56 protein-coding genes and 1 tRNA gene (2 of these 57 only partly in view) are annotated in these 55,140 nt (G+C 71.0%); 25 read left to right on the plus strand and 32 right to left on the minus strand.

The genetic code is table 11. From position 1 onward, the window contains the following. Both ABEA46_RS14155 and ABEA46_RS14160 read right to left on the minus strand, forming a co-directional pair. A protein-coding gene (locus ABEA46_RS14155) for a glycoside hydrolase family 2 protein (RefSeq protein ID WP_345545193.1) crosses the window boundary here: on the minus strand, positions 1-210 show its start. It extends 1,635 nt beyond the left edge of the window; only the first 210 of its 1,845 coding nucleotides appear in the window; it begins with the start codon at positions 208-210; its stop codon lies off the left edge, out of view. Then, positions 207-1,550 (minus strand): MFS transporter, encoded by a 1,344-nt coding sequence (locus tag ABEA46_RS14160; RefSeq protein WP_345545194.1) that lies wholly within the window; start codon positions 1,548-1,550, stop codon positions 207-209. Before ABEA46_RS14160 ends, ABEA46_RS14155 begins: the two co-directional genes overlap by 4 nt. Positions 1,551-1,628: 78 nt before the next feature. Here ABEA46_RS14160 and ABEA46_RS14165 point away from each other — a divergent pair, with 78 nt between their 5' ends. Then, complete coding sequence (locus tag ABEA46_RS14165) at positions 1,629-2,219, plus strand: thymidine kinase (RefSeq protein ID WP_345545195.1); 591 nt, start codon at positions 1,629-1,631, stop codon at positions 2,217-2,219. Here the strand turns inward: ABEA46_RS14165 and ABEA46_RS14170 are convergent. Then, positions 2,206-3,792: an L-serine ammonia-lyase, iron-sulfur-dependent, subunit alpha gene (locus ABEA46_RS14170; RefSeq protein WP_345545196.1), complete on the minus strand. Its 1,587-nt coding sequence runs from the start codon at positions 3,790-3,792 to the stop codon at positions 2,206-2,208. The genes ABEA46_RS14165 and ABEA46_RS14170 overlap by 14 nt on opposite strands. A 112-nt stretch (positions 3,793-3,904) precedes the next feature. After that, positions 3,905-4,273 (minus strand): VOC family protein, encoded by a 369-nt coding sequence (locus ABEA46_RS14175; protein ID WP_345545197.1) that lies wholly within the window; start codon positions 4,271-4,273, stop codon positions 3,905-3,907. A gap of 91 nt (positions 4,274-4,364) precedes the next feature. Between ABEA46_RS14175 and ABEA46_RS14180 the strand changes: the two genes are divergently transcribed. Next, a complete protein-coding gene (locus tag ABEA46_RS14180; protein WP_345545198.1) occupies positions 4,365-4,529 on the plus strand; it encodes a hypothetical protein in 165 nt (54 codons plus the stop codon). A gap of 72 nt (positions 4,530-4,601) precedes the next feature. Next, positions 4,602-5,012 (plus strand): GreA/GreB family elongation factor, encoded by a 411-nt coding sequence (locus tag ABEA46_RS14185; RefSeq protein WP_345545199.1) that lies wholly within the window; start codon positions 4,602-4,604, stop codon positions 5,010-5,012. 51 nt (positions 5,013-5,063) lie between these two features. On the opposite strand, the gene ABEA46_RS14190 is transcribed toward ABEA46_RS14185, so the two are convergent. Continuing rightward, complete coding sequence (locus tag ABEA46_RS14190; protein ID WP_345545200.1) at positions 5,064-5,465, minus strand: ester cyclase; 402 nt, start codon at positions 5,463-5,465, stop codon at positions 5,064-5,066. Positions 5,466-5,613: 148 nt separating this feature from the next. On the opposite strand from ABEA46_RS14190, the gene dinB reads away from it, so the two are divergent. The 4 genes from dinB to ABEA46_RS14210 all read left to right on the plus strand — a co-directional run bounded on the left by dinB (position 5,614) and on the right by ABEA46_RS14210 (position 9,637). After that, positions 5,614-6,810 carry a DNA polymerase IV gene (dinB, locus tag ABEA46_RS14195; protein WP_345545201.1) on the plus strand — a complete coding sequence of 399 codons (1,197 nt, stop codon included), beginning with the start codon at positions 5,614-5,616 and terminating at the stop codon, positions 6,808-6,810. A 42-nt stretch (positions 6,811-6,852) separates the two neighbouring features. Then, positions 6,853-7,800, plus strand: coding sequence for a zinc-ribbon domain-containing protein (locus ABEA46_RS14200; protein WP_345545202.1), 948 nt, complete (start codon positions 6,853-6,855; stop codon positions 7,798-7,800). A 181-nt stretch (positions 7,801-7,981) separates the two neighbouring features. After that, positions 7,982-8,368: a YciI family protein gene (locus ABEA46_RS14205; RefSeq protein ID WP_345545203.1), complete on the plus strand. Its 387-nt coding sequence runs from the start codon at positions 7,982-7,984 to the stop codon at positions 8,366-8,368. Positions 8,369-8,392: 24 nt separating this feature from the next. Further along, complete coding sequence (locus ABEA46_RS14210) at positions 8,393-9,637, plus strand: RNA polymerase sigma factor (protein WP_345545204.1); 1,245 nt, start codon at positions 8,393-8,395, stop codon at positions 9,635-9,637. 49 nt (positions 9,638-9,686) lie between these two features. Here ABEA46_RS14210 and ABEA46_RS14215 read toward each other — a convergent pair whose 3' ends face one another. Continuing rightward, positions 9,687-11,060: an FAD-binding oxidoreductase gene (locus ABEA46_RS14215; RefSeq protein ID WP_345545205.1), complete on the minus strand. Its 1,374-nt coding sequence runs from the start codon at positions 11,058-11,060 to the stop codon at positions 9,687-9,689. A 188-nt stretch (positions 11,061-11,248) separates the two neighbouring features. Here ABEA46_RS14215 and ABEA46_RS14220 point away from each other — a divergent pair, with 188 nt between their 5' ends. Both ABEA46_RS14220 and ABEA46_RS14225 read left to right on the plus strand, forming a co-directional pair. After that, positions 11,249-11,920: a phosphatase PAP2 family protein gene (locus ABEA46_RS14220; RefSeq protein WP_345545206.1), complete on the plus strand. Its 672-nt coding sequence runs from the start codon at positions 11,249-11,251 to the stop codon at positions 11,918-11,920. A 123-nt stretch (positions 11,921-12,043) separates the two neighbouring features. Then, complete coding sequence (locus ABEA46_RS14225; protein ID WP_345545207.1) at positions 12,044-12,481, plus strand: DUF1622 domain-containing protein; 438 nt, start codon at positions 12,044-12,046, stop codon at positions 12,479-12,481. 194 nt (positions 12,482-12,675) lie between these two features. Here ABEA46_RS14225 and ABEA46_RS14230 read toward each other — a convergent pair. From ABEA46_RS14230 to ABEA46_RS14240, 3 genes are all read right to left on the minus strand, one after another. Beyond that, a tRNA-Arg gene (locus ABEA46_RS14230) sits at positions 12,676-12,748 on the minus strand. A gap of 111 nt (positions 12,749-12,859) precedes the next feature. Further along, a complete protein-coding gene (locus ABEA46_RS14235; protein WP_345545208.1) occupies positions 12,860-13,171 on the minus strand; it encodes an MmcQ/YjbR family DNA-binding protein in 312 nt (103 codons plus the stop codon). A 102-nt stretch (positions 13,172-13,273) separates the two neighbouring features. Then, a complete protein-coding gene (locus tag ABEA46_RS14240; protein ID WP_345545209.1) occupies positions 13,274-13,897 on the minus strand; it encodes an asparagine synthase in 624 nt (207 codons plus the stop codon). 102 nt (positions 13,898-13,999) lie between these two features. Here ABEA46_RS14240 and ABEA46_RS14245 point away from each other — a divergent pair, with 102 nt between their 5' ends. Continuing rightward, complete coding sequence (locus ABEA46_RS14245) at positions 14,000-14,848, plus strand: SDR family NAD(P)-dependent oxidoreductase (RefSeq protein WP_345545210.1); 849 nt, start codon at positions 14,000-14,002, stop codon at positions 14,846-14,848. Between the two features lie 86 nt (positions 14,849-14,934). Continuing rightward, a complete protein-coding gene (locus tag ABEA46_RS14250; protein ID WP_345545211.1) occupies positions 14,935-15,132 on the plus strand; it encodes a hypothetical protein in 198 nt (65 codons plus the stop codon). A 74-nt stretch (positions 15,133-15,206) separates the two neighbouring features. Here ABEA46_RS14250 and ABEA46_RS14255 read toward each other — a convergent pair whose 3' ends face one another. The 5 genes from ABEA46_RS14255 to ABEA46_RS14275 all read right to left on the minus strand — a co-directional run bounded on the left by ABEA46_RS14255 (position 15,207) and on the right by ABEA46_RS14275 (position 21,386). Further along, positions 15,207-16,151: an aldose 1-epimerase family protein gene (locus tag ABEA46_RS14255; RefSeq protein WP_345545212.1), complete on the minus strand. Its 945-nt coding sequence runs from the start codon at positions 16,149-16,151 to the stop codon at positions 15,207-15,209. A 51-nt stretch (positions 16,152-16,202) separates the two neighbouring features. Continuing rightward, positions 16,203-17,714, minus strand: coding sequence for an L-arabinose isomerase (araA, locus tag ABEA46_RS14260; protein WP_345545213.1), 1,512 nt, complete (start codon positions 17,712-17,714; stop codon positions 16,203-16,205). A 103-nt stretch (positions 17,715-17,817) separates the two neighbouring features. Beyond that, positions 17,818-19,434 (minus strand): xylulokinase, encoded by a 1,617-nt coding sequence (locus ABEA46_RS14265; RefSeq protein ID WP_345545214.1) that lies wholly within the window; start codon positions 19,432-19,434, stop codon positions 17,818-17,820. Continuing rightward, entirely contained in the window at positions 19,431-20,210 is a 780-nt protein-coding gene (locus tag ABEA46_RS14270) for an L-ribulose-5-phosphate 4-epimerase (protein WP_425563189.1), read from the minus strand. The genes ABEA46_RS14265 and ABEA46_RS14270 overlap by 4 nt, the downstream gene beginning before the upstream one ends. 177 nt (positions 20,211-20,387) lie before the next feature. Further along, positions 20,388-21,386, minus strand: coding sequence for a LacI family DNA-binding transcriptional regulator (locus tag ABEA46_RS14275; RefSeq protein WP_345545216.1), 999 nt, complete (start codon positions 21,384-21,386; stop codon positions 20,388-20,390). A 71-nt stretch (positions 21,387-21,457) separates the two neighbouring features. Here ABEA46_RS14275 and ABEA46_RS14280 point away from each other — a divergent pair, with 71 nt between their 5' ends. Together ABEA46_RS14280 and ABEA46_RS14285 are read left to right on the plus strand one after the other, a co-directional pair. Next, positions 21,458-22,309 (plus strand): NAD-dependent epimerase/dehydratase family protein, encoded by an 852-nt coding sequence (locus tag ABEA46_RS14280; protein ID WP_345545217.1) that lies wholly within the window; start codon positions 21,458-21,460, stop codon positions 22,307-22,309. Continuing rightward, on the plus strand, positions 22,306-22,887 hold the full coding sequence (locus ABEA46_RS14285; RefSeq protein ID WP_345545218.1) for a DnaJ family domain-containing protein: 582 nt from the start codon (positions 22,306-22,308) through the stop codon (positions 22,885-22,887). Before ABEA46_RS14280 ends, ABEA46_RS14285 begins: the two co-directional genes overlap by 4 nt. 22 nt (positions 22,888-22,909) lie before the next feature. On the opposite strand, the gene ABEA46_RS14290 is transcribed toward ABEA46_RS14285, so the two are convergent. Genes ABEA46_RS14290 through ABEA46_RS14300 form a run of 3 tightly spaced genes read right to left on the minus strand, consistent with a single transcriptional unit; the run spans position 22,910 to position 25,974 of the window. Further along, positions 22,910-23,734 (minus strand): carbohydrate ABC transporter permease, encoded by an 825-nt coding sequence (locus ABEA46_RS14290; RefSeq protein WP_345545219.1) that lies wholly within the window; start codon positions 23,732-23,734, stop codon positions 22,910-22,912. 1 nt (position 23,735) lies between these two features. After that, positions 23,736-24,710: a carbohydrate ABC transporter permease gene (locus tag ABEA46_RS14295; protein ID WP_345545220.1), complete on the minus strand. Its 975-nt coding sequence runs from the start codon at positions 24,708-24,710 to the stop codon at positions 23,736-23,738. A gap of 7 nt (positions 24,711-24,717) precedes the next feature. Beyond that, entirely contained in the window at positions 24,718-25,974 is a 1,257-nt protein-coding gene (locus tag ABEA46_RS14300; protein WP_345545221.1) for a sugar ABC transporter substrate-binding protein, read from the minus strand. Between the two features lie 230 nt (positions 25,975-26,204). Between ABEA46_RS14300 and ABEA46_RS14305 the strand changes: the two genes are divergently transcribed. Both ABEA46_RS14305 and ABEA46_RS14310 read left to right on the plus strand, forming a co-directional pair. Continuing rightward, positions 26,205-27,707: an alpha-N-arabinofuranosidase gene (locus ABEA46_RS14305; protein ID WP_345545222.1), complete on the plus strand. Its 1,503-nt coding sequence runs from the start codon at positions 26,205-26,207 to the stop codon at positions 27,705-27,707. A 20-nt stretch (positions 27,708-27,727) separates the two neighbouring features. Then, complete coding sequence (locus tag ABEA46_RS14310) at positions 27,728-28,732, plus strand: LacI family DNA-binding transcriptional regulator (protein WP_345545223.1); 1,005 nt, start codon at positions 27,728-27,730, stop codon at positions 28,730-28,732. Positions 28,733-28,744: 12 nt separating this feature from the next. Here ABEA46_RS14310 and ABEA46_RS14315 read toward each other — a convergent pair whose 3' ends face one another. Continuing rightward, positions 28,745-29,755 (minus strand): LacI family DNA-binding transcriptional regulator, encoded by a 1,011-nt coding sequence (locus ABEA46_RS14315; protein ID WP_345545746.1) that lies wholly within the window; start codon positions 29,753-29,755, stop codon positions 28,745-28,747. A 192-nt stretch (positions 29,756-29,947) separates the two neighbouring features. On the opposite strand from ABEA46_RS14315, the gene ABEA46_RS14320 reads away from it, so the two are divergent. From ABEA46_RS14320 to ABEA46_RS14335, 4 genes are read left to right on the plus strand one after another with little or no spacing between them, the layout of a single operon-like run. Further along, complete coding sequence (locus tag ABEA46_RS14320) at positions 29,948-31,249, plus strand: ABC transporter substrate-binding protein (RefSeq protein ID WP_345545224.1); 1,302 nt, start codon at positions 29,948-29,950, stop codon at positions 31,247-31,249. Between the two features lie 58 nt (positions 31,250-31,307). Next, the gene (locus ABEA46_RS14325) at positions 31,308-32,240 is read left to right on the plus strand and encodes a carbohydrate ABC transporter permease (protein WP_345545225.1); all 933 of its coding nucleotides are present in this window, start codon (positions 31,308-31,310) and stop codon (positions 32,238-32,240) included. 10 nt (positions 32,241-32,250) lie between these two features. After that, positions 32,251-33,144: a carbohydrate ABC transporter permease gene (locus ABEA46_RS14330; RefSeq protein WP_345545226.1), complete on the plus strand. Its 894-nt coding sequence runs from the start codon at positions 32,251-32,253 to the stop codon at positions 33,142-33,144. Then, positions 33,141-35,081, plus strand: a complete 1,941-nt coding sequence (locus ABEA46_RS14335; RefSeq protein WP_345545227.1) for a glycoside hydrolase family 127 protein — start codon at positions 33,141-33,143, stop codon at positions 35,079-35,081. The genes ABEA46_RS14330 and ABEA46_RS14335 overlap by 4 nt, the downstream gene beginning before the upstream one ends. A 10-nt stretch (positions 35,082-35,091) precedes the next feature. On the opposite strand, the gene ABEA46_RS14340 is transcribed toward ABEA46_RS14335, so the two are convergent. Together ABEA46_RS14340 and ABEA46_RS14345 are read right to left on the minus strand one after the other, a co-directional pair. Continuing rightward, positions 35,092-35,382: a DUF4287 domain-containing protein gene (locus ABEA46_RS14340; RefSeq protein WP_345545228.1), complete on the minus strand. Its 291-nt coding sequence runs from the start codon at positions 35,380-35,382 to the stop codon at positions 35,092-35,094. 16 nt (positions 35,383-35,398) lie between these two features. Continuing rightward, positions 35,399-35,785, minus strand: coding sequence for a cupin domain-containing protein (locus ABEA46_RS14345; RefSeq protein WP_345545229.1), 387 nt, complete (start codon positions 35,783-35,785; stop codon positions 35,399-35,401). A 45-nt stretch (positions 35,786-35,830) separates the two neighbouring features. On the opposite strand from ABEA46_RS14345, the gene ABEA46_RS14350 reads away from it, so the two are divergent. Continuing rightward, complete coding sequence (locus tag ABEA46_RS14350) at positions 35,831-36,820, plus strand: ArsR/SmtB family transcription factor (RefSeq protein WP_345545230.1); 990 nt, start codon at positions 35,831-35,833, stop codon at positions 36,818-36,820. Between the two features lie 145 nt (positions 36,821-36,965). Then, on the plus strand, positions 36,966-38,228 hold the full coding sequence (locus ABEA46_RS14355) for an MFS transporter (protein WP_345545231.1): 1,263 nt from the start codon (positions 36,966-36,968) through the stop codon (positions 38,226-38,228). Positions 38,229-38,253: 25 nt separating this feature from the next. Here ABEA46_RS14355 and ABEA46_RS14360 read toward each other — a convergent pair whose 3' ends face one another. The 8 genes from ABEA46_RS14360 to ABEA46_RS14395 all read right to left on the minus strand — a co-directional run bounded on the left by ABEA46_RS14360 (position 38,254) and on the right by ABEA46_RS14395 (position 47,189). Then, positions 38,254-39,270, minus strand: coding sequence for a LacI family DNA-binding transcriptional regulator (locus ABEA46_RS14360; protein ID WP_345545232.1), 1,017 nt, complete (start codon positions 39,268-39,270; stop codon positions 38,254-38,256). Positions 39,271-39,373: 103 nt separating this feature from the next. Next, entirely contained in the window at positions 39,374-40,414 is a 1,041-nt protein-coding gene (gene yjfF / locus ABEA46_RS14365; protein ID WP_345545233.1) for a galactofuranose ABC transporter, permease protein YjfF, read from the minus strand. Next, complete coding sequence (locus ABEA46_RS14370; protein WP_345545234.1) at positions 40,414-41,460, minus strand: ABC transporter permease; 1,047 nt, start codon at positions 41,458-41,460, stop codon at positions 40,414-40,416. Before ABEA46_RS14370 ends, yjfF begins: the two co-directional genes overlap by 1 nt. Further along, positions 41,457-43,055, minus strand: a complete 1,599-nt coding sequence (locus ABEA46_RS14375; RefSeq protein ID WP_345545235.1) for a sugar ABC transporter ATP-binding protein — start codon at positions 43,053-43,055, stop codon at positions 41,457-41,459. The genes ABEA46_RS14370 and ABEA46_RS14375 overlap by 4 nt, the downstream gene beginning before the upstream one ends. Before the next feature lie 76 nt (positions 43,056-43,131). Beyond that, positions 43,132-44,124 (minus strand): ABC transporter substrate-binding protein, encoded by a 993-nt coding sequence (locus ABEA46_RS14380; RefSeq protein ID WP_345545236.1) that lies wholly within the window; start codon positions 44,122-44,124, stop codon positions 43,132-43,134. Between the two features lie 233 nt (positions 44,125-44,357). Further along, complete coding sequence (locus tag ABEA46_RS14385; protein WP_345545237.1) at positions 44,358-45,365, minus strand: tocopherol cyclase family protein; 1,008 nt, start codon at positions 45,363-45,365, stop codon at positions 44,358-44,360. 38 nt (positions 45,366-45,403) lie between these two features. Beyond that, positions 45,404-46,366 carry an ion transporter gene (locus ABEA46_RS14390; RefSeq protein WP_345545238.1) on the minus strand — a complete coding sequence of 321 codons (963 nt, stop codon included), beginning with the start codon at positions 46,364-46,366 and terminating at the stop codon, positions 45,404-45,406. Between the two features lie 79 nt (positions 46,367-46,445). Next, entirely contained in the window at positions 46,446-47,189 is a 744-nt protein-coding gene (locus ABEA46_RS14395) for a DUF1684 domain-containing protein (RefSeq protein WP_345545239.1), read from the minus strand. Between the two features lie 177 nt (positions 47,190-47,366). On the opposite strand from ABEA46_RS14395, the gene ABEA46_RS14400 reads away from it, so the two are divergent. The 4 genes from ABEA46_RS14400 (at position 47,367) to ABEA46_RS14415 (ending at position 51,841) form a co-directional block, all read left to right on the plus strand. Then, positions 47,367-47,756, plus strand: a complete 390-nt coding sequence (locus ABEA46_RS14400) for a PadR family transcriptional regulator (RefSeq protein ID WP_345545748.1) — start codon at positions 47,367-47,369, stop codon at positions 47,754-47,756. Position 47,757: 1 nt separating this feature from the next. Then, on the plus strand, positions 47,758-49,143 hold the full coding sequence (locus ABEA46_RS14405; RefSeq protein WP_345545240.1) for a permease prefix domain 1-containing protein: 1,386 nt from the start codon (positions 47,758-47,760) through the stop codon (positions 49,141-49,143). Positions 49,144-49,260: 117 nt separating this feature from the next. After that, the gene (locus tag ABEA46_RS14410; protein ID WP_345545241.1) at positions 49,261-50,763 is read left to right on the plus strand and encodes an arylsulfatase; all 1,503 of its coding nucleotides are present in this window, start codon (positions 49,261-49,263) and stop codon (positions 50,761-50,763) included. Between the two features lie 10 nt (positions 50,764-50,773). After that, complete coding sequence (locus tag ABEA46_RS14415; protein ID WP_345545242.1) at positions 50,774-51,841, plus strand: DNA polymerase IV; 1,068 nt, start codon at positions 50,774-50,776, stop codon at positions 51,839-51,841. Between the two features lie 10 nt (positions 51,842-51,851). Here ABEA46_RS14415 and ABEA46_RS14420 read toward each other — a convergent pair whose 3' ends face one another. The 4 genes in view from ABEA46_RS14420 to ABEA46_RS14435 are tightly spaced (at most 1 nt apart) and all read right to left on the minus strand, a layout consistent with a single transcriptional unit that may run on beyond the window. Then, positions 51,852-52,991, minus strand: a complete 1,140-nt coding sequence (locus ABEA46_RS14420) for an alcohol dehydrogenase catalytic domain-containing protein (RefSeq protein WP_345545243.1) — start codon at positions 52,989-52,991, stop codon at positions 51,852-51,854. Between the two features lies 1 nt (position 52,992). Further along, positions 52,993-53,778 (minus strand): phosphonatase-like hydrolase, encoded by a 786-nt coding sequence (locus ABEA46_RS14425; RefSeq protein ID WP_345545244.1) that lies wholly within the window; start codon positions 53,776-53,778, stop codon positions 52,993-52,995. After that, the gene (locus tag ABEA46_RS14430; RefSeq protein WP_345545245.1) at positions 53,775-54,920 is read right to left on the minus strand and encodes a TIGR03364 family FAD-dependent oxidoreductase; all 1,146 of its coding nucleotides are present in this window, start codon (positions 54,918-54,920) and stop codon (positions 53,775-53,777) included. The genes ABEA46_RS14425 and ABEA46_RS14430 overlap by 4 nt, the downstream gene beginning before the upstream one ends. Beyond that, a protein-coding gene (locus ABEA46_RS14435; protein ID WP_345545246.1) for a PhnE/PtxC family ABC transporter permease crosses the window boundary here: on the minus strand, positions 54,917-55,140 show its end. It continues 1,525 nt past the right edge of the window; 224 of the gene's 1,749 nt are visible here — the last part of the coding sequence; the start codon falls outside the window, past its right edge; its stop codon occupies positions 54,917-54,919. Before ABEA46_RS14435 ends, ABEA46_RS14430 begins: the two co-directional genes overlap by 4 nt.

Raw genomic sequence — 55,140 nt, forward strand, 5'->3', positions numbered from 1 at the left:
CCAGGTCGTGGGCGGTGCCGCGGGGTCGTCCACGGCGAGCGGGTCGGCACCGTCAGCCTCCGGTCCCTGGGCCTGCCGAAGCGGCGTGATGGCGTAGTCCCACCGCCCATTGAGATTCGTCCAGTCCCCGCGCACCAACTGCGGGCGGGGGTACTCGGGCAGCGGGGCATCGGACTCGAGCCCCTCGGCCCACGGGGTGAGGAGGGTCATGCCTGGGCCGCCGTGACAGCGCGATCGGCGGCATCCACGGTCCGTCGGTCGTGGCGGCGCAGCAGCAGCACGGGCACGACCACGAGCACCGCGACCACGGCTGCGGCGGGGAAGATCCAGGGCGTCGGCACCTGCTTGACCACGCCCAGGTCGACGTAGGTCTCGGCCGCGCCGACGATGACCGCGGCGCCGATGAAGGGACCGGCGACCATCGGGATCAGCACGGCGGCGATCATGCGAAGCCCCTGCACCATGCCGACGCGGTCGGTCGGCGTCGCGTCGCGCACGCTCGCCGAGATCGCCGCGATCGACAGCATGAAGCCCGCCATCATGACCGTGCCGGCGACGATCACCGCGACCATGTCGCGCACGAAGAACATCGCCACCAGGCCCACGACGAGGAGCGCGACCGCCGGGAGGATCGCACGCACCTTGCCGACCCGGTCGATGACCCGCCCGCCCAGCACGCTCGCGATCGAGGCGAGGATCAGCACGCTGCCGAGCACGATCGCATAGCCGTCGATGCGCAGGTACCGCTGGATGTAGATGATCAGGTACGGGATGAACACCTGCGTGCTCGTGCCGACGACGGCGTAGGCGAGCAGCAGGAGGTAAAGGCGTGGGTTCGAGCGGATCGTGCCCGGGCGCAGCCCGTGCACGACGGTGGCGAGGTACGCGCCCTGCGCCGACTCGATGCGCGCGGGGTCGCGCACCAGGAACCACGCGACGACGCCGACCGCGGCGGTCACGAGCCCGACGATGCCGAAGAAGAACGTCCACTGCCCGGCCTGCGTCAGCGAGTCCAGTGCCCCGAACACGACCAGCATGCCGATGAGCGGCATGATCGCGAGCACGCCGTCCACGCGGCCGCGGTTGGACGGCTCGGTGGACTCGGTCACCCACGCGTTGAAGGCCGCGTCGTTGGCACCCGAGCCGAAGAACGACATGACGCAGTCCAGGGCGACGATCGCGACGACCGCCGTGCCGACCGCGAGCGCGGCATCCGCTCCCGCTGCCGGCTGCACGAAGCCGAACGTCGCGGTGGTCAGGCCCCACAGCACGTACCCGACCGCGATGAACGGCCGGCGTGTGCGTGCGCGGTCCGACCACGCGCCCACGAGCATCGTGGCGAGGGTCGCCGCGACGGCGGAGGCCGCCACGAGCGTCGCGATGACCGTGGGGTCGGCGGTGATCGTGTCGTACACGAACACGTTGAGGTACATGTTCTCGACCGTCCAGGCGAGCTGGCCCACCAAGCCCAGCACGACGACCGTCACCCAGGTGCGGGCGGAGAGGGCCGCGGCGCGCGACGGCGCGACGGCAGGGGATTCTTCGGGCATCGGCATCCTTGCTGACGTTCCGGGGGACATTGTCCGGTAGTTCGGGCGCTTCGATCCTAGGCCGCATATCCTGGCGCCATGCACACGCCAGATCGGGCCCGGCTGCAGGTGGTGACCGGGCCGATGTTCGCCGGCAAATCCGAGGAGCTGATGCGCCGCGTCCGCCGGGCGCGCATCGCCGGGCTGTCGGTCGAGCTCGTCAGCCACGCGCTCGACGACCGCCGCGGCACGGGCCAGGTGAGCTCGCACTCCGGGCTCAGCGTTCCCTCGCGCAGCGTCGCCGACGCCGGGGCGCTCGTGGCCGCGACGCGCGGACGGGACCTCGACATCGTGGCGATCGATGAGGCGCAGTTCTTCGGCCCGGCGCTCGTCGCGGCCGTGGACGAGCTGGTCGCCGACGGCGTCACGGTGGTCGTCGCCGGGCTGTGCGTCACCTTCGACGGTCAGCCGTTCGAGCCGCTGCCGGCGCTCATGGCGACCGCCGAGGACGTCATCAAGCTCACCGCGGTGTGCGCGGTGTGCGGCGCGGATGCGGTGTTCCACCAGCGCCTCGCTCCCGGCGAAGTCGCCGACGCGCGCGTGCCCACCGCCGAGCAGGTCGGCGGCATCGAGTCGTACCAGGCGAGGTGCCGGCGGCACTTCACGGGCGGACCCGTCAGCACTCGATGACGTTCACCGCGAGGCCGCCCTCGCTGGTCTCCTTGTACTTCGTCGACATGTCGATGCCGGTCTGACGCATCGTCTCGACGACCGCGTCGAGCGACACGTAGTGCGATCCGTCACCACGCAGCGCCAGGCGCGCGGCGGTCACGGCCGTCGACGCGGCGATCGCGTTGCGCTCGATGCACGGGATCTGCACAAGCCCGCCGACCGGGTCGCAGGTGAGCCCCAGATGGTGCTCCATCGCGATCTCGGCGGCGTTCTCGATCTGCCGGTTGGTGCCGCCCATGACCGCGGTCAGCCCGCCCGCCGCCATCGCGCAGGCCGACCCGACCTCGGCCTGGCATCCCCCCTCGGCACCCGAGATCGACGCGTTGGCCTTGAAGAGCGAGCCCAGCGCCGCCGCGGTCAGCAGATAGCGACGGATGCCGCGCCGCCGGTTCGCGTCGGCCACCTGCTCGTCGTCCCACGCGCCGGATTCCGCAGACTCGGCGACATGGCCGTCGTAGCCGAGCAGCGCGCTGCCGACCAGTTCGCCGTACGGCGTCACGGCGTTGCCCGAGCCGAGCCCCGAATCGGCGAGGAAGCGCCACCAGTACATCGCGACGGCCGGCACGATCCCGGCCGCGCCGTTGGTCGGTGCCGTCACCACCCGGCCGCCCGCGGCGTTCTCCTCGTTGACGGCGAGCGCGAACGCTCCGAGCCACTCGCCCGGGAGCTCGCGCCGCCCGTCGGCCTCGGCGGTCTCGAGCTGTGCGCGGATCGACGATGCGCGGCGCTTGACCCCGAGCATGCCCGGCAGCACGCCGTCGGCGTGCAGCCCCGCTTCGACACAGCCGGCCATCGCGTCCCAGATCGCGTCGAGCCCGGCGGCGACCTCCTCCTCGCCGCGCATGGCCGACTCGTTGAGCCGCGCCGCCTCGGCGATCGTGAGCCCCTGCTCGTCGCACAGGTGCAGCAGCTGCTCGGCGGACGCGAAGTCGAGCGGATACGCGTGCGCCCGCACCTGCGGCGCCTCGCCGTCACGGCGGATGAAGCCGCCGCCTACGGAGTAGTACGTCTCGCGGGCGATCAGTCCGGCGTCCGACTGCTGGCGCGGCGCCTCTTCGACGGCCGCCCCGGTCGAACGGATGCCGCCGGCCGACGCCTGCGCGCGTTCCGGGCCGTCCTCGGCCCCGGCCCACGCCTCCAGCGTCATCGCGTTGGGGTGTGCGGGCAGGCGCGTCCGCGGCGCGAACACGACGTCCCCGCGATCGAACAGCACGGGGTGGCTGCCTGCCAGGTCGAGGTGGCGCCCATCGGGCCAGCCGGTCCACGCCGAGCGGACAGCATCCGGATCCACCGTCTCGGGCTCGAGCCCCTGCAGTCCCGCGACGACCGCGTCGGGGGTGCCGTGACCGATGCCGGTGGCGCCGAGCGAGCCGTACAGCGTGCAGGTGACGCGGCCGACCTGCGGCAGCACACCGGACTCGCGCAGGCGGACGGCGAAGTCGTGGGCGGCCCGCATGGGTCCGACCGTATGGGAGCTCGAGGGTCCTACACCGATGGAGAACAGCTCGAACGCCGAGACATAGGCGCTCATCCCTCTCAGGCTACGCCGCGTGGGCAGGCACTCTGCGCACCGTTATGGATTCGAGAGCGGCAGGATGCGGCATCCATCACGATCCGGTGGCGCACAGTGCGCGACTGAAAGATCACGCGCGCGGTACGAACGAGATGAGACCGACGGTGTTGCCCTCGGAGTCCTTCACGAAAGCCTGCCACTCGTCATGGCCGGCAGGACCGAGGGCGTCGTCCTCGTGCGCGAAGATCACGTGCGGGGCGGACACGACCTCGACCTCGGCGCCGAGGCGGTCGAGCGCCGCCTGCACATCGTCCACCCGGAGATACAGCAGGGCGGTCGGCGCGTTGCCGTCCAGCAGCAGCCGCACCCCGTCGAGGTCGAAGAACAGCAGCCCGGGAGGATCGAACCGCGCCCTCGCCGGCGTGCCGAGGAGGGTCTCGTAGAACGCCGATGCCCGGTCGAGGTCATCGGCGTGCTGGGCGACCTGCAGGAGTCTCATGGCGACATTCTGGTGCGCGCGTGCCTCTGGCGCACCTGCCCATCCGTGCGGTAGGCAGAGAGGGCAACGCTTACGAGTCAGGGGGCCGCCGATGCTGTTCGTTCTCTATCTGATCCTGCTGGTCGGCGGGATGGTGCTGCTGGGGATCTCGTTCGCCTCTCCGCTGCCCGCGCTCATCTTCGTCGCGGGCCTGCTGTGCGTCGTGCTCGCCGTTGCGCTGCCCATCTCGGCGGGGGCCTTCGAGCAGCGCAAATAGGCGGGTCGCCCCTCGGCGCGGCAAACCGGCTAGGCTCGGGAACTTCATCTGTCCGGCCGAGGAGGTCTGCCCGTGTCTGTTGTGGAAGAGCCGATCTGGCTCACGCAGGACGCCCTGCGTCACCTGGAGGAGGAGCTCGACGCGGTCGTGCGCGAGGGCGCCGACGACGACCAGGCGCAAGCGCGCGCGATCGAACTGCGCGGCATCATCCGCCGCGCGCAGGTCGGGACCCGCCCCGACGACGGCGTCGTCGAGCCCGGCATGCGGGTCACCGTCGAGTTCGCCGCGGACGGTTCGCACGACACGTTCCTGCTCGGCTCCCGCGCCCTGCTCGGTGCGGACGGCGACGTCGCGGTGTACTCGCCCGAGTCGCCGCTCGGCCAGGCGATCGCCGGCCTGCTCCCGGGCGACCGCTTCGAGTACCGCGCCCCGAACGGCACCGCCGTCGCCGGCGCGATCGTCGCTGCCGTCCCGCACGCCTGACGCGCACAGCGTGACCGGCCCGGCCCCGGCGGGACGGCCGGTCCGACCGTCCTACGTTCCCGCGACTCCGAGCTGGCTCATGAGCTCGAACCCGGTGTCGGCTCCCGCGTACTCCACGAACCGCCCCTTGGCGACCCGGTACATCGAGAACTCGGCGACATTGACGTGCCGCCGCGTCGGCGCGATGCCGCGGAACTCCCCGAGGTGCGTGCCGCTCCCCCGCACATGCGCTGCGATGCGGTCATCCTCCACGATCAGCTGGATACGGCGCCAGCGCCAGTCCGGGAACCCGCGGAACAGGTCGTCGAGCTCGTCGATCCACGCGTCGACACCGCCCGGCAGGTGCGAGCGACGCACGGCCGCATCGACGAACGACCGGATCGCGGCGAGGTCGTGACGGTTGCACGCGTCGAGGTAGTCGGCGTACCACGCATGCATCTCCCACGGCTCCACCCCCTCATTATCCGGGCCGGTCCGCAGGACGCCTGCGCAGACGGTGCAGCACGCGGTGAACCGATCATCGACTCTTCGTCGCGGTGACACGCCGTAGTGTCGCAGCTTCATGCGAGAATCTCGCCCGACGGACGGCGGGAGGCACGGCATGCGGGGCGAGGCGACCGTGCTGCACGCCGACCTCGACGCGTTCTACGCGTCGGTCGAGCAGCGCGATGCCCCGGAGCTGCGCGGCCGGCCCGTCATCGTCGGCGGCGGCGTGGTGCTCGCCGCGAGCTACGAGGCCAAGGCCCGCGGCGTACGCACGGCGATGGGCGGTCGGCAGGCGCGTGAGCTGTGCCCGGATGCCGTCGTCGTGCCGCCGCGCATGGAGGCGTACTCGTCGGCCAGCAAGGCGGTCTTCGCGATCTTCCGGGACACCACGCCCCTGGTCGAAGGGCTCTCGATCGACGAGGCGTTCCTCGAGGTCGGGGGCCTCAGACGACTCGTGGGCACCCCGGAGCAGATCGCGGTGCAGCTGCGCCAGCGGGTGCGCGCCGAGGTCGGGCTGGCGATCTCGGTCGGCGTCGCCCGCACCAAGTTCCTCGCCAAGGTCGCCAGCGCGGTGAGCAAGCCCGACGGCCTGCTGGTCGTCGAGCCCGAGCGCGAACAGGAGTTCCTGCTGCCCCTGCCTGTGGAGCGGCTGTGGGGCGTGGGCGCCGTGACCGCCGAGAAGCTCCACCGTCTCGGCATCCACACCGTCGGACAGCTCGCCGAGCTCGAAGCCGCCACCGCCGAGCGACTGCTGGGCAGGGCGGCGGGCGCCCACCTGCACGCCCTCGCGCGCCTGCGCGACCCGCGCCCGGTCGACACCACGCGCCGCCGCGGCTCGATCGGCTCGCAGCGCGCGCTGGGCAATCGTCCGCGCACGCCCGACGAGCTGGAGGTCATCCTCACCCAGATCGTCGACCGGCTCGCCCGGCGCCTGCGCGACGGGGACCGGGTGTGCCGGACGGTGGTGCTGCGCCTGAGGTTCGGCGACTACGCCAAGGCCACCCGTTCCCGTTCGTTCCGCTCGCCGACCGATCGCACCGCGTTGATCCTCGCCGTCGCGCAGGGGCTGCTCGCCGCCGCGCAGCCCGAGATCGGCGAGCGCGGCATCACGCTGATCGGCGTCTCGCTGTCGCAGCTCGGTCGGGTCGACAGCGTGCCCCCGGAGCTGCCGATCGACTGGGACGACGGGGTCCGCCTCGACACCGTGCTCGATGCCGTGCGCGACCGCTTCGGCTCGGCGTCCGTCTCACGTGCCGCGCAGCTCGGGCGTGACCCCGGCTGGTCGACGCCGGTGCTGCCCGAGCACGAGTGACGCCGGCGCGGCGATGTCGTGGGCCCCGCCTACCCTGCTCTCATGGCGGAGCGCGTCGAACTCTGGTGGGCCCGGCGCCAGTTCTCCAAGGGCGCCGAGGTGCCGTATCCGGTGGGGAGCTACCGCGAGGCCTGGTCGCCGTTCCCCGCCCTCATCCGCCAGTACCACCCCGAGCTCAACGCCGGCATCGCGCTCACCCAGATCCCGCCGGCGGCGGACGTGCTGCTGCTGTGGCAGTGCGAGGCCGGCCATAAGTTCGCCGCCACGCCCGACGAGCAGCGCCATCGGCCGGGCCGCGAGCGTCGGCGCTCCGCCTGGTGCCCGGAGTGCACCGAGGCCGCCCGGCCCGTGCGCGCACTGCCGATGCGCGATGTCGTGACCCTGCCTGGCTCCCCCGTCCCGGCTGGGCCCACGCGCCCCGAGGCTCCGCTCGACGCGGCAGCGGCGAGTGGCGCGGGCGTGGGGACGATCGCGAACCCGGTCGGACGCGTGGTGCTGCGGCCTCGCCGGCCTCCGCGCACGGTGCAGCTCTGCCCGAAGACACCGGACGTGCCGGTCGGCGAGGCGTTCCTGTCCGAGTGCGCGCCGAAGCCGACATCCGCCGTCGAGGCGCAGCTGCGTTCAGACCTGTTCGCGCGGATGCCGCTGACGCCGGGACTCAACGCGGTCCGCGTGGCGCGCCCGTTCTTCGATCACCTCGAGGTGTGGCCCGACATCCTGCTCCCCGAGCTGAGGGTGGCGGTCGAGTACGACAGCACCGGCCGGCACGGACTGGAGCACGTCGGCAAGCGCGAGGACGCCGACCGCCGCAAGGATCGCGCGCTGCGTGCCGCGAAGTGGGAGGTCGTCCGGATCCGCACCGGCAGACTCGCACCGCTCGGACCCCATGACCTGCAGATCGCCGCGTGGAACCGGAAGGCGCTGGAGCGGCTGATCGACACGCTGAGAGACATCCGGGGTCCGCTGCTCGTCGATCCCTACCTCGCCTGACCGGCCTCGCGCGATCGCGGTGGCGACGGCCCCTTCTGCTCCGATTCCCCGATCATCGCGAACGCCTCCGGGGATAGTGTCGTATTCGAGCGTCGCCGTTCGTGGATGAGGTGTGGGACCTTCTGGCCGCCACACCCCGGGAGTCCACGCCACGGCTCTCGTCCGATGAGAGGAGACGACAATGCCGAAGTATCTGATCGCATTCAACGACGAGTGGGTGCCCGCGCACACCGCCGACGAGCTGCATCGCAAGAGCGAGGCCTCGAAAGCCGTGCTGGAGGAGATGACGGCCGCCGGCGTCTTCCTCTTCGCGGAGGGAGGCATCGACGCCTCGACCGCCGTCTGCAGCGTCGTCAGCAAGGACGGCGAGCCCGTGTTCACCGATGGGCCGTTCGTCGAGACGAAGGAGCACCTCGGCGGATTCACCGCCATCGAGGTGCCGGACGACGAAGCCGCCCGGTACTGGGCAGGGCGACTGGCCGTGTCGCTGGACTGGCCTCAGGAGGTCCACCGTTTTCCGTCCGGCATGGCGGAGATCGTCGACCGGCACGCGTCCGCGAGTGCGTGAGGTGACCCGGACCCCGCGGGAGTCGTGACCTCGTCGCCCGCCGAGGAGGCCATCGCCCGCGCCCACCGCGAGGAGTGGGCGCGGCTGGTGGCGGGCCTCGCCCGTCGCTTCGGTGACCTCGGCCTTGCCGAGGACGCCGCCGCCGAGGCGTTCGTCGCCGCGGTCGAGCGCTGGCCGCGCGACGGCGTACCGCCCAACCCCGGCGCCTGGCTCACCACGACCGCGACGCGCAAGGCGATCGACCGGCTGCGCCGGGAGTCCCTCCGCGACGTCAAGCACCAGGCGGCCCAGATGCTGTCCGACGACACCCCACCCGAGCCCAGCGGACCGGTCGAGGACGACCGCCTCCGGCTGGTCTTCACCTGCTGCCACCCGGCCCTCGCGATGGAGGCCAGAGTGGCGCTGACTCTGCGTCTGCTCGGCGGGCTCACCGTCGCCGAGATCGCGCGCGCCTTCCTGGTGCCCGAGACGACGATGGCGCAGCGGATCACGCGCGCGAAGGCCAAGATCAAGGCCGCGCACGTGCCCTACCGGGTGCCGGCTGCCGACGACCTCCGGGAACGGCTGGCGGGAGTGCTCGCCGTGATCTACCTGGTCTTCAACGAGGGTTACCTGTCCAGCGCGGGCGCCGGCCTGCTGCGCGCCGACCTCACCGAGGAGGCGATCCGTCTGGGCCGCCTGCTGCACACGCTGCTGCCCGACGAGGGCGAGGCGACCGGCCTGCTCGCCCTGATGCTCCTCATCGACGCCCGGCGCGCCGCGCGGGTGTCCCGCGCCGGCGAGCTGGTGACCCTCGACGAGCAGGATCGCAGCGCTTGGAACCGCGCTCTGATCGCGGAGGGGCATGCCCTGGTGCGCGAGCGGATCACGGCGGTCGCTGCCGGCGACGGGCAGGTGGGGCGCTACCAGCTCCTCGCGGCGATCAACGCGGTGCACACGGACGCGCCGTCGGCGCGCGACACCGATTGGTCCCAGATCGTCGCCCTCTATGACCGCCTCGTCAGACTCGACGCATCGCCGATCGTGCGGCTCAACCGGGCGATCGCGGTCGCCGAGGTGGATGGCCCCGACGTAGCGCTCGCCGAGGTCGACCGGCTCGGCGAGGCCCTCGACGGCTACCACGCCTTCCACGCCGCGCGCGCCGATCTGCTGCGGCGCGTGGGACGAAGCAGCGAGGCACGGACCGCGTACGACCGAGCGCTCCAGCTCGCCGGCAACCCTGCGGAGCGGGCGTACCTCACTCGTCGACGCGATCAGCTCGTGTCGTGACCGTCGGAGGCCGGCAGGCCGTGCGCCACTTCTTCACCGGGGCGATGGGCTACACCTCCGGAGCGATGTTCTGGTTGATGTGAAACACGTTGCCCGGATCGTAGGCGTGCTTGACGGCGCGCAGCCGCGCATAGTTCGCGCCGAAGTTCGCCGCTGCCTGCGGCTGGTCGTCCTGGGAGAGGAAGTTGATGTAGCCGCCTCCCTGTCCGAACCCCTCGACCGCCCCGAAGTAGTCCTTCACCCACGCGGTGTTCGCCGCGTTCTCGGCAGGGTCGGGCCACATCCCCGCGATCACGATCGCGAAGTTCGCGTCCCGGTGCCCGAACGCCGTCGCGTCCTGGGCGACATCGTGGCAGGCACCGTTGATCGGGTAGAAGTGCACCGTCGAGTTGACGGTGGGGACGAGCGGTCCGTGTGCCATGTGAGCGGTGATCGCCTCCGGCGTGAGCTCGTCTACGAAGGAGGCCTTCCAGTAGTGCTGGAGCCCGGGAGGCACAAGAGCGTCGAAGGCACCGTTCAGCGCCGGGTAGGGCGTGGGCCCGACCGCTTCCGCCACGGGCGTGGCCACGTCACGGAACCCCTGCACGATCTTCTCGCCCTCCGCGGCGGGGCCGTTGTAGCAGAAGATGACGGCCATGAACGGCTCGCCGGCGCGGTCCTCGGGGACGAACGGCAGCGGCGGCGCGATCTGGAAAGCGGGGAACCCTCCGAATTCGCGGGGAGCCGTCCGTGCGACCTCCTGGAAGTGCGCCAGGATGGCGGGCGCGTCGGCGAGCTCGAAGAAGGTCGGTCCGCCGTAGATCTCAGACACGGGATGCAGCTGGAACCGGAATCTCGTGACGACGCCGAAGTTGCCGCCTCCGCCGCGCAGGGCCCAGAACAGGTCCGGCTCCTCGTCCGCGCTCGCCGTGACCACCCTGCCGTCGGCGAGGACGACCTCCGCGGCGAGCAGGTTGTCGCAGGAGAGCCCGAAGCCGCGGGCGAGGTAGCCGATCCCGCCGCCGAGCGTCAGCCCGCCGACCCCGGTCGTCGAGATGATCCCTCCTGTCGTCGCGAGTCCGTGCGTTCCCGCCGCGTCGTTGAACATCCCCCAGGTCGCTCCCCCGCCGACCTGCGCGGTGGCCGTGGCCGGATCCACCTGCACCGACGTGAGACCACTGAGGTCGGCGACGACGGCGCCGTCTGCCGTTCCGAATCCGGGCACGCTGTGCCCTCCGCCTCTGATCGCGAGGTCGGTGCCGGAATCCGCGGCGGCGCGCACGACGGCTGCGACGTCCGCGGCGCTCGCGCACCGGACGACCGCTGCCGGCCGTCTGTCGATCATCGCGTTGTAGACGATCCGCGCCTCGTCGTAGCCCGCGTCGCCTTCGGCGACGACGGCATCGGCCAGCGTGCTTCGCAGAGACTCCACGACAGTGGACATGACAGCACTCTCCCTCGGTCGCAACGGGCATGGTGCAACCGCACGGTGCGCACGGAGCGCCAGTGCCGGGTTCCTGACCACGATCCTCGGCTCCAGGGGCACCGTCAAGGCGTCCGCCGTTCGGGCGGTCTCGGGTGTGCGGCGCTCCGGTCTGTTCCCATCCCGCGGAGCACCACTAGTCTGCGGTCATGCCGCTGCTTCGGGCCGTCGTCCTGCCGGCGCTCGGCGCGATCGCCGTGCTCGCCGCGGCCGGGCGGGCGATACGGCTCCTCGGCGGCAACGACCCACCAGAAGACCGGGCGGTGCGTGCGCTCCAGGACGCGTTCGGCCATCGGCCCGCCGGCGGCGGCGGCGATGTCACCATGCCTACCCGGCTCCGCGAGCCGTTCGACCGCATCACCCAGGCGCTCTCGTGGTACTCCGGTGTGCCGCAGACCATCGCGAACGGGGTGATCTGGTGCGGCGTCACCTGGTTCCTGACGCGCGACCGGCGCTCAGCTGTCGCCCCGGCGACGGCGCTCGCCCTCGAGACCGCGTGCTTCGTCGCATCCGCGGCTCTGGCGGGACGGCCACGGCCCGAGGGGGTGTGGCGCCCGGAGCAGCCGCACGCGACGTCGTCGTTCCCCTCGGGACACACGGCGGCAGCTTTCGCGCTCCACGGCACGCTCGCCGACCTGCTCGATCACCACGGCGCCCGCGGCGCGCGGATCCTCGGCCCTCTCCTGCGGTACGGCATCCCCGGAGCGATCGCGTTCTCACGGGTCTACCGCGGGCAACACCACATCTCGGACACCGTCGCAGGTGCCGTGCTGGGACCTTGGAGCACCACAGTAGTGCGGCGGGAGCTGATCCCGTCGTAGGCGGCCGGGATGCCCCGCCGGATCGCCGCACGGTGCGTCCCTGAAGCCGACGCCGTCGCGGCGGCAAGGCACCATATGCGCGTTGCCTAGCCAGGCCCGGGCTGGGACCCCTACGCTGAGCGCGTGGATTTCGAGTCGGTGTTCACTGCTGTCGCCATCGGGTTCGAGGTGATCGGCGCCGTCGTCATGGTCGCCGGATTCGTCTTCGCGGTCGTGCTCGGCATCCGTTCCCTCCTGCGCGGCGAGGGCGGCCACGCCGCCTACACCGCCCTGCGCACGACCCTCGGCGCGGCGATCCTGCTCGGACTCGAGGTACTCGTTGCGGCGGATCTCGTGCGCACGATCACCTCCAAGCCCTCGCTCGAGGACGCCCTCATCCTCGGGATAATCGTGATCATCCGGACGATCCTCTCGATCTCCATCCAGATCGAGATCGACGGGGTCGCTCCGTGGCGCCGTGCGCTGCTCACGAGCGGCGGTCAGCTGCTCGGTCAGGCAGCGGCCAAGGATCGCGCCGCCTCGGCCCGTGCATCGGCTCCCCGCGCAGAAGGCGCTGAATAGCCCCCGCCCGCTCACCCGGTGTCCCCCGCCCATCGGGGGTTCGATCCGTCGCGCGCGCGGGAGGGAACTCCGTCGGCCACCAGCCGCGAGCGATCGCACCCCAGTGCGCGCCCTCACGCGCCACGCACTCCGCCAGAAACACGAAAACCCGCGGATAACCGCGGGTTTTCAATGCTTACTGTCTCAACACAGTGTGCGCCCGAAGAGACTCGAACTCCCAACCTTCTGATCCGTAGTCAGATGCTCTATCCATTGAGCTACGGGCGCATGTTGTTTGCTCTCGCGCACAACGTCGTCAAGAATACCTCACGCCCCGGCTCGGCGCGAATCGAGGGCGGATGCCCGCATCCCGGGCGTGTCCGGCGGCCGGTGCGACGCTCACAGACGGTCGAGCTCGCGCAGCTGGCGCTGCAGCGCGACCCGCCGATACGAGGTGTCGATGAGCTCGGCGAGGAGCGTCCAGTCGCCGGCATCCACGTCCACGCGCAGCGCCAGCCAGCCGTAGGCGCCCTCGTACGGCGGGACGAAGGTGTCGCCGCGTTCGAGCAGCACCGGGCGCTCCAGTTCGTCGGGGAGGAACAGCACGGCGGGGGCGGGCCTGACGCCGACGATCGCGAACTGCCGTTTGCCGGCCCGGAAGTGCAGCGGCCGTGCGAGATCGCCTCGACGGTCTCGGGGTACGGCATGCACAGGGCGCGCACCCGCACCGCGAGCGGGTGCTCGGGCGGGAACCACATCGGCTGCGCCGCGGCGTCGTCCACGGGGCGAGCGTACGCCGCCCTCGGACGCGCGTCAGCCTTCGAGCTCGCTGACGTCGATACCCGACACCCGCGGCGACGGGGTGACGACGCCGGCCGGCGCGTCCGGGTCGACGTCGTCGGCGCGCCGTTTGTGGGCGGCCAGGCGCGGCAGGTCGACGAGGCGGATCGACTGCATGCGTGCGGCGCGCATGCGCTCGTAGTCCGGGTCGAGGTCGGCGCGCATGCCCTCGACCTGCAGGCGGCGCTGCAGGTTGGCCTCGACGTCGCCCCAGGCGGCATCACGGGACTGCTCGATGAGCGTGCGGACGACGTGCGGGTCGTCGGCCATCCGTCGCAGCGCCTGCGCGACACCCGCGTACTGGCGCCCGCGCTTGCGGAGGTTGCGGGTGTCGCGGTCGCGGTAGTCGTGGGTGCCGTCGGGGTCGGTGAACTTGCCCCACGCCTTCTTGCGCTGGCGCTTGACGAGTTCGGCCGCGGCCGCCTGCTCGTCGGCGAGCGCGATCAGCGTCTCGTGCGCGAACGGCGCGAACCGCGTCACCTCGAACGGCTCGTCGTTCGCGATCGTGTCGACGAGGATGCGGTTGCGGATCGAGAGCCGCGCGGCCGCGGACGCGATGGACACCCCTTCGGCGATCGCCTCTGCGGTCTTGCCCATCACACCTCCCGTAAAGAGGCTAGCGTCCGCGAGCGCCTCCTGAGTCAGCGAGAATCGTAGGCGCGATCGTCGACGAGGACGATCCGGAGCGAGAGGCTGCACATGACGAGACGGCGACCCCTGGATGTGCGCGGGCGCACGACGGTCATCACGGGAGCCGCGGCGGGCATGGGCGCCGACGTCGCCCGGCAGCTCGCGGCACGAGGAGCCCACGTGGCGCTCGTCGATCGCAACGCCGAAGGCCTCGCCGAGGTGGCAGCCACCCTGGAGGGGACGGGGCACACCACGCACGCCGTCGACCTCACCGACGACGCGGCGGTGACCGACGTCGTCGCGGCGGTGACGGCATCCCATCCCCACGTCCAGGCGCTCATCACGTGCGCCGGCTCGTCGATGCTCGGCGATCTCGGCCAGCTCACGATGGCCGAGATGCGGTGGCTGATGGACGTGAACCTGTGGGGCACCGTCAACATCACCCAGGCGCTGCTGCCCGCGATGCAGAGCGAGCCCGCCGCGCACATCACGCATCTGGTGTCGATCTACGGTCTGGCCGCTCCTGCCGGACGCATCCCGTATGCGATGAGCAAATTCGCGGTGCGCGGGTTCACCGAGGCGCTGCGGCACGAGCTGGAGCGCACCACGGTGAGCGTCGGCGCCGTGTACCCCGCGGGCGTCAAGACCGGCATCATCCTGCGCGGCCGGTACGCCGCGGCGATCGATCCCGAGGTGGCCCAGCGCGCCGCCGAGGCCCAGGCGGCGATGTACCACACCGAGCCCGAGGACGCGGCGGCGCGCATCGTGGACGCCACGATCGCCCGCCGTCCGCGCATCATGATCGGCCGCGAGGCGCGGCTGGTCGACGTGCTCACGCGCGTCACCCCGGTGCACTACTGGGGACCCATGCGGCGCCCGCTGCGCGACGCGATCGACACTCGCACGCCCGTGCGTTAGCAAAGCCGAGCCCTCGGAGCAACCCCCGTGACCCGCGTTCCGACGCTCCGTATCGTCGCCTCCACACCCCACGAGAGGAGCGACCGATGGGATTCATGGACGACGCGAAAGAGACCGCGGAGGCCGTCGGCGAGAAGCTGAAGGACACGTGGGACGACACGACCGACCGTCTCGGCGACAAAGTCGACGAGATGAAGGCGGACGCGGACGTCAAGAAGGCCGAGGCGGAACGGGACTCGGTCAAGACGCGCAACGACATCAAGGAGCAGTTGCGCGACGACTGACCCGCTGACGCCGAAGGCGGAGCCGACCGGGGGGCCGGCTCCGCCTTCGTTCGGAGTCGCTGCGGTGCGGCGCGTCAGCCGATCGCCGCGATCCGCCATGAGGCGGTGGTGGATGCCTCCGGCTCCAGCACGATGAGGCCGGCGTCGTAGTCGTACGAGTCCGCGTTGAACGCGTCGGGCGCGCACGTCATCGGCTCGACGGCCAGGCCCAGCCGGCTCTGCGCCGCGTCGGGCTTGTCGGCGGTGTGCACCTGCACCCACGGGCAGGCGGCATCCCACGTCATCTCGACACCCGATCCCGCCGCGTCGGTCACCCGCACCGTGGCGAAGCCCTCGGCGTCGCGGATGAGGCCGGTGTACGCGTGGTCGATCTCGGCCGCGCCGATCAGGCGCGCGGTGCGGAAGTCGAAACGCTGCGGATCGTCGCCGTCGACAGGGCCGAGCGCGACGGGGCTCAGGCGGTCGGGCGTGACCGACAGCACCTCGGCCGCAGGCAGCTCGAGCGTCCAGCCGTCGACGTGCCCGTCGCCGCCCACGAGGTACGGGTGCGGGCCGGTGCCCCACGGCGCCGGCGCCTCGCTCTCGTTGCGCGCGGTCACCGACTGCGTGAGGCCGTCGGGACCGAGCGAGAACGTCGTGGTCACGACGAGGCGCCACGGGTAGAACGTCGACGGCTGGATGACCGCGGCCAGGGTCACGTGGTCGGGTCCCTTGTCGATCGCCTCGAAGTCGAGCCACGTCGCCAGACCGTGCAGCGCGTGCGAGCGCGCCGGCTCGGTCAGGGGCAGCTGGAAGTCGCTGCCGCCGAACGAGTAGCGCCCGTCGACCACGCGGTTCGGCCACGGGGCGAGGGTCGCGCCGCGGTGCGCGGGGCGCACCTCGTCGGCCTCGAACGGCACGACGAGGTCGCGACCGCGGTGGGTGAGGGAACGGAGTGTCGCGCCGACGCTCGCGACGACGGCTTCGTAGTCGCCGGCGCGGAGCGCGTGCTGGGTTCCGGATGCGGGAGGGCGTGCCATAGGGGCTCCTTGCGAAATGGGGGGATGCCGCTGACCAGCGTATCGCTGGGCTCAGAGCCCCTGCGCGAGCCGGTAGTACGCCTGATTCCAGCGCAGCTCGCGCTGGAACCCGCGCACCGTGGTGTCGTCGTCGATCACGACGAGCTCGGTGGCGGCGATCTCGGCGAAGTCGCGGAACACCTCGATGCCCACGGCGGTCGTCATGACGGTGTGGTGCGCGGCGCCGGCGGCCAGCCAGCACGAGGCGCTCGTGGCGAAGTCGGGCGCGGGCTTCCACACGGCACGGCCGACCGGAAGCTTCGGCAGGTCGGGCGCGTCGACGTTCTCGACGACGTTGGCGACCAGGCGGAATCTGTCGCGCATGTCGCTCATTGCGACGACGAGCGCGGGTCCGGGGTCGGCGGTGAAGACCAGGCGCACCGGGTCGTCCTTGCCGCCGATGCCGAGGGCGTGCACCTCCAGACGCGGCTTGGCCGAGGTCAGCGACGGCGAGACCTCGAGCATGTGCGCGCCGAGGATCTTCTCGTCGCCGGCGACGAGGTCGTACGTGTAGTCCTCCATGAGGCTCGCGCCGCCGGGCAGGCCCTCGCCCATGACGTTGGCGATGCGCACCAGGATCGCCGTCTTCCAGTCGCCCTCGGCGCCGAAGCCGTAGCCCTCGGCCATCAGGCGCTGCACGGCGAGACCCGGCAGCTGCTTCAGCGCACCGAGGTCCTCGAACGAGGTCGTGAAGGCGCCGAAGCCGCCCTCCTCCAGGAACGAGCGCAGGCCCAGCTCGATCGCCGCACCGTCGCGCAGCGACTGGTGACGCTCGCCACCCGGCCGCAGCTCGTCGACCACGTCGTACTCGGCCAGATACACCTCGACCAGGGCGTCGACGTCGGCGTCGGTCGCGGCATCCACCGCCTCGACGAGCTCGTTGACGCCCCACGTGTTCACCTGCACGCCGAAGCGCAGCTCGGCCTCGGTCTTGTCGCCCTCGGTGACCGCGACGTAGCGCATGTTGTCGCCGAAGCGCGCGAGCTTGAGGGAGCGGGATGCCGCCCAGCCGGCCGCCGCGCGCTGCCAGTCCTCGACCTGCTGCCGCACCGCCGGGTTCGACACGTGGCCGACGACGGTCTTGCGGGCGACGCCCAGACGGGTCTGGATGTAGCCGAACTCGCGGTCGCCGTGCGCGGCCTGGTTGAGGTTCATGAAGTCGAAGTCGATGTCGGCCCACGGCAGCTCGACGTTGGCCTGCGTGTGCAGGTGCAGCAGCGGCTTGCGCAGCGCGTCGAGACCGGCGATCCACATCTTCGCGGGGCTGAAGGTGTGCATCCACGCGATGACGCCGATCACCTCATCGCGGGCGTTGACGTCAAGGGCGAGCCGGCGGATCGCGTCGGAGTCCTTGAGCACCGGCTTCCACACGATCTTGACCGGCAGTCCGTCGAGACCGGCGGCGACCGCCTGGGACTGCTCGGCGACCTGGCGGAGCGTCTCGTCGCCGTACAGCGTCTGGCTGCCGGTGACGAACCAGATCTCGTATGCGTCGAGCGAGGTGGACAGGGGGGTACGGGTCATGTCGATTCTTTCTATAGGGGCCTGGTCGTTGAGCGAGCGAAGCGAGACGAAACGCGGTGAGGTGCTCTCGGGACGTTTCGTCTTCGCTCCTTCGTCGCTCCGCTCAACGACCGGTGAGAGAGGTGACGGCGGCGGCTTCGACGGCGAGGCCGGCGCGATATCGGTCGAGATAGGCGGCGAAGCCGGCGACGTCCGCCGGCACGGGGTCGGCGACGTCGATGGTGGCGCCGGCGAACACTGTCCGGTCGAGATACTCGGGAAGACCGGATGCCGGGCGCCCGGCATCCCCGGCCGTCCGGGTGTACGCGGCCAGCACGGCGATGCCCCACGCGCCACCCTCGCTCGCGGTGTCACCGACGGCGACGGGGGCGTTCAGCGCCGCGGCGAGGAAGCGCTGGGCGACGCCCGCAGTGCGGAACAGGCCGCCGTGCGCGAACATGCGGTCCAGGCCCACGCCCTCGGCGTCGAGCACGCGCATGCCCAGCGCCAGGGTGCCGAACACGCCGTACAGCTGGGCGCGCGCGAAGTTGCCGAGCGTGAAAGCGCTGTCGGGCGTGCGCACGAACAGCGGCCGGCCCTCGTCGAGGCCCGCGATCGGCTCGCCCGCGAGGTGGTTGTAGGCGAGCAGCCCGCCCGCGTCGGCGTCAGCGCCGAGCGCCTCGCGGAACAGCACGTCGAACACCGCATCGCTGTCGACGGGCGTGCCCGCGGCGGCGGCGAACCGGCCGAACAGCCCGGCCCACGCGCCGAGCTCGCTCGCGCCGTTGTTGCAGTGCACCATCGCGACCGCGTCGCCCGACGGCGTCGTGACGAGGTCCAGCTCGTGGTGCACGCTCTGCAGCGGACGCTCGAGCACGACCATCGCGAAGATGCTCGTGCCGGCGCTGACGTTTCCGGTGCGCGGCGCGACGGCGTTCGTGGCGACCATGCCGGTTCCGGCATCGCCTTCGGGAGCGCAGAAGGGGATGCCGGCGGCCACGGTCCCGGTCGGGTCGAGCAGTGCCGCACCTTCGGCGCTCAGCATGCCCGCGGCATCGCCTGCCACGAGCACGCGCGGCAGCAGCTCGGCCAGCGCAGGCAGGCGTCCCGCGGCGAGGGCGTCGTACCGGCCGACCAGGTCCGCGTCGTAGTCGCCCGTCACGGAGTCGATGGGGAACATCCCCGACGCGTCGCCGACGCCCAGCACCTTCTCACCGGTCAGGCGCCAGTGCACGTACCCGGCGAGGGTCGTGACGAAGCGGACGTCGGGCACATGCTCCTCGACGTCGACGACGGCCTGGTGCAGGTGGGCGATCGACCAGCGCAGCGGGATGTTGACCCCGAACAGCTCGGTGAGCTCGGAGGCCGCCGGGCCGGTGTTGGTGTTGCGCCACGTGCGGAACGGCACGAGCAGCTCACCGGACCCGTCGAAGGCGAGATAGCCGTGCATCATCGCCGAGACGCCGATCGCACCGAAGGCCGTGGGGCGCTCGCCGTGGCGGCGCTCGGCGTCGGCGACGAGGTCGGCGAACGCGGCCTGCAGGCCCGCCCACACGTCATCGAGGGCGTAGGTCCAGAGCTTGTCGCGGTACTGGTTCTCCCATTCGTGCCCGCCGACGGCCAGCACCGTCGAGGGGTCGTCGGCGTCGACCAGGCACGCCTTGATGCGGGTCGAGCCGAACTCGATGCCCAGCGCGGTGCGGCCGTCGAGGATCGCCTGCCCGACGGCATCCACTGTCACTTCTCGCCCTCGCGGCGCTCGTCGGACGACTGCCCGTACACGTTCTGGTACCGGTTGTAGAGGCTGTCGATCGCGTCCTGCGGGATCGGGATGAGCGGGCCGGCCTCGCGGGCGTAGTGGACGGTGCGGGCGACGTCCTCGACCATGACCGCAGCCTTTACGGCGTCCTTGGCCGAGACCCCGATCGTGAACGGGCCGTGGTTCTGCATGAGCACCGCGCGCGAGCGATGCCCGGTGAGGGTCTGCACGATGCCGCGGCCGATGGAGTCGTCGCCGATGATCGCGAACGGGCCGACCGGGATCGGGCCGCCGAACTCGTCGGCCATCGCCGTGATGACGCACGGGATCTCTTCGCCGCGGGCGGCCCACGCGACCGCGAACGTCGAGTGCGTGTGCACGACTCCGCCGACCTCGGGCATGTGGCGGTACACGTAGGCGTGTGCCGCGGTGTCGCTGGACGGGCTGCGCTCGCTGCCCTCGGAGCCCGGCACGACATTGCCGTCGAGGTCGCACAGGATCATGTTCTCTGCGGCGAGGTCGTCGTAGCTGACGCCCGACGGCTTGATGACGAACAGATCGGCGCCGGGCACGCGGCCCGACACGTTGCCGCCGGTCCACACGATGAGGCCGTAGCGCACGAGCTCGCCGTGCAGCTTCGCCACGTCGGCGCGGACGGCGGCGATGGATGCCTCCACCTCGGGCGGGAGCGTCGACGCGGGCGTCGCCGGTTCGGGGCTGGTCACGGGGTCCTCCGTCGGGTCTCGTGGGCGCGGCATACTCGGCCGCGCGTACATGTTACCGGTAACAAACCGCGACTCGCCACTCCCGTGCGCACACGATTCAGCCTGCGTGCACGTGCTGCAGACGCGGATCCGCGCCGTTTCGCGGTGTCGCCGGATCTGACCGCGCACAGACTGAATTGTGCGCGGTGGCGCGTACGGACGACCCGGTCGTCACAAGTGCGGCGCGGCGGTCGAGGCGCGGGCCACCAGGCGCGGTGGAGCCGGCGGAGGGGCGGAGTCCGCGAGCACCGCCGCGACAGCACGACGCGCCTCACCGGCCAGGTCGAGACCGACCGTGGTGAGCGCAGGCCGGTAATAGGCGGCATCCGGGTGGTCGTCGAAGCCGGTCACGCTGACGTCGCCCGGCACAGTCAGCCCGGCCTCGCGCAGCCCGGCCATGAGACCCAGCGCCATCTGGTCGTTCGCCACAGCGATCGCGGTCGGTCCATCCGCGGCCCGCACGGCTTCTGCGACGCTCGAGGCCAGCACGGCTCCCGCGGCGGCCGTCCAGTCACCCGACCACACCGGGCCGGGCGTGAGTCCCGCCTCGGCGAGCGCGCGCACCACGCCGGTCTCGCGCGAGCGGGCTTCGAGCCATTCCTGCGGCCCCGACACCCGACCGATCCGCCGGTGCCCCAGCGTCACCAGGTGTGCGACGGCGAGCGCCGCGCCATCCGCCTGGCGCCGGCTGCCGTCGCCGGTGTGCAGGGCCGTGATCGCGATCCCCGGATGTGCGGCTGTCAGCGCCGGCAGCGTCGCCGCGTGAGGGGCGAGCACGATGAGCCCATCGACGCCCTGGCCGAGCAGTCGATCGGCGGCGTCGCGCACCGAGGCCTCGCTCGACGCATCGGCGTAGGCGGTGGCGATCCAGCGGCCGGCGCCGCGCGCCGCGGCCTCCAGCGCCGCGATCCCGACCGCGGGACCGAACAGCGTCGCGTCGGACGCGATCACGCCGAGCGTGCGGGTCGTGCGGGTGCCGAGCGCGCGCGCGGCGTTGTTGACCCGGTAGCCGAGCGCGGCGATCGCAGCCAGCACGCGGTCCCGCGTCTCGGGCCGGATGTTCGGGTGGTCGTTGAGCACGCGCGACACCGTCTGCGTCGACACCCCGGCTTCGCGAGCGACGTCGCGCACCCCGACCCGGGGCCCAGGCGCACCGCCGCTCTCGTCCATGGCGGCAACCTTAGCCGCACGGATCGGCCGCCCCGTGTCCGGGCGACCTCCGGCGGTGGCAGGCTGGTGTCATGCGCATCGCCCTCACCGGCTCGTCCGGAAAGCTCGGCACCGTCGTCGCCCGCGAACTCCGCGCGGCCGGACACGAGGTCATCGGCCTCGACGTGGTCGGGGCGCGCGGGCCCGGCTTCGTGCAGGTCGATCTCACCGACTACGGCCAGGTCGTCGACGCCCTGACCGCCGTGAACGACCGACACGACGGGTTCGATGCCGTGGTGCACCTCGGCGCGATCCCGGCCCCCGGCATCCGGTCCGACGTCGCGACATTCCACAACAACATGACGGCCACGTTCAACGTGTTCTGGGCGGCCGTGAGGCTCGGCGTCCGCAAGATCGTGTACGCCTCGAGCGAGACGGTGCTGGGGCTGCCGTTCGACGTGCCGCCGCCGTACATCCCCGTCGATGAGGAGTACCCGCCGCGACCCGAGTCGGTGTACTCGCTGGTGAAGACCCTCGAAGAGCGGATGGCCGTCGAACTCGTGCGCTGGCATCCCGATCTGTCGATCACGGGCCTGCGGTTCTCGAACGTCATGGTGCCCGAGGACTACGCCGCGTTCCCGTCGTACGACGATGACGCGACGAAGCGCAAGTGGAACCTCTGGGGCTACATCGACGCACGCGACGGCGCGCAGGCCGTGCAGCGCGCCCTCGAGGTCGCCCCGCCCGGGTTCGAGACCTACATCATCGCCGCGGCCGACACCGTGATGTCACGCCCCAACGCCGAGCTCGTCGCCGAGGTGTTCCCCGGCGTCGAGACCCGCGAGTTCGGCGAGCACGAGACGCTGCTCGCGATCGGCAAGGCCCGCCGGCTGCTCGGCTACGACCCGCGGCACTCGTGGCGGGACCACGTCTCAGGATCATGAGCGACGACCCGCGCCTCACCGCCGCCCGCTACCGCGCCGCCCACGGCGGCGAGGGCGGTGAGGACGGAGGGGATGCCGGCGCGCCGACGCCGCAGGCCGCCCAGGCGTATTCGGCGGCCGATCGCGCGGCCGTGGTCGAGACGGCCATCCAGCAGGCGATCCGCCGCGGCGAGTTCGACGACCTGCCGGGAGCCGGCAAGCCCATCCCCGGGCTCGGCGAGACGCACGACCCGGACTGGTGGATCCGCCGCAAGATCGAGACCGAGAACCTCACCGGGCTCGGCCCGCCGGCGCTGATGCTCCGCGTCGAGGCCGAGACGCTCGAGGCGGGCCTCGACCAGCTGACCCGCGAGTCCGAGGTGCACGACGCCCTCGAGGACTTCAACCGCCGCGTCGTCGAGGCCCGCCGTCAGCTGCTCGGCGGCCCGCCCGTGGTGACCCCGACGCGCGACATCGAGGCCGAGATCGCCGCGTGGCGCGAGCGCCGCGACGCGCGTGCAGCCGCAGAGGCCGCCGAGGCGATGGATGCCGCACCCGCCCCGCGCCGTCGCTGGTGGCGTCGGCGGGACGCAGGGTGAGGCATCCACTCCCTGCTCCGATCTACTTCACCGCCCCGAGGGTGAGGCCGGTGCGCAGCAGCCGGTAGCTGAAGGCATAGACCACGAACACCGGGATCGCCGAGACCACCGCGAATGCCATCATGCGGGGCCAGTCGATCCCGAAGGCACCCGCCTGCTGAGCGATGAGCGCGCTCATCGGATACTTCTCGGGCGACAGCATGAACGTGATGCCGTAGAGGAACTCGCCCCACGACACCAGGAACAGGATCGCGCCGACGGTGAGGATCCCGTTGCGCGCGAGCGGGAGCGCGAGCGAGAAGAAGGCGCGCACCGTCTTCGCGCCGTCGATCCTCCCCGCCTCTTCGATCGCCGTCGGGATGGCCGCGAAGAACGGGCGCAGCAGCAGCACAGCCCACGGCAGCAGCATGGCGGCATCGGCCAGGACGAGCCCGGCGTCCGTGTCGAGCAGGCCCGCCTGCGCGAGCAGCCAGAACAGGGGGATGAGATTCGCGGTCTGCGGCACCATCTGCAGCACCACCAGCAGCGCCAGCAGGGGGACGACGATGCGTCCGGCCACGCGGGCGAGAGCGTAGGCCGCGGGGATCGCGAAGGCCAGGCAGACCAGGGTCGTCCCGACCGCGATGATGGCGGACTGCCGCATCGACGCGCCCAGCTGCGGGTCCGCGAACGCCTCGGCGTACGCCTCAACGGTCGGGGTGAACAGCAGTGACGCCTGCGACGAGAGGACGTCGCTCTGGCTCTTCAGCGAGGTCAGCACGATCCACAGCAGCGGGATCCCGTAGAGCAGGTACAGCCCCACCCGTACGGCGAAGGCCAGCGGTTCCCTCCGGCGACGAGCACCCACGTCAGACCACTCCCTCGTTGCGGCGCACATCGCGCGCGTACACCAGCGCGAAGACGACGACCACGACCAGCGACAGCAGCGCGGTCGCCGCTCCCGCACCGTAGTCCAGCCGCTGGAAGGCCTGCACGTAGGCCAGGTAGGGCAACGTCGTCGATGCGGTGCCCGGACCGCCCGCGGTCATCACATAGATGAAGTCGAAGCTGCGGAACGCGTACACGATCGTCAGCACGGTCAGCACTGTCGCCGCCGGGCGCGCATGCGGCAGGAAGATGTAGCGCACGCGATGACGCGGACGCGCGCCGTCGACCTCTGCCGCTTCGAGGACCGCGTCGTCGACGCTCATCAGCGAGGCTTTGAAGATGAGGGCGTTGAAGGGGATCACCGCCCACGCGTTCACGAGCGCCACGGACCACAGCGCGAGCTGGGGATCGTAGAGGAAGCCCACCCCCGCCGCCGCCCCGAGCGTGCGCAGCGATTCGTTGACGAGGCCGTGGTCGGCCAGCAGGAACTTCCAGATCGACCCGTTGATCACCGGCGGGAGCGCCCACACGAAGACCATGAGCCCCAGCAGGAACGAGCCGCCTCGTGTCCCCGACCAGACCGAGACGGCGGCGGCGAATCCGCCCACCATCCCGAGCACCGTGACGACCGCCACGAACGCGACGGTGTTCAGCACGACCTTCGCGAAGTCGGGATCCGCGAACAGCCGCGCATAGTTGCCCCACCCCACGAACTCCCAGTCGCGGTTGAGGGTGGCGCCGCTGACGGCGCTCACGCTCATCCGGCCCAGGACGATCAATGGCCAGACCGACAGCGCGGCCAGGAGCGCGAGCGCCGGCACGGCGAACGCGAGCCGGCCGTCGCGCACGCGCCGGGAGGGCCGCGCGCGGGTCGTCCCCGTCGGGCGTGTGCCCGACGGGGACGACCCGTCCGAACGCGGCGAACGCAGGCCGGCGAGCGGACTCGTCTGCGTCATCTGCGCATCAGTCCTTCAGCAGCGGCGTGAGCTGGGTCATCAGCTGGTCGGCGAGATCGTCGGGCGATCCCTCCCCGGCGATGGCCTTGCTCCAGTAGTCGCCCATCAGCCCCTCGACGGCGTTCACGTTGGCCGACGGCACCGCCGGACTCGGCGACGGCCGTCCCTGGTTCTGCACGATGTCGGCGAACACGCTGAGGATGGGGTCGTCGCCGATCTCGGAGGCCGACGCGGCATCGGAGCGCGTGGGGATGGCGCCGAAGCCCTTCAGCAGCGCAAGCTCGCCGTCGGTGGAGAAGAACGTCGACTCGAGGTACTCCTGCGCGAGATCCTTGTGCTTCGAGAACGCGCCGATGTTCTGCACCTCGCCGCCCAGCAGCATGCCGCCCTCGTCGGTGATCGGCAGGGGCGCCACACCGTACTCGAACGCCGCCTCCTGCGCAGCGGCGACCTGCCAGTTGCCGTTGACGGCGAACAGTGACGCCCCCGAGGCGAACTGCTGGAACGGGATCGTCTGGTCCCACGTGGTGGCCTCCTTCGACAGGTAGCCCGCGCTCACCCAGTCCTGCAGCATCCCGTACGTCTCGGCCATCGGCTCGGCCTGCGCGTCGGCGTAGTCGAAACCGTACGAGGTGAACCACGGGAAGCCCTGCCACTGGCTCTCAAGGCCCGGCTTGCCGGTCAGCGTGATGCCCTGCTTGCCCGCCGCGACAGCCTTGGCCATGTCGTCTTCGAGCTCGGCGATGGTGGTGGGGGGTGCCGCGATCCCGAGCTCGGCCATGAGGTCGGAGTTGTACCAGAGCCCGAGCAGGTTCACGAAGCCCTGCACGCCGTACAGCGTCCCGTCGATGCGCTGCATCGCGCCGTCCGGGAACTGGTCCGCGCCGTCGAAGTCGTCGAACCAGTCCATCGGCTCGATCGCGCCCGACTGCGAGAGGTCGTACGTCCCCGACGCGCCGAAGACGATCACGTCAGGCCCGGTCTTGGCACCGGCGGCGGTGACAGCCTTGGTCGTCATCTGCTCGACGGGGATGTACTGATAGTCGACGGTCACGTCGGGGTGCGCCGCGGTGAAGGCGGCCGCCATCTCTGTGAGCGTCGCCACCTGCCCGTCGGTGTTGTAGTAGTGCCAGACGGTGAGCGTGACCGCTTCGGCGTCGGATCCGCCGCCGCCGCTGTCGCCGGCGCAGCCGCTCAGGGCGAGTGCGGCGACGGCGATGCCGACCGACAGGCCGACAGCGGGCCGTAGACGAGTGTGCTTCATTGCTTGCGCCTCTCTGTTGATGCCGCGAGTGGGCTTTCGTTTCATCGATGAACCGGAGCTGCGGAACGTGTTCCATCGGCATCTTGCCGACCGAAAGGGTTTTCGTCAACAGTTTTTCGCAGGTTTCCCTCCGACGAGATTCACCCTTGACCACGTGTGATTCGTACGGCTACCGTGCATTCAGTTCATCGATGAAATGAGGTGCTGTCGTGACAGCCGAAGCGACGTCCGTGAGACGATCCCCTGCCGCCGGGCCGACGCTGCGCGCTCCGATCGAGGTCGGCGCACCGATCGGCGTCGCCGACCGGCGGCTCTTCGGGTCGTTCGTCGAGCACCTCGGCCGCGCCGTCTACGGCGGCATCCACGACCCCGGGCACCCGCACACGGATGCCACGGGCATGCGCACCGACGTGATCGACCTGGTGCGCGAGCTCGGCGTCACGCTCGTCCGCTACCCCGGCGGCAACTTCGTGTCGGGCTACGACTGGCGCGACGGGATCGGCCCGAGGTCGCAGCGGCCACGGCGACTGGACCTCGCGTGGAAGTCGATCGAGACGAACGAGTTCGGCACCGATGAGTTCATCGCGTGGTGCCGCGCCGCCGGCGTCGAGCCGATGCTGGCGCTGAACCTCGGCCTGGGCGACGTGCGCAGTGCCCTGCGGCTGCTCGAGTACGCGAACCACCCTGGCGGCACCAGCCTCTCGGACGAGCGTGCGGCCAACGGCACAGCGCAGCCGCATGACGTGCGGCTGTGGTGTCTGGGCAACGAGCTCGACGGTCCGTGGCAGCTCGGCCACAAGTCCGCCGAGCAGTACGCGCACGTCGCCGCGAACGCCGCCGCCGCCATGCGCATGTTCGACCCCGCGCTCGAGCTCGTCGCCGTGGGGAGCTCGAACGCCGACATGCCGTCGTACGGCGCGTGGGAAGAGACGGTGCTCGACAGGACGATCGAGCTCGTCGACTACATCTCGTGCCACATCTACTTCTACGAAAGCGACGACCTGGGCGAGTTCCTGCGTTCCGCTGATCGGCTCGACGCCTTCCTGGAGGGGGTGGATGCCGTCATCCGGCGCGTCCGCGACCGCCACCCCTCGGCCCGCGACGTGCGGATCAGCCTCGACGAGTGGAACGTGTGGAACTTCCGCGCATACGACGACATCAAGGACGCCCGCGACTTCGAGCACGCTCCCCGTCTGCTCGAGCAGGAGTACACGGTTGCCGACGCGGTGGTCGTCGGGTCGCTGCTGCAGAGCATCCTCGCGCACTGCGACATCGTCGCGATCGCCGCGATCGCCCAGCTCGTGAACGTCATCGGCCCGATCCGCGCGGAGCCGGACGGGACTGCCTGGCGCCAGACGATCTTCTATCCGTTCGCCTCGGCCGCGCGCAGCGCGGGTCACACCGTCCACTCGACGAAGACCACGGGCGCGGCCGAGGTGGTGGCCACGGTGACGGCCTCGGCCGACCGCGCGACGGCGCGCGTGCACCTGACGAACCGGTCGACGACGTCGCCCGCCGTCGTCGAGGTGGACCTGTCGTCGCTCGCCCCTACGGGCGTCGTCCACGCCGAACTGCTGTGGGACCCCGACCCGCACGCCGCGAACGTCGCGACCGACCGCGAGCGCGTGCGGCCGCGGACCCCCGCCACCGTCCTCGATGACGGTCGGCTGCGCCTCACCCTGCCGCCCATATCATGGGCGGGGATCGAACTGAGCTGTTCGGCGGACGGATGAAAGGGGCGGTGCGACAGGCGATGACCACCGTCACGATGGCCGATGTCGGCAAGCGCGCGGGCGTCACCGCGCGCACCGTGTCGAACGTGCTCTCGGGCAGCGCGGCGGTCCGTCCCGACACCCGGGAGCGCGTGCTGCGTGCGGTCGATGAGCTCGGCTACCGCATGAACACCTCTGCCCGGAGCCTGCGCACCGGGCGCACCGGGACCATCGGCCTCGCGATCCCCGACCTCGGCATCGACTACTTCAGTGACCTCGCCAGCCGCATCATGGTCGAGGCGGAGCGTCACGGCTGGGCGGTGGTCATCGAGCAGACCGGTGCGCGCCGCGAGACCGAGCTCGCGATCCTCTCGGGCGCGCGACGACAGCACGCCGACGGGCTCATCTTCCAGCCGCACGCCCTCGGCCCGGGCGATGAGCGCTTCCTCGCCGGCAACGACAGGCTCGTGATCCTCGGCGACCGCATCTTCCACGGTCCCGTCGACCACGTGGGGATGGCGAACACCGAGGCCGCCGCACTGGCCACCCGCTATCTGCTCGATCGCGGGTACCGCCGGATCGCCGTGATCGGCTCGAATCCGCAGGTGAGCACCGTGAGCGCCGCCTCGCTGCGCCTGGACGGCTATGCCCGGGAACTGGCTGCGCGCAGCATCCCGTTCCGCGACGAGTACGTCGTTGTCGCCCAGGAATGGCACCTGCGCAACGGGTCGACTGGCATGTCGCAGCTGCTGAGCCTGGCCGAACCGCCCGACGCCGTGTTCTGCTTCAACGACACCCTCGCGTTCGGCGCGCTGCACGCGCTCGCCGCCCGCGGACTGCGGGCGCCCGACGACGTCGCGGTCATCGGGTTCGACAACGTGCCGATGGCCGAGTTCTCCGTGCCGCCCCTCACCACGATCGAGCCGGGCACGGCGCAGATCGCGAAGCACGCCGTGGACCTGCTGGCGGCCCGCGTCGAGGGGCGCGCCACCGCGCCGACCGAGCTCATCACGGACTGCTCGCTGGTCGTGCGCCGCTCGGCCTGACCGCGACCGGCCTCACCGCCGAGGGATCGTCGACCCCCGGATCACCAGACGCACCGGCAGGTGGTGCGTGCCCTGGCCGATGTCGACGCCGTCGATCGCGTCGAACACGCGCTGCGCGGCCTGCCGGCCGAGCTGCTGCAGGTTCGCGTCGATGCTGGTCAGCTGGGGACGCGAGTTGGTCGCCAGCACCTCCCAGTTGTCGTAGCCGATGACCGCGAGGTCGTCGGGGACGCTCCGGCCGAGATCGCGAGCCGTGTCGAGCACGCCTCGCGCGATCTGGTCGGAGCCGCAGAACACCGCGTCGACGTCGGGGTGACGCTGCAGCAGCATGGCGGCGGCATCCCTCCCCCAGTGCTCGGTCCACTCCGAGAACATCGGGTCGCCGACGAGCTCCAGCCCGGCGGCGTCGAGGGCCGCGCGAGCGCCGGCGATGCGGTCCTGCGCAGCCGCGTACGCCGGGTCGCCCGTGATATGGGCGATGCGGGTGCGGCCGCAGGCGATCAGGTGCTCGATCGCCATGCGCCCGCCGACGTAGTTGTCGGGCGTGAGCGACAGGTCGCGCGGATCGTCGGACGGCGCATAGGCGTACACGACCGGCACCGGGATCTCCTGCCCGAGTGAGGGACGCGGATCGGTCTGACGACCCACGACGATGATGCCGTCGACGCGACGGCTCAGGAGCGCTTTGAGATGGTGCTGCTCGCGGATCGCATCGCCGCGTGCGTCGCACAGGAACACGTTGACCTGCCCCGCCCCGAACGCGTCCTCGGCACCCATCAGGATCGGGATCATGAAGCGGCCCTCGAGGTCGCTCGTGAGCAGGCCCACGGTGCCGGTGCGCCCGGCCAGCAGCCCCTTCGCCATGGCGTTGGGGGTGAACGACAGCTCCTCCGCCGCGCGCAGCACGCGCTGCCGGGTCGCGACGGCGACGTCGTCGCGGTCGTTCAGCGCCTTCGACGCGGTCGCGATCGACACCCCCGCCAGCCGCGCCACGTCACTGAGCGTGGCGGCTCTCGATCCCATCTCGTTCACTGCCACCGGCACCCCCTTCGGTGCTTAAACGTTATCGAAGACACTACTTGACGACACCATAACCCTGGCGATAGCTTGCACGAAATGGCTTTCGAAGATTTCGAAGGCCTCTTGCACCCCGACGCAGCGGTGCCGACCCGATCGGCGTCATCCGCTCGAAGAAGAGCCAGAGGAGACAGTTGCATGATCACCACTCGACGTCGTGCCGCGCTGCGTGCGGCCACGGCACTCGTCACGGCGGGCGCCCTCATCGGCGGCCTCGCCGCGTGCACCGGCAGCGGTGACACGCCCACTCCGGCGGAGTCCATCCCCGCCGACGGCACCGACGACGGCTCGACGCTCACGCTGTGGACGCGGGCGCCGCTGGAGAAGCAGGCGAACCTGCTCGTCGACGCCTACAACGAGTCCCACAAGAACCAGGTCGAGCTGACCGTCGTCCCCAACGACGACTACGTCGCCAAGGTCGGCGCAGCCGCCGGCTCCGGCGGGCTGCCCGATCTGTTCGCCGCCGACATCGTCTACGTGCCGAACTGGGTCGAGCAGGGCCTGTTCCAGGATATCAGCGCGCAGATCGACGCCCTGGACTACAAGGACCAGATCAACCAGGGCCACCTGTCGGCCGGCACCGACGCAGACGGCAAGGAGCACGTCCTGCCCTTCGTGCTCGACCTGTCGATGCTCTTCTGGAACAAGGAGCTCTTCTCCGAGGCCGGCCTCGACCCCGAGAAGGCCCCCGCCACGATGGCCGAGTACGCCGACGCCGCGAAGAAGATCCAGGCGCTCGGCAAAGACGGGGTCTACGGCACCGCGACGGGGCTCAACTGCGGTGGATGCCTCGTCTTCACGTGGTTCCCGGGCATCTGGGCTTCGGGCGAAGAGGTGCTCAGCGACGACGGCCGCGAGTCGCTGCTCGCCAACGACGCCGCCAAGGAGGTCTACAGCACCTGGCGCGACCTGTGGGAGTCGGGCGCCGTGCTGCCCAGCTCCCAGGACGAAGCCGGCCCGACTTGGACGGCCGCGTTCACCGAGGGCAACGTCGGCTTGATGTACTACCCCGCCACACTGCTGTCGTCGACGCCGTTCGACGTGGGCGTCGCCGGCATCCCCGGAGTGGACGGCGGCGCGTCGACGTTCGTCGGCGGTGACGGCATCGGCGTCTCGAAGGACTCGAAGAAGTCCGCACAGGCGTGGAACTTCCTCACCTGGCTCATGTCGGAGGACGCGCAGGTCGGTGTGCTGGCGAAGGACAACGACGTCGTCTCGCGGGCCGACTTCGCCGACAACGAGTACGCGGCGAAGGACGAGCGGCTGGTCACGATCAACCAGGTCGCCGCGAAGGGCGACACCCCGGTGGCGCTCAACTTCCAGCAGGCGTTCAACGCACCCGGAAGCCCCTGGCTGACGCTCGTGCGCAACGCCGTGCTGCAGGGCGCCGACTCGGTGGACGCCGACAACGACGGCATCACCGAAGTCCTCGCGCAGTGACCGACGGCGGCGGCCCGGAAGACCGGGCCGCCGCCCCCATCCCCCGGAGAACGATCGCATGTCCGCCGAGACGCTCAGTCCGCCGACGACTCCCCCGCCCCTCCCGCCCGCGCGGCGTCACACCTCTCGTGCGCGCCGAGACGCGCTGCGGGGCTGGTTGTACGCCTCTCCGACCGCCCTGTTCGTGGTGTTCGTGTTCCTCGTGCCGCTGGCGCTCGTGCTGCAGATGTCGGCCTCCGACTGGCCCCTGCTGTCGGGCAACCAGGGCTGGAACCTCCCTGAGAACTACGTCGACGCCGTCCAGCACCGGCTGTTCTGGGACGCGACCTGGTTCACCCTGAAGTACACCGTCATCACGACGGTCCTCCTCATCGGCCTGGGCCTCGGGCTCGCGCTGCTGGTGCAGGAGTCGACGCGCTGGAAGTCGATCCTGCGGACGTCGTTCCTCGTGCCGAGCGCACTCGGCCTGGCCTCGGCATCCCTCCTCTTCTACGTGCTCTACTCGCCGTACGCCGGGCCGTTCGCCGACCTGATGCAATCGTGGGGCTTCACGTTCCTCGGGACCCCCGAGGGGGCGCTGTGGTCGACGGTGTTCCTCATCGTGTGGCGCTATGCCGGCTTCTACATGCTGCTCATGCTCGTGGGACTGCAGGCGATCCCCGATGACGTCTACGAAGCGGCGCGCATCGACGGCGCCTCGACGTGGCAGACCTTCCGCCGCATCACGCTGCCGCTGCTGCGCCCCACCTTCGCACTGACTGTCGTGCTGTGCGTGACCGGCTCGCTGCTGGCGTTCGAGCAGTTCTACATCCTCACCAAGGGCGGCCCCGACAACAGCACGATGACGATCGTCCAGCTGATCTACAACGTCGCCTTCCAGGGCCAGAACAACCTCGGCATCGCCGCCGCGCTCTCGGTCATCGTGCTGCTCGCCCTGATCCTGATCAACATCGCCCAGCTGCGCGCGTTCCGCCGCACCGACGAGGACTGAGACCTCCGCCATGTCTGTGCAGACCCTTCCCTCCGCGACCCGCCTCATCACGGTGCAGCCGTCGCGGCACGGCCGGCGTTCTCCGGCGATGCGCGTCGTGTTCGGCATCCCGTACGCCGTGCTGACGACCGCGCTCGCGATCATGTTCCTGTACCCGCTCATCTGGACCGCCGTGTCGTCCGTCGCCCCGCGCGCCGGCACCAGCCAGGACGAGGGATGGGGCTTCGGCAACTATGCGTCGCTGGCGAACTACCAGGCCGGCATCTGGGTGTACCTGGGCAACTCGGCCTTCGTGTCGCTGCTGACGGTGCTGCTCACGCTCGTGGTCTCGACGCTCGGCGGCTACGCGTTCGCGCGATTCTCGTTCCCGGGCAAGAACCTGCTGTTCCTCACGGTCCTCGCGATCCTGATGGTGCCGTACACGACGCTGCTCATCCCGCTGTACGTGATCCTCAACGCTGTCGGCTTGAGCAACTCGCTCGTCGGCGTCGCGATCGTGCTGACGATGTTCCAGCTGCCGTTCTCGATGTTCATGATGCGGATCTCGTTCGAGTCCGTGCCCCGCGAGCTCGACGAGGCGGCGATGGTCGACGGCGCGACGACGTTCGGAGCGCTGCGGCGCGTGCTGCTGCCGGCGGTCAAGCCCGGCCTCATCACGGTCGGCATGTTCGCGTTCCTCGCCGCGTGGAACGACTTCATGGCGCCCCTCATCCTCATCACCGACACGAACCGGATGACGCTGCCGCTGGCCGTGTCGAACCTCCGTGTGCAGGTGCAGGGCGTCATCGACTACGGGGCGACCGAGGCGGGCGTCGTCGTGCTGGCGCTGCCCTGCATCGTGCTGTTCCTGGTGCTGCAGCGCCACTACGTCCGCGGATTCATGTCGGGAGCCTTCAAGGGATGACCATGCAGACCACCACCACTCCTCAGGCACCCGTCGCCCCCGCGCACGGTCGCCTCCGTCCGCTGGGCCTGCACGAGGTGCGCATCACCGGCGGCTTCTGGGGCGACCGGCAGAAGGTCAACGGCACTGCCACGCTCGAGCACATCCAGTCGCGGCTGGAGTCCGAGGGCTGGCTCGGCAACTTCGACCGCGCGGCCGACGGCACCCTTCCCGAGGGCCGTCGCGGACGCGAGTTCTCGGACTCCGAGGTGTACAAGTTCCTTGAGGGCCTCGCGTGGGAGATCGGCCGCACCGACGACCCGGCCCTCGAGGCCCGCTTCCGTGCGGTCGTCGCACGGGTCACCGCCGCGCAGGAGCCCGACGGCTACCTGAACACCAGGTTCGGCCGGCCGGGCCAGGGCGCACGGTGGTCGGACCTCGAATGGGGTCACGAGCTCTACTGCCTCGGGCACCTGTTCCAGGCCGCGGTGGCGCGGGTCCGCACCCGCCCCGGTGCCGACGACGGCCTGCTGGGGATCGCCGTCCGGGCGGCCGACCTGGTGTGCGACGAGTTCGGCGCCGACGGGCGCGACGGGATCTGCGGGCACGCCGAGGTCGAGGTGGGGCTCGCCGAGCTGTCACGCGCGACCGGGGACCCGCGGTACCTGGAACAGGCGCGCCTGTTCGTCGAGCGCCACGGCCGCGGCACGCTCCGCGACATCGAGTGGGGCCGCACCTACTTCCAGGACGACGTGCCGGTGCGCGAGGCCACCTCGCTGCGCGGCCACGCCGTGCGCGCCAACTACTTCGCCGCGGGCGCGGCCGACGTCGCCGTCGACACCGGAGACGACGACCTGCTCGCCGCGCTGCGCCGGCAGTGGGAGCACACCGTCGCGCGCCGCACGTACGTCACGGGCGGCCAGGGCTCGCACCACCAGGACGAGGCGTTCGGCGAGGACTGGGAGCTGCCCGCCGACCGCGCCTACTCCGAGACCTGCGCGGGCGTGGGCTCGATCATGTTCGCGTGGCGCCTGCTGCTCGCCGGCGGCGACCCGCGTCAGGCCGATCTCATCGAGCGCACGCTCTACAACGTCGTCGCGACGTCGCCGGCGCCGGACGGCCGCGCGTTCTTCTACGCCAACACGCTGCATCAGCGGGTGCCGGGTGTGCCGGCCGACCCCGCCGAGACCTCGCCGCGCGCCTCGTCGTCGTTGCGCGCGCCGTGGTTCGAGGTGTCGTGCTGCCCACCGAACGTCGCCCGCACGCTCGCGAGCCTCGACGCATACGTGGCGACCGCCGACGACGAGGGCGTGCAGCTGCACCAGTACGCGCCGGTGTCCGTGCGCACGACGCTCGCCGACGGCCGCGTCATCGCGTTCGACGTCGAGACGGACTACCCGGCCTCGGGGTCGATCCGCGTGATCTCGAGGGGGGATGCCGCATCAGGCGCACCCTGGACGCTCACGCTCCGCGTGCCGGCGTGGGCCGCCGGCGCACGGCTGCGTGTCACACCCGCCGACGGCTCCCCCTCCGACGACCGCGAGGCGGCGCCGGGGACGGCCGAGCTGCGGCGGCAGTGGCGCGCCGGCGACGTCGTCGAACTCGCACTGCCGATGACGCCACGGCTCACCGCCGCCGACGCCCGCATCGACGCGGTCCGCGGCTGCGTCGTCGTCGAACGCGGCCCGGAGGTTCTCGCGCTGGAGTCGGTCGACGTCGGGGTCGACGCCGATGTCGCCGACCTGGCGCTCGCCCCCGGGGCGACGCCGGTCGAGCGGGACGGCCGCGTGTGGATCGACGTCGTGGACCGCGGCGGCGACGGTGCCGGCTGGCCGTACGTCCGGGCGGGCGAGGCCCCGGCGGAGGCGGCATCCCGGAGCGTCCCCCTCGTGACCTATCACGAGTGGGCGCAGCGCGGACCCTCGACGATGCGCGTCTGGATCCCCGCCACGACCTGAGCGGGCCCGATCAGGGGTTCGGGTTCGTCGCCCTGCCGTCGAGCCACAGGACGTTCGTGAGGTCGGAGTGGGTGCCGTCGGTGCCGACGTGCTTCTCGCTGATCTGCGGTCCCTTCGTGATGACGTGCACCAGTGCCATCGCATGCCCGCGGCCGAGGCCGTAGTCCGCGGCGAGCCACTCGACGATGGGCGTCGCCTTCGTCTTCTCGTCGAAGCCCTTCGCGTGCGCCTCTTCGACGAGCTCGCGGGGCGTGCGGCCGGTCTTGGTCTCGATGTTGTCGAGGTATGCCTGGAACGACATGGGTTCTCCTGGGTGGTCAGTTGCCTGCGCTGGGGATGTCGAGCACTCCGGGAGCATCCTGCCACTCCTGGATGATGCGGTCCGACGCGTGGATGCACAGCACCCGCAGGCGTGAGGTGCCGGAGTTCTTGAAACCGTGCCACACGTTGGCGGGCCCGGTGGCGGTGTCGCCGGGGACGGCGTGCAGCACGACGTCGCCGATCGTGATGCGCGCCTCGCCCTCGAGCACCACCCACGTCTCGGGGTACGGGTGGCGGTGGAGGTCCGGGCCCTGGCCGGGCTCGTTGTCGACGAAGAAGTACGACACGGCGGCGTCGTGCTCGGCGCCGATGAAGCGGCGGGTGCGGCCGGTTCCGACGCCGAGCTCGGCCGCGGGGACGATGGTGGGAGTCGCGGTGTTCATGCCCTCAGCCTCGTGGGGCGGCATCCCGAGCCCTATAGTTTCGATGTGGATCGAAAGTTCGTGGACTTCCAGCTCGCGCCGGACGACCTCGCGGCGATCCGGTTCGGCATCTCTCCCGGCCACGAGCTGTGCCACGCGGTGCGCGCGATCCTGCGACCTGATGAGTACCCGCTGCAATGGGGGTGGATACGGGCCCATCGTGGCGGCATCCCCCGCGAGCAGTTCGAGGTGCTCGCGCTGCTGATCCGCGAGGACGGATATTTCCCGGACTTCCTCACGACCACGCCGACGTGGGAGCTGACCCCCGAGGCCGAGGCGGAGCGTGTGCGCGACATCGACGACGAGCGCTTCGCGGTCGACATGACGAAGGTGCTGGTGCGGTCCGAGGGCGCACGCCGCACCGCCGTGCAGCACATGCTCGACCAGCCCGACCGTGCCCGCGCGATGATCGCCGACGCGTGGCTGTCGGTGTGGAACACCGCCGTCGCTCCGGTGTGGACGCCGCTGGAGCGCCTGCTTCGCGCCGACATCGCGGTGCGCTCGCGCCGCATCGCCGAGAGCGGCATCGGCGACATGATCCAGACGCTGCACGACCGCGTGCAGTGGTCGGACGGTGCGGTGCGCGTGACGATGCGCATCTGGAGCGAGGTGGTCGACTGCCGCGGCAGCGGACTCGTCCTCGTCCCGTCGGTCATGGGCACGACGGGATGCTTCGTGCTCACCGAACCGCCCGCCCAGCCCACGCTCTTCTACCCCGCGCAGGGGGTGACATCGACGTGGGCGCGCGACTCGGCGGACGCCGCCACCGCGCTGGGTGCACTGCTGGGCCCGGCGCGCGCCCGTATCCTGCTCGACGCGCACGAGCCGCGCACCACGTCGCAGGTCGCGCGCGACACCGGCCTCGCGATCTCGACGGCGTCGCACCACCTCACCGTGCTGCGCGATGCGGGGCTCCTCGCCTCCACGCGCGACGGCGCACGGGTGCTGCACCGCCGCAGCCCGCTCGGCGAGGCGATGGTCGGCGCGGCGCTGTAGAGGGGATGCCGCCACCCGGCCGCCGTTCAGGCCGCCTCGGTAGACTGGTGGTGCCATCCTCGATGTGCATCTACCTGCCTGCGCCCTCTGCGCGGGGCAAGGCGGCACGACGCGCCGCCGCCGGCGGCCTCAAGCCAGGAGCCAGATGCATACCGTCACGTCACCCCCCGACACCGCCACGACGCGCGCCGACCGCGGTCCGAGCCTCATCCGCGAGGCCGGCTACTCGTACTTCCCGATCGCGCTGATCGCCCGCCTGCCGTTCGCGATGATGGTCGTCGGAATCCTCACCCTCGTCGTCTCTGCGCGCGGTTCGCTGGCCCTCGGCGGTGCCACGAGCGCTATGACCGGCCTGGGCACCGCGCTCGTCGGTCCGCTGCTCGGCGCCGCGGCCGACCGGTTCGGCCAGCGCCGGGTGCTGCTGATCGCGGGCACCGCGAACAGCCTGCTGCTCATCGCGATGGCATGGCTGGCGTTCGCTCCGGTGATGGATGCCGCCCTCCTGGGCGCCGCGTTCCTCATCGGCGCCACGATGCCCCAGGTGTCGCCGCTCTCGCGCAGCCGTCTCGTCGGCATCATCGGCCGGGCCTACCCCGCCGACCGGCGCACGAAGGTCGTGAACGGCGCCATGGCGTACGAGTCCGCGGCCGACGAGATCGTGTTCGTGTTCGGCCCCGTCATCGTCGGGCTGCTCGCGACCACGATGAACCCCGCAGCGCCGGTCGTCGGTGCGGCGATCCTGGCCCTCGTGTTCGTGAGCGCGTTCGCGCTGCATCCCACCGCCCGCACCGTCGCCGCGCACGACGCCGCGCGTCCGGCGCAGGCGCCCGCCCGCGAGCTGTTCCGCGCCCGCGTGCTGGCGCCGGCGGCGGGCGCCCTCGGCATGGGACTGTTCTTCGGCTCGATGCTCACCTCGCTCACCGCCTTCATGGCCGAGCGCGGCGTGCCCGAGCAGGCGGGACTCGTCTACGGCGCGATGGGGATCGGCTCGGCCGCACTGGCACTCGGGGTCGCCCTCTTCCCGGCGCGATTCACGCTGCCGGCGCGCTGGCTGACGTTCGCCGCGGTGCTCGTGGCCGGTACGCTCGCGCTCCCGTTCGTCGACAGCGTCACCGCGATCGCCGTCGCGCTGCTGGTCATCGGCGTCGGCATCGGTCCGACCCTCGTGACGCAGTACAGCCTGGCCGCCGGCTACAGCCCGCAGGGGCGCTCGGCCACGGTCATGACCATGCTGGGCTCGGCCGTCGTGGTGGGCCAGTCGGCGGCATCCGCCGTCACCGGGATCGTGGCCGAATCGGCCGGAGCGGGCGCCGCTCTCGTGGCCCCCGTGGTCGCCGCGGCCGTCGTGCTCGCCGCGGGCGTCTGGAATCTGCTGGCGACGAGCCGGCTCACGCGCACGCACCACTGACGCGTCGCGACCGGCCGGCGGTGGGTCAGACCCGGCGCGTGCTGGCGCGCACGATGAGCCGCGGCACCCGGGTCGGCGGCGGTGCCGTGGCCTCTTCGTCCTGCAGCTGGGTGAGCACCGCGGCCATGGCGTCGCGGCCGAGGCCCACGAAGTCCTGCCGCACCGTCGTCAGCGGCGGTGAGAAGTGCGCGGCCTCGGGGATGTCGTCGAAGCCCACCACACTCACGTCATCGGGCACGCGCAAGCCGGCGTCGGTCAGCGCGTGCAGCAGTCCGAGCGCCATCTGGTCGTTCGCGACGAACACCGCACCCGGCATGCCGACGCCCACCAGCTCGGCACCGATGCGGTAGCCGGCCTCGGGCGACCAGTCGCCGCGCTCGGGCTCGCGTCCGGCGATCCCGGCCTCGGCGAGGCTGTCGCGCCAGCCCCGCAAGCGCTCCTCGGCGTCCATCGATCCGTCCGGCCCCGCGATGTGCGCGATGTCGCGGTGCCCGAGCTCGAGCAGGTGCGAGACGGCGGTGCGTGCTCCCTGGTGCTGGTCGAGGGTGACGCGGATGCCGCGGCCCCGCGACTCCGACGCGATCGACACCAGCGGCACGCCGAGCTCCCAGCCGTCGAATGCGTCCAGCGCCGCCCTCTCAGCGGCCAGCAGCACGACAGCCTCGACGTTCTGCCGGATGAGCATCTCGGTCGCCGACCGCAGCGTCGCGGGTGCGGCGTCGGCGGGGTTCGTGGCGATGACGGCGTACCCGGCGTCGCGCGCGGACTCGTTGAAGTTCAGCACGACGCTCGACGGTCCGTAGTCGGGCAGGCCCGTCGCGACCAGCCCGATCGTGCGCGAGCGGCGCGTCACCAGCGCGCGCGCCGCCTGCGAGGGCACGTAACGCAGCTGCGTGATCGCGTTCTGGACGCGCTCGCGCGTGGCCGGTCGCACGTTCGGCAGGTCGTTGAGCACGCGCGACACTGTCTGGTGCGAGACACCGGCGAGGCGCGCGACGTCGAAGATCGTCGCGACGCGATTGCGGTCGCCGGTTGCGCTCACGTGCTGCGCTCGCTCCCCTCGGGAGCGTCCGGTTGCGTCCCGTTCCCCATTATCGCGGGATGCCGCCTGCCACGGCCGAAGGCCCCGCCCGAGCCGCCGACCCTCATCGTCGCCGCGCCGTCAGCACGCGCTGCAGCGCGATGAACACCAGCAGCAGCACGCCGATGAAGATCTTCGTCCACCACGACGACAGCGTGCCCTCGAACGAGATGATCGTCTGGATGATGCCGAGCACCAGCACACCCAGCACCGAGCCGAGGACGAACCCGTAGCCGCCGGCGAGGAGCGTGCCGCCGATGACGACCGCGGCGATCGCGTCGAGCTCGGTGCCGATCGCGGTGAGCGGGTAGCCCGACAGCGTGTAGAAGGTGAACAGCACCCCCGACAGCCCCGAGCAGAATCCGCTGACGACGTAGACGAGCACCTTCGTGCGCGCCACCGGCAGGCCCATCAGCATGCCGCTCTGCTCGCCGCCGCCGATCGCGTACACGGTGCGGCCGAAGCGCGTGCGGTGCAGCATCCACACCGCCACCGCCACGACGACCACGGCGATCACGACGCTCCACGTGATCGACATGCGACCGCCGAGCGGGATGCGCGACACCGCCAGCGCGATGAACGCCGGGTCGCTGATGGCGATCGAGTTCTGGCTGATCACGTAGCAGAGGCCGCGCGCGAGGAACATGGCCGCGAGTGTCGCGATGAACGGCTGCACTTTGAAGTAGTGGATCATGAGGCCCACGAGCAGCCCCAGCACGCTCGTCGCGAGGAGGATCAGCGGGATGACCACTGCCGGCGGGAGCCCCGCCTGCAACAGGCTCGCGGCGATCATCGTCGACAGGGCGACGACGGCGCCGACCGACAGGTCGATGCCGCCCGTGAGGATCACGAACGTCATGCCGACGGCGAGCACGATGAGGTACGCGTTGTCGATGAACAGGTTCAGCAGCACCTGCCCGCTGAGGAACCCGGGGTAGCGCACGCCGCCGATGATGAAGACGGCCACGAACAGCACCGCGGTCACGAGGACCGGGCCGTACTTGGGGCTCGTGAATGCGTCGCGCACGCGGGCGCCGAAGCCGGCGGGCCGGCGCGCCGCACCGGCGGCGGGCAGAGTCGGCGGGGCGGGGGTCAGAGTAGTCATCATGCGGATGCCACGCCCTTTCCTGCGCGGACGGCGAGGCTTCGCCGGAACGATGCGAGCGCCTGGTTCGTCGTCGGCGACTGCAGCAGGCAGACGACGGTGACCACGGCCGCCTTGAACACCATGGTCGCGATCGGCGGGATGCCGACGGTGTAGACAGTGGTCACGAGCGTCTGGATGACCAGCGCCCCGACGAGCGTGCCGGTGAGCGAGTAGCGGCCGCCGGCGAGCGAGGTGCCGCCGATCACGACGGCGAGGATCGCGTCGAGCTCGATGAACAGCGCGGCGTTGTTGGCGTCGGCGGCCATCGTGTTGGCGGTGAGGATGAGCCCCGCGACCGCAGCGCACACCGCCGAGAACGTGTACACGGCGAACAGCAGGCCGCGCGCGCGGATGCCCGCCTGGCGGGACGCCTCGGGGTTTATGCCGACGGCCTCGATCATCATGCCGAGCGCGGTGCGGCGCGTGAGCGTCGCGGCGAGCGCGAACACCGCCGCCGCGATGTAGACGGCGATCGGGATGCCGAGCCAGAACCCCGAGCCCAGCGCCTTGAACGGCGGGCTCGTCACGGTGAGGATCTGCCCCTCGGTGATGAGCATCGCGACGCCGCGGCCGGCGGTCATGAGGATGAGGGTGGCGATGATGGGCTGGATGCCGAGCACGGCGACCAGGAACCCGTTCCACACACCGAGCACGAGCGAGATGAGCAGGGCCACCACGATCGCGACGGCCACCGTCGCCGGGTTGCCGGGGTCGGGCGAGCCGAGCAGGATGCTGCACGCGACCGCGCCCGAGATCGCGGCGACCGCGCCGACCGACAGGTCGATGCCGCGGGTCGCGATCACGAGCGTCATGCCGATCGCGACGATGAGCGTCGGGGCGCCGTTGCGCAGGATGTCGATGAGGCTGCCGTAGAGGTTGCCGTCGCGCACGGTGACGGCGAAGAAGCCGGGCACCGCGATCACGTCGATGATGAGCAGCACGGCGAGCATCACGAGCGGCCAGAACAGCCGGCTCGCGACCAGGCGCGCCAGGAGGGCGGTCATGCGGGTTCCTCCGCGGTCTCGGGGGTGGGATCGGGAACGACGTCGTCGTCGCTGCCGTCGGCGATGAGCGCCAGCAGGCTGTCGACGGTGAGGTCGTCGTTGGCGAGGTCGGCGACCTTGCGGCGATCGCGCATCACGACCACGCGATGGCTCAGGCGGAGGACCTCTTCGAGCTCGGCCGAGATGTAGACGACGCTCATGCCGTTCTCGGCGAGACTCACCACGAGCTTTTGGATCTCGGCCTTGGCGCCGATGTCGATGCCGCGCGTCGGCTCGTCGAGGATCAGCAGGCGCGGTGCGACCGCGAGCCAGCGGGCGAGCAGCACCTTCTGCTGATTGCCGCCCGACAGGTTGCGCACCACGGCGTCGGCGTCGGCCGGCCGGATGCCCAGAGCCTGGATGTAGCTCTGTGCGAGCTCGTCCTGCCGCTTCTTGGGGATGGGGCGGAACCATCCGCGGTCCGCCTGCAGCGCGAGGATGATGTTGTCGCGCACGGTGAGCTCGTCGACGATGCCCTCCGAGCGGCGGTTCTCGCTGGAGAACGCGATCCGCTGCGACAGCGCCTGGCGCGGGCTGCGCAGCCGCGTCGCATCATCGCGCACGGTCAGCGTTCCGCTGTCGACGCGGTCGATGCCGCCGAGCAGGCGCGCGACCTCGGTGCGGCCCGAGCCGAGCAGGCCCGCGAAGCCGACCACCTCGCCCTCGTGGATGGTCACGTCGACGGGGCTCACCGCACCCCGGCGGCCGATCCCCCGCGCCCTCAGGAAGACCGTCGGGTCGCCGGCATCCGCTTCGGCTTCGCGCACCCGCTGCTCGAGGTCGTCGAGCGTGGCGATCTCTTTGCCGATCATCTTCTGCACCAGATCGATGCGCAGCAGATCCGGCGTCAGGTACTCGCCGACGAGCCGGCCGTTGCGCAGCACGGTGAGCCGGTCGGCGATCTCGTACACCTGGTCGAGGAAGTGCGACACGAACAGGATGGCGACTCCGCCGTCTTTGAGCGACCGGATGATCCGGAACAGCTCTGCCACCTCGTCGGCATCGAGGCTCGAGGTCGGCTCGTCGAGGATGAGCACGCGCGCGTCGATGTTGATCGCCCGCGCGATCGCGATGAGCTGCTGCACGGCCAGCGAGTGCGAGCCCAGCAGCGAGCCGGGATCGACGTCCAGGCCGAGGCCGGTGAGCACGTCGCGCGCCCGCGCCCGCATGCGGCGGGTGTCGATCGCACCGAAGCGTCGCGGCTCGCGGCCGAGCATGATGTTCTCGGCGACCGACAGGTTCGGCAGGAGGTTGACCTCCTGGTACACCGTCGAGATGCCGGCGTCCTGGGCCTGCGCGGTGGTGTGGAACGACACCTCGTCGCCACCGAGCCGGATCGTGCCGGAGTCGATCTGGTAGACGCCGGTGAGCGCCTTGATGAGGGTCGATTTGCCGGCGCCGTTCTCGCCCATGAGCGAGTGCACCTCGCCCGGGAACATGCGGAACGAGACGGTGTCGAGCGCTTTCACGCCCGGGAACGAGATCGAGATGTCGGTCATCTCGACCACGGGCTCGGGGGCTCCGGCGGGTGCGGGCGGACGCGTGTGGTCGGTCATCCTGGGTTCTCCGTCGAACGGGGGATCTCGGCGTGGACGAGGGGCGGATGCCGCGGCATCCGCCCCTCGTGCGCGCTCAGTACTTGCGGTCGGGCAGGGCCTCGACGGCCTGCTCCTGGGTGAACGTCGTCTCATCGGTGATGATGCGCGGCTCGACCGTGCCGCCGTCGTTCAGGGTCGTGATGATGTCGATGAGCTGCGCGCCGAGCAGGGGCGAGCACTCGACGATGAAGTTGATCTTGCCATCCGCGAGGGCCTGCATGCCGTCGTGCACCGCGTCGACGGTGACGATCTTGATGTCCTTGCCCGGGACGAGGCCCGCAGCCTCGATCGCCTCGATGGCGCCGAGCCCCATGTCGTCGTTGTGCGCGTAGACGAGGTCGATGTCGGGCTGCGACTTGAGCATCGCCTCCATGACCTGCTTGCCGCCGGCACGCGTGAAGTCGCCGGTCTGGCTGGCGACCACCTTGAGGTTCTCGTTCTGACGGATGACGTCGGCGAAGCCTTCGGCACGGTCGATGGCCGGAGCCGCACCGGTGGTGCCCTCGAGCTGGACGATGTTGACCGGCTCGGTGGTGTCCTTGTACTGGTCGAGCACCCAGAGCCCCGCCTTCTTGCCTTCTTCGATGAAGTCGGAGCCGAGGAACGAGACGTACAGCGACGTGTCCTTGCTGTCGACGGCGCGGTCGGTGAGGATGACCGGGATGCCGGCGGCCTTGGCCTCGTTGAGCACGGCGTCCCAGCCGGTCTCGACGACGGGCGAGAACGCGATGTAGTCGACGCCCTGCTGGATGTACGACCGGATCGCCTTGATCTGGTTCTCCTGCTTCTGCTGGGCGTCCGAGAACTTCAGCTCGATGCCGGCCTCCTTGAAGGAGTCCTGGATGTCTTTCGTGTTGGCGGTGCGCCAGCCCGACTCGGCGCCGACCTGCGCGAATCCGACGACGAGGTCGCCGAGCGCCTTGGGACCGTCGCCGCCGGCGCTGTCGCCGCTGTCGCCCGAGCTCGCGCAGCCCGCGAGGCCGAGCAGCAGCGCGCCGGCCGCGACGATCGAGAGCAGCTTCTTCATGTGAGTGAACCTCTCTGTTCAATGTGCCCTGTTCAGTGGGATGCGGCGCGCTCCGTCGTCTGCCGGAGGGATGCCGCATCGCTGTGCTTCCGGTGCGCCGACGGTGGCCGCGATTCAGGATGTTAGCGCTCACTGTTAGCGCTCACAAGCGTTGGATCACCGGAATTGTGCAACGAACGCGTAACGGATGTGAGCGCAAACATTTCTGCCTGCGCACGGCGCGCGGTGCGTGATCAGAGCGCGAGCAGCCGCTCGGTGTCGCCGAACACCTCGAGACCGGCGCACTCGCCGACGCCTTCGAGCAGCGTCCGGCCGCCGGCATCCCGATGACGAAGGATCACGCGGGCATCCAGGGTCTCTTCGACGCGCTGGTGCATGGCGGTGCGCAGTGGAGCGTGCAGCAGACCGCCGCGGACGCGCTCGGCATCGAGGTCGAGGGTGCCGTCGGGCCCCTCGACCGACCAGCGCACGTGGGTGTCGTCGATCGTCAGCCGCGTCTGGCGTGAGCCGTTGTAGGTGGTCCAGCGGTGCAGCCGGCCACTGTGCCGCAGACCCAGGATCGAGCCGCGGAACGAACGGCCGAGCCACGGGATGATCGCGACCGACGCGATGAGCGAGGCATCCTCGCGCTCCCCGGCCGCCGTGTCGACATGATTGCTCGCCAGCCACACATACCCCGACGGGAATGCGCGTCCCCAGTCCTTCTCGATGTACCCGCGGCCGCCGTCGAACGACTGCCGCTCGCCCTCGACCTCCAGCGTTCCGGCGAGGGCGTGGCCGAACGAGACGATGCCGTGGAAGCACTCCATGAAGGGAACGAGCCCGTACCAGCCCATGATGCCGGGTTCTCGCAGCGTCACCGGCCACGGCGCCAGCGGTGTCGTGAACGCGACCTCGCCGTGCAGCTGCGGCAGGTCGAGCGACACCCCGCCGGCATGGAACCGGTTCGGCCCGACAGTCACGTCGAAGGACCGGTCGGATGCCGCAAGCGCCGCCGCGGGGAACGGGTGGTACCACGACCGGCCGGTCAGCCCGTCGAGCACCTGGACGAACGCCTCGTCGCGTGCGCCGCCGTCGCCGGCGAGTCCGCGGAACACACCCGGGATGACCGCCCAGCGCTGCGACCGATCGGCCGAGACGAGCTTGACGTACCAGCCCTCGAAGAACCCGCTGCGCACGCCGCGCCCATGGAACGCCTCGGGGTGCCGCACCCCGCGCGCCCACGCCACCGGAGTCCGCACGGCACCACCCTAGGCCCGTCGCACCGGACCGCGGGTCCTCACGTCCCGGAACGGGCCAGCAGCTTGCGGATCTCGGCGTTCGTGGCCTCCGACTGCGCCAGCAGTGCCTGCAGCCGGGCGGCGTCGACACCCGCCGGCACACCGGCGCCACCGTCGGGCGCCGCGTCTGCGCCCTTGCCCACGGCACCTGCCGCGGCGCCGGCGGCGACACCGCGGGAGGCGGCGTCCGCGAGCGCGGAGTTCGTCGCGTCGTCGCCGGCCCCGGTCGCCACGGCGTCGGCGCCACCCGTGGGGGCGGCGGCGGCATCCACCTCTCCGGCGGCGGAGCCCGACGTCGACGGGCCCAGGAACACGTTCGCGAGATAGCCGGTGAACGTGCCGAAGATGCCGATGCCGACGATGATGATCATCGCGCCGAGGATGCGCCCGAGGTTGGTCACCGGGTACGTGTCGCCGTAGCCGACCGTCGCGATCGTGACGATCGTGTACCAGATCGCATCGGAGGCGGTCGTGATGTTCGCCCCCTCGGCGTGCTCCTCGATCGCGAGCATGGAGATGCTGCCGAACTGCAGCACCAGGATGCCCATCAGAAGCAGGGTCATCAGGGCACTGTTCGCACGGTCCTGAACGAGGGTGCGGATGAGCGTGCGGACCCCGAGCTTGCGCAGCAGCCGGTACACGCGCACCAGCCGGAAGATGCGCAGGATCTTGAACTCCGCGAACGGCAGGCTCGCCAGCAGGTCGGCCCAGCCGAAGTCCCGGAAGAAGTACTTGGTGGCCGACGGCGCCGTGAAGATCCGGTACACGAAGTCCAGCAGGAAGATGACGCTGAACAGGCCGTTCATCACGCTCAGCACCGTCTGGAGCGACGGATCGGTGCGGAAGACGTACACCAGCACGAGGTTCAGGATCGACAGGATCGACAGGACCCCGATGAAGATCTCGTACGCGGTGTTCTTCAGTTCTGAGCGGACCTTCTTCGGTTTCGCTCTCTTGGCCATCATCGCCGCCTTCCGACACGATCACGGCCGGAGTGCCGCCCGCGGGCACCATTGTGGCGCACCGCGGGGCGGCGGCGCGTCAGGCGCGGTCGGCGATGCGCTCCCCCGCCTCGACACGTGCCGTCAGGCGGTTGTTCAGCGGCGGCAGCGGGCACACGTAGTGGTCGCTGAAGGCGCACGGCGGCAGGTACGCGCGGTTGAAGTCGACGGTGACGGAGCCGTCTGCGGCAGGGACCTCGATCGGCAGGAAGCGGAACCGGTACGCGTCGACATTGCTGGTCCCGTCGGCGATCACCGCCTCGAGCTCGTCGTCGAGGTCGCCCCACACCGTCAGTTCGACCCTCTCGCCACCGACGTCGAGTGAGATCGTGCCCACCGCGGGCTCTTCGCGCTCGTAGCCGTCGACGCTCTCGATGACGATCGACTGGCCCTCGGCAGCCGCGTGGAAGACGCCGGGGATCGCCCACGCATCGTCCTGAGGGAACGAGAGGATGCCGCGCAGCGACGTGCGGCCGGGTGTCTCGGGATCGAACACGCGCAGCGCCGGGGCACCGCCGCGATTGATGGCCTTCAGGCGCAGCGGGCCGATGTCGAGGTGCTCGCCGGCCGACAGCGCGACCTCGGCTGTCTCACCCGGCAGCCCGGCGCCGACGACGCGACCGTCCTCGCCGCGCCACAGCCCCGGCGCACCCTCGTACTCGCGCGGCTCGGCGTCGAGCCAGTGCGTGAAGCGCAGCGCGGCGGTGCCGTGCGGGGCCGAGACTGCCGCCCAGCGCGGGTCGGCGGCCGAGGCGATGTCGGGGGTGCTCACGGGGAGAGTCATGCGGGTCCTTCGTCCGGGGCGGCGTCGCGCCGCTCCTCCATCCCAACACGTCGCCGCCGGCGGAATTCCCCACGGCGGTCGTGGGCGTCACGCGGCGTCACGCTCCATACCTTGCACTTCTAGGTGACTTGTACTTCTATGTACCTAGATGTTCTAGGCATGAATGCGGGAGGCACGATGAAGATCGGCAAAGACCTGGTCGCCGCGGCGGCGACGCCGATGGTGCTCGGCATCCTCTCCGAGGGCGAGTCCTACGGGTACGCGATCCTGCAGCGCGTCGGCGAGCTGTCAGGCGGCGAGCTGGAGTGGAGCGACGGCATGCTCTACCCGCTGCTGCACCGCCTGGAGCGCCTCGGCCACGTCGAGTCGTCGTGGGGCGCGTCGCCGAGCGGCCGCCCGCGAAAGCACTACCGGCTGAGCCCCGACGGGCGTGCGGCGTTCGCCGAGCAGCGCCGTCAGTGGAGCGTCGTCAGCATGGCGCTGCAGCAGGTGTGGCAGGGGCGCGACGGCAACGATCAGAGGGGCGGCACCGACTTCTTCGGCGCTCCGGCGCTCGGGGGTGCGTGAGATGGGCGACGACCTGGAGGGCGTCCTCGACCCGGGCACCGAGCAGCAGATCACGGCGTGGCGCAGCTACGTGTCGCGCCGCGAGGCCATCGACGGCCGCGACGTCGACGAGCTCGAGGACCATCTGCGCGGCGAGATCGGCCGGCTGGCGGCATCCGGTCTCGACGCCGACGAGGCGTTCCTCGTCGCCGTGAAGCGACTGGGCGCACTGGACGATCTGTCGCGCGAATTCGCGCGCGAGCACTCCGACCGGCTGTGGAAGCAGCTGATGTTCGCCGACGAGCCGGCCGTGCCGCGTGCCGGCGGACTCGCGCTCGCGGTCGGTCTCGCCGTGGGCGCGGCGATCGCGATCAAGGTGCCAGCGCTGTTCGGCGTCGACTTCGCGGGAACGGGAAGCTTCTATCCGCGGTTCCTGCCGCTGCTGATCCTGCCCTTCGTCGCGGTGTACTTCCTGGTGCGCCGCCGGGCGTCGCCGGCGACAGTGCTGGCGGTCGCCGCGCCGTTCGCCCTGGCCGCGGTGCTGATGGCCGTGTACCCGTTCCACAACGACGCTGCGACGCTCGTGCTGGCGACGACACACTGCGCGGTCGCGCTGTGGCTCGTGATCGGCATCGCGTACATCGACGGGCGGGTGCGCTCGAGCCGGGCGCGCATGGACTTCATCCGCTTCACGGGCGAATGGGTCGTGTACCTCGCGCTCATCGCCCTCGGCGGCGGCGTGCTCATCGCGCTCACGATGGGCGTGTTCGCCGCGATAGGCGTCGACGCCGCCATGTTCGTGCAGGACTGGATGCTGCCCTGCGGCCTCGCCGGCGCCGTCGTGGTCGCCGCCTGGCTCGTGGAGGCCAAGCAGAGCGTCATCGAGAACATCGCCCCCGTGCTGACGAAGCTCTTCACGCCGCTGTTCGCGCTGCTGCTGCTCGCCTTCATCGTCGCCGGCATCGTGCAGGGTGTGAGCACCGCGACGGGCGTCGAGGTGTTCGGCCAGCGGGACCTGCTGATCCTCTTCGACGTCGTGCTGGTCGTGGTCGTGGGGCTGCTGCTGTACGCGCAGTCCGCGCGCGACCCGCTGGCGCCGCCGTCATGGTTCGACAGTCTGCAGCTGGTGCTCGTTGCCGCCGCGATCGTCGTCGATGCGATGGTCCTGGTCGCGATGATCGGGCGCATCGCGGAGTGGGGCGCGAGCCCCAACAAGCTCGCCTCGCTCGGCCTGAACGTCATCCTGCTCGCGAACCTCGCGGGCGCCGCGTGGCTGCAGCTGCGCTTCGTGATGCACCGCGCTCCGCTCGAGCGTCTCGAGCGGTGGCAGACCGGCTTCCTCCCCGTCTATCTGGCGTGGGCGGCCGTCGTGGTCGTCGTCTTCCCGCCCGTGTTCGACTTCGTCTGAGACTGGTGGATGCCGGGGTCCCCGGCATCCCTCTCAGATGTCGTTGCAGGTGCCCGCGGCATCGTGGTTGCATGATCACGCGACCGTCCGGTCGCATCGATGGCAGGAAGCGTGGACATGACCGACAAGCCCAACATCCTCATCATCTGGGGAGACGACATCGGCGTCTCGAACCTGAGCACCTACAGCGACGGGCTGATGGGATACCGCACCCCGAACATCGACCGCATCGCGGACGAGGGCGTGAAGTTCACCGACTACTACGGCGAGCAGAGCTGCACGGCGGGCCGAGCGGCGTTCATCACCGGTCAGAATCCGTACCGCACCGGCTTGACGAAGGTCGGACTGCCAGGCGCGGACATCGGCCTGCGGGCCGAGGACCCCACGATCGCAACCGCGCTGAAGGCGCAGGGCTACGCCACCGGCCAGTTCGGCAAGAACCACCTCGGTGACCGCGACGAGTTCCTGCCGACCGCGCACGGCTTCGACGAGTTCTTCGGCAACCTCTACCACCTCAATGCGGAAGAGGAGCCCGAGCTGCCGGACTACCCCACCGAGGCCGACTTCCCGAACTTCCGAAAGCGGTTCGGACCGCGCGGCGTGCTGCACACGTGGGCCAACGACGACGGCACGCAGCGGATCGAAGACACCGGCCCCCTCACCAAGAAGCGCATGGAGACGTGCGACGACGAGTTCCGCGACGCGGCCGTCGACTTCATCCGCCGCCAGGACGAGGACGACAAGCCGTTCTTCGTGTGGTTCAACTCGACCCACATGCATTTCCGTACCCATACGCGTGAGCAGGACCTCGGCCGCGCCGGGCGCTGGCAGTCCCCGTATCACGACACGATGCTGTATCACGACGAGATCGTCGGCGACCTGCTGGACCTGCTCGATGAGCTGGGGATCGCCGACAACACCATCGTGATGTACTCCACCGACAACGGCCCGCACATGAACAGCTGGCCGGACGCGGGCATGACGCCCTTCCGGAACGAGAAGAACTCGAACTGGGAGGGTGCCTACCGTGTGCCGGCGATGGTGCGGTGGCCGGGTCACATCCCGGCGGGCACGACCCTGAACGGCATCGTGAGCCACAACGACTGGTTCGTCACCCTGCTCGCCGCTGTCGGGCAGCCCGACATCGCCGACGAGCTCAAGGCCGGCACGGAGCTCGGGGGCGTCGATTACAAGGTGCACCTCGACGGCCACAACCAGCTCGACTACATCACCGGAAAGGCCGAGAGCAGCCCACGGGAGTTCTTCTTCTACTCGTCTGACGACGGCGACCTGACCGCGCTGCGCTACGACAACTGGAAGTTCGTCTTCCTCGAGCAGCGCGCCACCGGAACCCTGCAGATCTGGCAGGAGCCGTACACCGAGCTGCGCTTCCCGAAGCTCTTCAACCTGAAGACCGATCCGTACGAGCGCGCTGATCTCACCTCGAACACGTACTGGGACTGGGTGCTGGATCACATCTTCCTGTTCATTCCGGCGCAGACATTCGTCGCTGAGATGCTGCAGACGTTCGCCGAGTTCCCGCCCCGTCAGAAGCCTGCCTCGTTCAACCTCGACCAGGTGATGGCCAAGCTGACCGAAGCCGGCTCGGGCGCTTCCTGACGCCGGACCCATGCGGCCCTGGGTGCTGCACGTCGACCTCGACCAGTTCATCGCGGCGGTCGAGATCCTGCGGCGGCCGGAGCTCGCCGGCAAGCCGGTGATCGTCGGCGGCCGGGGTGACCCGACCGAGCGGGCGGTGGTCTCGACGGCATCGTACGAAGCGCGTGAGTTCGGCGTCGGATCGGGGATGCCGCTGCGCATCGCCGCACGCAAGATCCCGGATGCCGTCATCCTGCCGGTCGACGCGCCCACCTACCTCGCGGCATCCGACGAGGTCATGGCGACCCTGCGCGCACAGCCCGGCGCCGTCGTGCAGGTGCTCGGGTGGGACGAGGCGTTCGTCGGCATCGAGGCCGACGACCCCGAGGCGTACGCGCGGCGATTGCAGGCGGACGTGCTGGAGCGGACGCGGCTGCACTGCAGCGTCGGCATCGGCGACACCCTCGTGCGCGCCAAGGTGGCGACGGGGTTCGGCAAGCCGCGGGGCGTCTTCCGGCTGACGGCGGCGAACTGGCTCGACGTCATGGGCGAACGACCGGTCGTCGATCTCTGGGGCGTGGGCTCCAAGGTGTCGAAGCGGCTCGGGCTGCTCGGCATCCGGACCGTCCGCGAGCTCGCCGCCGGCGACGAGGCCGCGCTCGTCACCGAGTTCGGGCCCAAGATGGGCCTCTGGTACCGGCAGCTCGGTCGCGGCGACGGGGCATCGGTCGTCGACGACACCCCTTGGGTCGCACGCGGACACAGCAAGGAGACGACGTTCCAGACCGACATCGTCGATCCCGCCGACATCGAACGTGAGGCCCGACGGCTGCTGGATGCGGTGCTGGCCGAGGTCGCCGCCGATGAGCGTCCCGTCGTGGGACTCGGGCTCAAAGTGCGGTACGCGCCGTTTCTCACGAAGACCTTCACCAAGAAGGTCGCCACCACCTTCGACCGGTCCGTCGTCGTCGCGAAGGCGATGGAGCTGGTCGCGAAGATCGAACCCGGTCGCCCGATCCGCCTGCTCGGCATGCGGGCCGAGATGGCCATGCCCGACGACGCCCGTGAGGGCCACACCCCGACCCGCGGCGGCTGGTGACCAGCGGCGGTCACAGGCGCGGATCGATCGCGACCCGCACGTCGGCACCGGTGGCGGCGGCCTCCAGCGCGGCATCCAGTCCCGAAAGCGGATGCGGACGCCCGACGAGCTGCGCGAACGGGTACCGGTGGCCGTGCTCCTGCAGGAACCCCACCGCGCCGGCGAGGTCATCGGGGTCGTAGTTGTGCACGCCGCGGATCGTGGTGAGGTTGCGCACCGTGCGCTCGGGGTCGAGCGCCTGGGCCGGGCCGGGCGAGACGCTGCCGACGAGCGTCACGACGCCGCCCACCCCGATCACGTCCAGCACGAACGCGACCGCACTGGCCGCGCCCGAGGCCTCGATCGCCGCGGTGACCTCGCGCGCGCGCAGGCGCCGCAGCGCTCGCGCGAGCCCTCCGGGTTCACCGGGATCGATCATCGCGGACGCTCCGAAGGACCGCGCCAGGGTCCGCCGCGCCGGGTCGGGGTCGGCGACGATCACCCGCGCTCCGGCACCGGCGGCGATCGCCGTCGCCGTCAGGCCGATGAGCCCGGCGCCCGTCACGAGCATCACCGCACCGTCGAGGTCGACGATGTCGGAGGCACGATCGACCGCGGCCCACGCCGTGGCGGCGGCGCACGTCGCGGGCGCGAGCACCGCGGCCGGCAGCGTCTCGCCCACGCGCACGATCGCGGTGCCCGCCCGCAGGTGCACGTGGGTCGCGAACCCGCCCGAGAGCTCCCACCGCGGCATCACCCGCTCGTGGCCGTACTTGAGCAGCTGCCGGCACTTCTGCGGCAGGCCTCGCGCACACCGGTCGCAGCGGCCGCACGCGGCCATGATCGACCACACGACGCGGTCGCCGACGGCCAGGCGCACGCCGTCCAGGGCGCGCACATCGTCGAGCACCGCGACGATGCGCCCGACGTACTCGTGACCGAGCACCAGCGGCGTCGGCGCCTTGCGGTGCCCCGCCACGGTGTGGACGTCGGAGCCGCACACCGTGGCGAGCTCGACCTCGACGAGGACGTCGCCCTCAGCCAGGCGGACGCCCGGGACGGCGATCGTCTCGTGCCGTCGGCCATGACCGAGCCACACCATCGCGGTCGCGGGCGGCGAGAGGTCGACGTCACGCGATGCCGTCGCCGGCGCGGCGACCGGCAGGGCCATGTCAGGCGTCGATTCCGAGCGGCGCAACCGCGACCGGCGACGGCAGCCGCCGCAGAGCCGGCAGCCCCAGCAGGCCGGGGAGCGCCGTCACGTCGTCCACGACGGCATCCGCTCCCGCGTCGGCGAGCGCAGCACTGTCGTGTGCGCCGCTGAGCACACCGACCACGAGCCCGGCGCCGGCCGCACGGCCCGCGGCGACGTCACTGGTCGTGTCGCCGACGACGACGACGGATGCCACCGCCGACGCCTGCGTGCGCAGCAGTGCCGCGAGCACGAGATCGGGCGCCGGGCGACCGCGACCGACGTCGACGGGCGACAGCGCGGCGTCCACGAGAGCACGCCAGCCGAGCCCGTCGAGGATGGCGTCCCGCGTGGCCGGAGCGAATCCGGTGGTGAGCACGACAGAGATGCCGGCCGCCCGCAGCGCCTCGAGCGTCTCGCGCGCACCCGGGATCGGCTCGACTCCCTCCGTCGCGATGAGATCGGCGTACGCCCGCTCGAACGCCGCGGTCGCCGCCTCGGCGCGCACCGCATCGCCGTCGGCGAGGTGCGTGAAGACGTCGATCTTGGACTGGCCCATCGTGCGACGCACGTAGTCGAGGGCCTCGGCCCACGGCATCCGCTCGGCCACGCCGGTCTCGGCGGCGGCGCGCTCGAACGCGCGCTCGACGACCCCGTCGTCGCGCACGGTGGTGCCGGCCATGTCGAGCACGATGAGTTCCACAGGGGCGAGCGGGCGGGCAGAGGCGGTCGTGGCGCTCACGTGTGCGGCGGCGGGGACGGTCATCGGGGGGATCCTTCCGGGATGGGGGTCGGGGCGAGCTCGGCGACGGCGCCGAATCGTGGAGCGAGCACGGTCTCGGCGAGGCCGAGCCCGGTGGTCATGCCGATGCCGGTCGTGGCCGCGAGCACCATCACGCCGGGCTCGGGCTCGGCGACGAGGAACTCGTCGGGTCCGCTGGCGTACACGCCCTGCCAGCGTTCGACGACGCGCGGGCGTGCGCCGAACAGCGTCTCGAACTCCTCGAGCAGCAGGGCGGCGGCCGTCTCGGGCTGGAACGGCGCGATGCCGACGCCCTTGTAGTGCGTGTCGCCGACGATCACCGAGCCGTCGGGCAGCTGGGTGTACATCTGGTTGAGGTCCAGTGCGGCGAGGTCGGGGCGCTCGGCGTGCAGGCGCTCGCGAACGACGACCGCCTCATCGAGCCCCGCGAACCGCCCGTACCGCAGGAGCGACCATCCGGTGAGCAGCGGTGCGGAGAGGGATGCGGCGTCCGCTCGCACGCGCAGCATGTCGAGCCCGCAGCGCACGACGCCGACGGACTCCGCGAGGTCCGGCAGCAGCTGGTCGAGGTCGTGATTCACCGCGACGACGACGTGTGCGGCATCCACCGGTCCTCGCGTCGTCTCGACGCGACCGGTGCGGACCGCTCCCACCGAGGTGCGGGTGCGGAACTCGACGCCCAGCGACTCCAGGTGCGCCCGGATGGCGGCGGCCGCCGACCGCGGATCCGTCTGCAGATCGGGGCGGATCCATGCACCGCCGACGGCGAGGGCGCCGCGCACCGACACGCGGGCCTCGAGCTCGGCCGCCGAGAGCAGGTCGATGCCGCCGTCCGCGGCCGCCGCTTCGAGCAGCGCGAGCTCGTCGTCGTGACGCGCGACGACGAGCGTCCCGGACTCGCGCAGCCAGAAGCGGGCATCGCGGGCAAGCCGCAGCCACAGCGGGCGCGACGCGTCGGCGTACTCGCGCGCCAGTCCGGTCTGGGCGCCGATGCACAGGTGCCCGAAGTTGCGGACCGTCGCGCCCAGCGTCTCGGACGCCCGGTCGATCACGACCACGCGCTGCCCGCGGCGGGCGGCGGCGTACGCGGAGGCGAGCCCCACGATGCCGGCGCCGACGACGGCGACGTCGAACGAGCGGTTCATCGGAACACCTTCCGCATCCACATCGCGATGCCCTCCACGACGAGCACCGTCGCGAGGATCATCAGCACGATCGCCGTGACCATGCCGTAGTTCGCCCCCTGGCTGGCGTTGAGCAGGTAATAGCCGACCCCGCCGCCGCCGACGATGCCGAGGATCGTGGCCGCGCGGATGTTGGTGTCGAGCAGGTAGAACGAGTGCCCGATGAGCGCACGCGATCCCT

This window comes from Microbacterium jejuense (assembly GCF_039544225.1).
Lineage (GTDB): Bacteria > Actinomycetota > Actinomycetes > Actinomycetales > Microbacteriaceae > Microbacterium > Microbacterium jejuense.

Bases quoted from the DNA above. Each gene is read 5' to 3' on its own strand.
- ABEA46_RS14160 (WP_345545194.1), bottom strand. From the start codon at position 1,550: ATGCCCGAAGAATCCCCTGCCGTCGCGCCGTCGCGCGCCGCGGCCCTC.
- ABEA46_RS14165 (WP_345545195.1), top strand. From the start codon at position 1,629: ATGCACACGCCAGATCGGGCCCGGCTGCAGGTGGTGACCGGGCCGATG.
- ABEA46_RS14170 (WP_345545196.1), bottom strand. From the start codon at position 3,792: ATGAGCGCCTATGTCTCGGCGTTCGAGCTGTTCTCCATCGGTGTAGGA.
- ABEA46_RS14175 (WP_345545197.1), bottom strand. From the start codon at position 4,273: ATGAGACTCCTGCAGGTCGCCCAGCACGCCGATGACCTCGACCGGGCA.
- ABEA46_RS14180 (WP_345545198.1), top strand. From the start codon at position 4,365: ATGCTGTTCGTTCTCTATCTGATCCTGCTGGTCGGCGGGATGGTGCTG.
- dinB (WP_345545201.1), top strand. From the start codon at position 5,614: ATGCGGGGCGAGGCGACCGTGCTGCACGCCGACCTCGACGCGTTCTAC.
- ABEA46_RS14200 (WP_345545202.1), top strand. From the start codon at position 6,853: ATGGCGGAGCGCGTCGAACTCTGGTGGGCCCGGCGCCAGTTCTCCAAG.
- ABEA46_RS14205 (WP_345545203.1), top strand. From the start codon at position 7,982: ATGCCGAAGTATCTGATCGCATTCAACGACGAGTGGGTGCCCGCGCAC.
- ABEA46_RS14215 (WP_345545205.1), bottom strand. From the start codon at position 11,060: ATGTCCACTGTCGTGGAGTCTCTGCGAAGCACGCTGGCCGATGCCGTC.
- ABEA46_RS14220 (WP_345545206.1), top strand. From the start codon at position 11,249: ATGCCGCTGCTTCGGGCCGTCGTCCTGCCGGCGCTCGGCGCGATCGCC.
- ABEA46_RS14240 (WP_345545209.1), bottom strand. From the start codon at position 13,897: ATGGGCAAGACCGCAGAGGCGATCGCCGAAGGGGTGTCCATCGCGTCC.
- ABEA46_RS14245 (WP_345545210.1), top strand. From the start codon at position 14,000: ATGACGAGACGGCGACCCCTGGATGTGCGCGGGCGCACGACGGTCATC.
- ABEA46_RS14250 (WP_345545211.1), top strand. From the start codon at position 14,935: ATGGGATTCATGGACGACGCGAAAGAGACCGCGGAGGCCGTCGGCGAG.
- ABEA46_RS14255 (WP_345545212.1), bottom strand. From the start codon at position 16,151: ATGGCACGCCCTCCCGCATCCGGAACCCAGCACGCGCTCCGCGCCGGC.
- araA (WP_345545213.1), bottom strand. From the start codon at position 17,714: ATGACCCGTACCCCCCTGTCCACCTCGCTCGACGCATACGAGATCTGG.
- ABEA46_RS14270 (WP_425563189.1), bottom strand. From the start codon at position 20,210: ATGCCGCGCCCACGAGACCCGACGGAGGACCCCGTGACCAGCCCCGAA.
- ABEA46_RS14275 (WP_345545216.1), bottom strand. From the start codon at position 21,386: ATGGACGAGAGCGGCGGTGCGCCTGGGCCCCGGGTCGGGGTGCGCGAC.
- ABEA46_RS14280 (WP_345545217.1), top strand. From the start codon at position 21,458: ATGCGCATCGCCCTCACCGGCTCGTCCGGAAAGCTCGGCACCGTCGTC.
- ABEA46_RS14285 (WP_345545218.1), top strand. From the start codon at position 22,306: ATGAGCGACGACCCGCGCCTCACCGCCGCCCGCTACCGCGCCGCCCAC.
- ABEA46_RS14295 (WP_345545220.1), bottom strand. From the start codon at position 24,710: ATGACGCAGACGAGTCCGCTCGCCGGCCTGCGTTCGCCGCGTTCGGAC.
- ABEA46_RS14300 (WP_345545221.1), bottom strand. From the start codon at position 25,974: ATGAAGCACACTCGTCTACGGCCCGCTGTCGGCCTGTCGGTCGGCATC.
- ABEA46_RS14310 (WP_345545223.1), top strand. From the start codon at position 27,728: ATGACCACCGTCACGATGGCCGATGTCGGCAAGCGCGCGGGCGTCACC.
- ABEA46_RS14315 (WP_345545746.1), bottom strand. From the start codon at position 29,755: ATGGGATCGAGAGCCGCCACGCTCAGTGACGTGGCGCGGCTGGCGGGG.
- ABEA46_RS14320 (WP_345545224.1), top strand. From the start codon at position 29,948: ATGATCACCACTCGACGTCGTGCCGCGCTGCGTGCGGCCACGGCACTC.
- ABEA46_RS14325 (WP_345545225.1), top strand. From the start codon at position 31,308: ATGTCCGCCGAGACGCTCAGTCCGCCGACGACTCCCCCGCCCCTCCCG.
- ABEA46_RS14330 (WP_345545226.1), top strand. From the start codon at position 32,251: ATGTCTGTGCAGACCCTTCCCTCCGCGACCCGCCTCATCACGGTGCAG.
- ABEA46_RS14335 (WP_345545227.1), top strand. From the start codon at position 33,141: ATGACCATGCAGACCACCACCACTCCTCAGGCACCCGTCGCCCCCGCG.
- ABEA46_RS14340 (WP_345545228.1), bottom strand. From the start codon at position 35,382: ATGTCGTTCCAGGCATACCTCGACAACATCGAGACCAAGACCGGCCGC.
- ABEA46_RS14345 (WP_345545229.1), bottom strand. From the start codon at position 35,785: ATGAACACCGCGACTCCCACCATCGTCCCCGCGGCCGAGCTCGGCGTC.
- ABEA46_RS14355 (WP_345545231.1), top strand. From the start codon at position 36,966: ATGCATACCGTCACGTCACCCCCCGACACCGCCACGACGCGCGCCGAC.
- yjfF (WP_345545233.1), bottom strand. From the start codon at position 40,414: ATGACTACTCTGACCCCCGCCCCGCCGACTCTGCCCGCCGCCGGTGCG.
- ABEA46_RS14370 (WP_345545234.1), bottom strand. From the start codon at position 41,460: ATGACCGCCCTCCTGGCGCGCCTGGTCGCGAGCCGGCTGTTCTGGCCG.
- ABEA46_RS14375 (WP_345545235.1), bottom strand. From the start codon at position 43,055: ATGACCGACCACACGCGTCCGCCCGCACCCGCCGGAGCCCCCGAGCCC.
- ABEA46_RS14380 (WP_345545236.1), bottom strand. From the start codon at position 44,124: ATGAAGAAGCTGCTCTCGATCGTCGCGGCCGGCGCGCTGCTGCTCGGC.
- ABEA46_RS14390 (WP_345545238.1), bottom strand. From the start codon at position 46,366: ATGGCCAAGAGAGCGAAACCGAAGAAGGTCCGCTCAGAACTGAAGAAC.
- ABEA46_RS14395 (WP_345545239.1), bottom strand. From the start codon at position 47,189: ATGACTCTCCCCGTGAGCACCCCCGACATCGCCTCGGCCGCCGACCCG.
- ABEA46_RS14400 (WP_345545748.1), top strand. From the start codon at position 47,367: ATGAAGATCGGCAAAGACCTGGTCGCCGCGGCGGCGACGCCGATGGTG.
- ABEA46_RS14405 (WP_345545240.1), top strand. From the start codon at position 47,758: ATGGGCGACGACCTGGAGGGCGTCCTCGACCCGGGCACCGAGCAGCAG.
- ABEA46_RS14410 (WP_345545241.1), top strand. From the start codon at position 49,261: ATGACCGACAAGCCCAACATCCTCATCATCTGGGGAGACGACATCGGC.
- ABEA46_RS14415 (WP_345545242.1), top strand. From the start codon at position 50,774: ATGCGGCCCTGGGTGCTGCACGTCGACCTCGACCAGTTCATCGCGGCG.
- ABEA46_RS14420 (WP_345545243.1), bottom strand. From the start codon at position 52,991: ATGGCCCTGCCGGTCGCCGCGCCGGCGACGGCATCGCGTGACGTCGAC.
- ABEA46_RS14425 (WP_345545244.1), bottom strand. From the start codon at position 53,778: ATGACCGTCCCCGCCGCCGCACACGTGAGCGCCACGACCGCCTCTGCC.
- ABEA46_RS14430 (WP_345545245.1), bottom strand. From the start codon at position 54,920: ATGAACCGCTCGTTCGACGTCGCCGTCGTCGGCGCCGGCATCGTGGGG.